At 43.4% G+C, this 43,710-nt stretch carries 29 protein-coding genes, 1 tRNA gene and 2 pseudogenes; 21 read left to right on the forward strand and 11 right to left on the reverse strand.

The features are described 5' to 3' along the window. Nucleotides 1–308 precede the first annotated feature (308 nt). The 9 genes and pseudogenes from prpB to ABYU67_RS06895 all read left to right on the forward strand — a co-directional run bounded on the left by prpB (nucleotide 309) and on the right by ABYU67_RS06895 (nucleotide 11,683). Nucleotides 309–1,199, forward strand: coding sequence for a methylisocitrate lyase (gene prpB, locus ABYU67_RS06855; protein WP_372844258.1), 891 nt, complete (start codon nucleotides 309–311; stop codon nucleotides 1,197–1,199). Nucleotides 1,200–1,306: 107 nt separating this feature from the next. Beyond that, nucleotides 1,307–2,434, forward strand: coding sequence for a 2-methylcitrate synthase (gene prpC / locus ABYU67_RS06860; protein ID WP_372844259.1), 1,128 nt, complete (start codon nucleotides 1,307–1,309; stop codon nucleotides 2,432–2,434). 238 nt (nucleotides 2,435–2,672) lie between these two features. Next, nucleotides 2,673–5,305, forward strand: a pseudogene (acnD, locus tag ABYU67_RS06865) (Fe/S-dependent 2-methylisocitrate dehydratase AcnD). A 216-nt stretch (nucleotides 5,306–5,521) separates the two neighbouring features. Next, nucleotides 5,522–5,770, forward strand: a pseudogene (locus tag ABYU67_RS06870) (type II toxin-antitoxin system Phd/YefM family antitoxin); the annotation flags it as partial. A gap of 113 nt (nucleotides 5,771–5,883) precedes the next feature. Then, nucleotides 5,884–6,144 (forward strand): Txe/YoeB family addiction module toxin, encoded by a 261-nt coding sequence (locus tag ABYU67_RS06875; RefSeq protein ID WP_372844260.1) that lies wholly within the window; start codon nucleotides 5,884–5,886, stop codon nucleotides 6,142–6,144. 84 nt (nucleotides 6,145–6,228) lie between these two features. Next, nucleotides 6,229–7,482 carry a 2-methylaconitate cis-trans isomerase PrpF gene (gene prpF / locus ABYU67_RS06880; protein ID WP_372844261.1) on the forward strand — a complete coding sequence of 418 codons (1,254 nt, stop codon included), beginning with the start codon at nucleotides 6,229–6,231 and terminating at the stop codon, nucleotides 7,480–7,482. Nucleotides 7,483–7,499: 17 nt separating this feature from the next. Then, a complete protein-coding gene (locus ABYU67_RS06885; RefSeq protein ID WP_372844262.1) occupies nucleotides 7,500–9,353 on the forward strand; it encodes an ABC transporter ATP-binding protein in 1,854 nt (617 codons plus the stop codon). A gap of 94 nt (nucleotides 9,354–9,447) precedes the next feature. Then, entirely contained in the window at nucleotides 9,448–10,038 is a 591-nt protein-coding gene (locus ABYU67_RS06890) for a GNAT family N-acetyltransferase (protein WP_372844263.1), read from the forward strand. Nucleotides 10,039–10,180: 142 nt separating this feature from the next. After that, complete coding sequence (locus ABYU67_RS06895) at nucleotides 10,181–11,683, forward strand: bifunctional 2-methylcitrate dehydratase/aconitate hydratase (protein WP_372844264.1); 1,503 nt, start codon at nucleotides 10,181–10,183, stop codon at nucleotides 11,681–11,683. Between the two features lie 4 nt (nucleotides 11,684–11,687). Here the strand turns inward: ABYU67_RS06895 and ABYU67_RS06900 are convergent, their stop codons facing one another. Both ABYU67_RS06900 and ABYU67_RS06905 read right to left on the reverse strand, forming a co-directional pair. Beyond that, the gene (locus tag ABYU67_RS06900) at nucleotides 11,688–12,455 is read right to left on the reverse strand and encodes an SDR family oxidoreductase (protein WP_372844265.1); all 768 of its coding nucleotides are present in this window, start codon (nucleotides 12,453–12,455) and stop codon (nucleotides 11,688–11,690) included. A 257-nt stretch (nucleotides 12,456–12,712) separates the two neighbouring features. Further along, nucleotides 12,713–14,194, reverse strand: a complete 1,482-nt coding sequence (locus ABYU67_RS06905; protein WP_372844266.1) for a nucleobase:cation symporter-2 family protein — start codon at nucleotides 14,192–14,194, stop codon at nucleotides 12,713–12,715. A gap of 469 nt (nucleotides 14,195–14,663) precedes the next feature. On the opposite strand from ABYU67_RS06905, the gene ABYU67_RS06910 reads away from it, so the two are divergent. Both ABYU67_RS06910 and ABYU67_RS06915 read left to right on the forward strand, forming a co-directional pair. After that, nucleotides 14,664–16,028: a DUF2868 domain-containing protein gene (locus ABYU67_RS06910; RefSeq protein ID WP_372844267.1), complete on the forward strand. Its 1,365-nt coding sequence runs from the start codon at nucleotides 14,664–14,666 to the stop codon at nucleotides 16,026–16,028. A gap of 133 nt (nucleotides 16,029–16,161) precedes the next feature. After that, nucleotides 16,162–17,760 carry a DUF3482 domain-containing protein gene (locus tag ABYU67_RS06915; RefSeq protein ID WP_372844268.1) on the forward strand — a complete coding sequence of 533 codons (1,599 nt, stop codon included), beginning with the start codon at nucleotides 16,162–16,164 and terminating at the stop codon, nucleotides 17,758–17,760. Between the two features lie 39 nt (nucleotides 17,761–17,799). On the opposite strand, the gene ABYU67_RS06920 is transcribed toward ABYU67_RS06915, so the two are convergent. The 3 genes from ABYU67_RS06920 to ABYU67_RS06930 form a co-directional block, all read right to left on the reverse strand. Continuing rightward, nucleotides 17,800–18,831, reverse strand: a complete 1,032-nt coding sequence (locus ABYU67_RS06920) for an ArsA family ATPase (RefSeq protein ID WP_372844269.1) — start codon at nucleotides 18,829–18,831, stop codon at nucleotides 17,800–17,802. 46 nt (nucleotides 18,832–18,877) lie between these two features. After that, nucleotides 18,878–19,171: a cory-CC-star protein gene (locus tag ABYU67_RS06925; RefSeq protein WP_045454674.1), complete on the reverse strand. Its 294-nt coding sequence runs from the start codon at nucleotides 19,169–19,171 to the stop codon at nucleotides 18,878–18,880. 115 nt (nucleotides 19,172–19,286) lie between these two features. Beyond that, the gene (locus tag ABYU67_RS06930; protein WP_372844270.1) at nucleotides 19,287–20,966 is read right to left on the reverse strand and encodes a carbon starvation protein A; all 1,680 of its coding nucleotides are present in this window, start codon (nucleotides 20,964–20,966) and stop codon (nucleotides 19,287–19,289) included. A gap of 321 nt (nucleotides 20,967–21,287) precedes the next feature. Here ABYU67_RS06930 and ABYU67_RS06935 point away from each other — a divergent pair, with 321 nt between their 5' ends. Continuing rightward, entirely contained in the window at nucleotides 21,288–21,956 is a 669-nt protein-coding gene (locus tag ABYU67_RS06935; protein ID WP_372844271.1) for a hypothetical protein, read from the forward strand. A gap of 102 nt (nucleotides 21,957–22,058) precedes the next feature. Then, a complete protein-coding gene (locus tag ABYU67_RS06940) occupies nucleotides 22,059–22,622 on the forward strand; it encodes a hypoxanthine-guanine phosphoribosyltransferase (RefSeq protein ID WP_372844272.1) in 564 nt (187 codons plus the stop codon). Nucleotides 22,623–22,735: 113 nt separating this feature from the next. On the opposite strand, the gene recD is transcribed toward ABYU67_RS06940, so the two are convergent. The 3 genes from recD to ABYU67_RS06955 form a co-directional block, all read right to left on the reverse strand. Further along, nucleotides 22,736–24,943: an exodeoxyribonuclease V subunit alpha gene (gene recD / locus ABYU67_RS06945; RefSeq protein ID WP_372844273.1), complete on the reverse strand. Its 2,208-nt coding sequence runs from the start codon at nucleotides 24,941–24,943 to the stop codon at nucleotides 22,736–22,738. A gap of 78 nt (nucleotides 24,944–25,021) precedes the next feature. After that, entirely contained in the window at nucleotides 25,022–29,515 is a 4,494-nt protein-coding gene (locus ABYU67_RS06950) for a UvrD-helicase domain-containing protein (protein WP_372844274.1), read from the reverse strand. 63 nt (nucleotides 29,516–29,578) lie between these two features. Further along, nucleotides 29,579–34,069, reverse strand: a complete 4,491-nt coding sequence (locus ABYU67_RS06955) for an exodeoxyribonuclease V subunit gamma (RefSeq protein ID WP_372844275.1) — start codon at nucleotides 34,067–34,069, stop codon at nucleotides 29,579–29,581. A 365-nt stretch (nucleotides 34,070–34,434) separates the two neighbouring features. Between ABYU67_RS06955 and ABYU67_RS06960 the strand changes: the two genes are divergently transcribed. The 3 genes from ABYU67_RS06960 to ABYU67_RS06970 all read left to right on the forward strand — a co-directional run bounded on the left by ABYU67_RS06960 (nucleotide 34,435) and on the right by ABYU67_RS06970 (nucleotide 35,950). Continuing rightward, nucleotides 34,435–34,956, forward strand: a complete 522-nt coding sequence (locus tag ABYU67_RS06960; protein WP_372844276.1) for a hypothetical protein — start codon at nucleotides 34,435–34,437, stop codon at nucleotides 34,954–34,956. Between the two features lie 37 nt (nucleotides 34,957–34,993). After that, nucleotides 34,994–35,803: a hypothetical protein gene (locus tag ABYU67_RS06965; protein WP_372844277.1), complete on the forward strand. Its 810-nt coding sequence runs from the start codon at nucleotides 34,994–34,996 to the stop codon at nucleotides 35,801–35,803. Between the two features lie 71 nt (nucleotides 35,804–35,874). Next, nucleotides 35,875–35,950: transfer RNA gene (locus ABYU67_RS06970), tRNA-Arg, on the forward strand. 152 nt (nucleotides 35,951–36,102) lie between these two features. Here ABYU67_RS06970 and ABYU67_RS06975 read toward each other — a convergent pair. Further along, nucleotides 36,103–36,921: a class III extradiol ring-cleavage dioxygenase gene (locus tag ABYU67_RS06975; protein ID WP_372844278.1), complete on the reverse strand. Its 819-nt coding sequence runs from the start codon at nucleotides 36,919–36,921 to the stop codon at nucleotides 36,103–36,105. A 204-nt stretch (nucleotides 36,922–37,125) separates the two neighbouring features. Continuing rightward, nucleotides 37,126–37,578 (reverse strand): DoxX family protein, encoded by a 453-nt coding sequence (locus tag ABYU67_RS06980; protein WP_372844279.1) that lies wholly within the window; start codon nucleotides 37,576–37,578, stop codon nucleotides 37,126–37,128. 187 nt (nucleotides 37,579–37,765) lie between these two features. On the opposite strand from ABYU67_RS06980, the gene ABYU67_RS06985 reads away from it, so the two are divergent. Next, entirely contained in the window at nucleotides 37,766–38,677 is a 912-nt protein-coding gene (locus ABYU67_RS06985) for a LysR substrate-binding domain-containing protein (RefSeq protein WP_372844280.1), read from the forward strand. A gap of 95 nt (nucleotides 38,678–38,772) precedes the next feature. On the opposite strand, the gene ABYU67_RS06990 is transcribed toward ABYU67_RS06985, so the two are convergent. Next, complete coding sequence (locus ABYU67_RS06990) at nucleotides 38,773–39,690, reverse strand: LysR family transcriptional regulator (RefSeq protein ID WP_372844281.1); 918 nt, start codon at nucleotides 39,688–39,690, stop codon at nucleotides 38,773–38,775. Nucleotides 39,691–39,877: 187 nt separating this feature from the next. On the opposite strand from ABYU67_RS06990, the gene ABYU67_RS06995 reads away from it, so the two are divergent. From ABYU67_RS06995 to ABYU67_RS07010, 4 genes are all read left to right on the forward strand, one after another. Then, nucleotides 39,878–41,050: a muconate/chloromuconate family cycloisomerase gene (locus tag ABYU67_RS06995; RefSeq protein ID WP_372844282.1), complete on the forward strand. Its 1,173-nt coding sequence runs from the start codon at nucleotides 39,878–39,880 to the stop codon at nucleotides 41,048–41,050. Between the two features lie 42 nt (nucleotides 41,051–41,092). Next, the gene (gene catC / locus ABYU67_RS07000) at nucleotides 41,093–41,383 is read left to right on the forward strand and encodes a muconolactone Delta-isomerase (RefSeq protein WP_372844283.1); all 291 of its coding nucleotides are present in this window, start codon (nucleotides 41,093–41,095) and stop codon (nucleotides 41,381–41,383) included. Between the two features lie 118 nt (nucleotides 41,384–41,501). Continuing rightward, entirely contained in the window at nucleotides 41,502–42,419 is a 918-nt protein-coding gene (gene catA / locus ABYU67_RS07005) for a catechol 1,2-dioxygenase (protein WP_372844284.1), read from the forward strand. Nucleotides 42,420–42,547: 128 nt separating this feature from the next. Beyond that, nucleotides 42,548–43,710, forward strand: a 1,163-nt coding sequence (locus tag ABYU67_RS07010) for a Rieske 2Fe-2S domain-containing protein (RefSeq protein ID WP_372844285.1), incomplete at its 3' end; no start/stop codon positions are given.

The raw sequence follows: 43,710 nt of genomic DNA on the forward strand, positions 1-43,710 counted from the left end.
CAAGCCCTTTTAGGTGAACTAAGAGGGCTTTTTTATGGACAAAGATAAATGCTAATAAAAAAGGTAATTGTAACTAAATGTAATTAATCATCTGCAAAAGAAAGGGATTTTTGTAGGTTATGAATACTACAATCGATAAATCTTGATTTAATAGATAGTATTATTCAATAAACAAATACTATTATTATTTTTAATATTATAGTTTAATTATTATTATTAATTTAACCTAAACCCTGCTTTGCATACAAGTAGAATTAGGTATAATCAAGCACAACGATAAGATTACCCCTCCACGTAAGGACCACGACATGACCCTATTAGCTGGCGCTCGCTTTCGCAGTGCAATGAAACAAAAAAACGATAATAACCAACCGCTACAGATTGCGGGCGCAATTAACGCCTATACGGCGATGATGGCAACCCAAGTCGGTCATCAAGCCTTGTACCTCTCTGGTGCTGGCGTGGCAAATGCCTCATTTGGTCTGCCAGATTTGGGTATGACCAGCCTTGATAACGTCTTAGAAGACGCACGCCGTATCACCGATGCGGTTGATACGCCGTTATTGGTTGATATCGACACCGGTTTTGGGGGCGCATTTAATATCGCCCAAACTATTAGAAAAATGGAAAAAGCAGGCGTTGCAGCGGTGCATATCGAAGACCAAGTGGCGCAAAAGCGCTGTGGTCATCGTCCGAATAAAGAAATCGTGAGTATCTCTGAGATGGTTGATCGCTTAAAAGCCGCCCTTGATGCCAAAACAGATAATGATTTTGTGGTCATGGCGCGTACCGATGCTTTGTCTGTTGAAGGTCTTGATGCAGCAGTTGAGCGCGCCGTTGCCTTTCAAGAAGCCGGCGCGGATATGATTTTTGCAGAAGCACTCACTGATATCGAGATGTACCGTAAGTTTACCGATGTACTTGATATCCCAGTCCTTGCCAATATGACTGAGTTCGGTCAGACCGACTTATATACCACCGAGCAGTTATATGCGGTAGGTGTTGATATGGTGCTTTACCCCTTATCAGCGTTTCGTGCGATGAACAAAGCCGCATTAAACGTTTATCAGCATCTACTTGATGATGGCACCCAAGAAAACGTTGTCGATACCATGCAAACCCGTATGGAGCTCTATGACTTCTTAAACTATCATGAGTTTGAGCAAACGCTAGACAAGTTATTTGCGGACAATAAGTAATTTAAGCGGTTGAAAGCGTTGGTGTTTTTTACTAAAAAACATGCCAGCGCCGTATTTTATATTTTTATTATGTATCTTACATAAGCTACCAACAAAAGGAATTTATCATGGCAGCACAGAAAGAACTTTCAGGCGCAGGTCTACGTGGTCAAGTCGCTGGCAAGACCGCTTTATCGACCGTTGGTAAATCAGGCTCGGGTCTGACCTATCGCGGCTATGACGTCTCAGAATTGGCGGACAAATGCATCTTTGAAGAAGTGGCTTACTTGCTTCTATACGGCAACTTGCCTACCCAAAGTGAGCTTGATACTTATCAAGCCAAGCTCAAAAAAATGCGCGGTTTACCACAAGCATTAAAAGACGTCCTTGAGCGTATCCCTGCAGACGCCCATCCTATGGATGTATTACGTACCGGTTGCTCGATGCTTGGCAACCTTGAGATGGAAACTGATTTCTCACAAGAGAATGATAAAACCGACCGTATGCTCGCCGTCTTCCCATCTATCATCAATTACTGGTATCGCTTTACTCATGATAACGTGCGTATCGAAACCGAGACCGACGACGATACCATTGGCGGTCATTTCCTACATCTGCTCAAAGGCGAGAAACCAAATGAGCTACATACTAAGGTAATGAACGTATCACTCATTCTTTATGCTGAGCATGAGTTTAATGCTTCCACCTTTACCGCTCGTGTTTGTGCCTCTACCTTGTCTGACATTCATTCTTGTATCACTGGCGCGATTGGCTCATTACGTGGTCATTTGCATGGCGGTGCCAATGAAGCGGCGATGGATATGATTGAAGGCTTTACCTCTCCTGATCAAGCAGAGTCTGAGATGATGGCAATGCTGGCGCGTAAAGATAAAATCATGGGTTTTGGACATGCTATCTATAGCGAATCAGATCCACGAAACGTCGTTATTAAAGGTTGGGCTGAGAAACTTGCTGCTGACGTTGGTGATGAAGTGTTATATCCAGTATCAGTACGCTGTGAAGAAGTCATGTGGCGTGAGAAAAAGCTGTTCTGTAATGCTGACTTTTTCCATGCGTCTGCCTATCACTTTATGGGCATTCCAACCAAACTGTTCACGCCAATATTTGTCTGCTCGCGTCTAACCGGCTGGGCGGCACACGTGTTTGAGCAACGTGCTAACAACCGTATCATTCGCCCAAGTGCCGAATATACCGGTGAAGAGCTGCGCCCTGTACCAGAGATGAGTGCGCGTTAATCTATATATTTACCATCTCGTATAAGTGCTTATGCGAGATAACCCGTTTAACTGCTAAATATATTCACAATTTAGCAGTTAAACCTTTTCTTAATAACCTCACTATCTTTTTAGCCATGTTTTTTTAGCAAAGCCTTCTTCTAATTCGATTGATGACTTTGCTAAAAGAATGACTATTTTTAGATTTAAATCAGCCAACCGCTAAAGGTGACTTATGGATAACGCCCTTGTACAACCGATGAATGAACAATTTAAAAAATCATTACCTGGCACAGACTTGTATTACTTTGATACCCGTGAAGCCATCGAAAACATCGAAGCTGGCGCGTATGACAAGCTACCATTCTGCTCAAAAGTATTGTGTGAAAACTTGGTACGCCGCTGTCCACCAGAAGATTTAACCGCAGCGCTTAAGCAGCATATCGAAGGCAAACAAGATTTAGATTTTCCTTGGTACCCTGCCCGCGTCGTCTGCCACGATATTTTAGGTCAGACCGCGTTTGTTGATTTGGCAGGTCTACGTGATGCCATCGCTGAACAAGGCGGCGACCCATCAAAAGTAAATCCAATTGTACCAACGCAATTGATTGTCGACCATTCACTAGCCGTTGAGCATGCAGGCTTTGAAGAAAACGCCTTTGAGAAAAACCGTGCTATTGAAGAGCGCCGTAACGATGATCGTTTTCATTTTATCAACTGGTGTCAGTATGCCTTTGATAACGTCAACGTCGTACCACCTGGTAACGGCATCATGCACCAAATTAACCTAGAAAAAATGTCACCGGTTGTGCAAGTCGTCAAAAACAAAGCTGGTGAAGAAGTCGCGTTTGCTGATACTTTGGTCGGTACTGATAGCCATACGCCAATGGTTGATGCCTTAGGTGTTATCTCAATTGGTGTTGGCGGGCTTGAAGCTGAGAGCGTCATGCTAGGTAACCCGTCTTATATGCGCCTGCCTGATTACGTCGGCGTTAAGTTAACCGGAAAATTGCAAAAAGGCATTACCGGCACCGATTTGGTACTCGCGATGACCGAGTTCCTACGTGATGCAGGTGTCGTTTCAACTTATATCGAATTCTTCGGTGAAGGTGCGCGCCAGCTAAGCGTTGGTGACCGTGCGTCTATCTCAAACATGACCCCAGAATATGGCGCAACCGCAGCGATGTTCTATATCGATGAGCAAACCATCGATTATCTACGCCTAACGGGTCGTTCTGAGGCTCAAATCAAACTGGTTGAGCAGTATGCCAAGCAAACTGGTCTATGGGCTGATGGCATGGAACATGCTGAATACGCGCGTGTGCTTGAGTTTGATTTATCAAAAGTTGTCCGTAATATGGCAGGTCCTTCACGTCCGCATGCGCGCGTGTCAACCACGGATTTGGTTGCGAAAGGCATTGCTCACGGTGAGGGTGATAAATTACCTGAACCAAAAGATGGCTTAATGCCAGATGGCGCGGTAATTATCGCCGCGATTACCAGCTGTACCAATACCTCTAACCCACGCAATATGGTTGCTGCTGGTCTTGTTGCCCGTAATGCTAATAAGAAAGGCTTATTGCGTAAGCCTTGGGTGAAATCATCATTAGCACCCGGCTCAAAAACGGTAAAAATGTACCTAGAAGAAGCAGGACTGATGCCTGAGCTACAAGAAATCGGCTTTGATGTGGTTGGCTTTGCTTGTACCACCTGTACGGCATGAGTGGCGCGCTTGATCCTGAGATTGAGCAAGAAATCATCGAGCGTGACTTATTTACCACAGCTGTACTATCTGGCAACCGTAACTTTGATGGTCGTATCCACCCATATGCCAAGCAAGCGTTTTTAGCATCACCGCCACTGGTTATTGCCTATGCTATCGCCGGTAACATTCGCTTTGATATCGAAAAAGACTCGTTAGGTAAGGATCAAAACGGCAATGACGTTTATCTAAAAGACATCTGGTTCGATGATGATGAAGTTGATGCTATCGTAGCGGCTGCGGTGAAGCCTGAGCAATTTAACGCTGTTTATATCCCAATGTTTGATGAAGCCAAAAAAGACACTGGAAAAGCCTTAAGCCCCCTCTATGACTGGCGCGAGATGACCACTTATATCCGTCGTCCGCCGTATTGGGAAGGCAAGATGGCGGCGATGAATAAGCTCAAAGGTATGCGTCCACTGGCGGTACTTGGTGATAACATCACCACTGACCATTTATCACCGTCTAACGCGATTTTGGGCGATTCAGCAGCTGGCGAGTACCTTGATACCATGGGTTTACCTAGCGAAGATTATAATTCTTATGCAACCCATCGCGGCGACCATTTAACTGCGCAGCGCGCAACCTTTGCCAATCCTAAGTTATTAAATGAGATGGTACGCGACGAGAACGGTGACGTTATTCAAGGGTCATTGGCTCGCGTCGAGCCACAAGGTCAGGTCATGCGCATGTGGGAAGCGATTGAAACCTATATGAACCGCGAGCAACCGCTTATTATTATCGCCGGCGATGGTTATGGTCAAGGCTCAAGCCGTGATTGGGCTGCCAAAGGTGTGCGCCTAGCAGGGGTTGAAGTCGTCGTCGCTGAAGATTTTGAACGTATCCATCGTCAAAACTTGGTCGGTATGGGCGCGCTACCTTTGCAGTTTAAAGAAGGGGTCAATCGTAATACCTTAAATATAGATGGTACTGAAATATTCGATATCGAAGGCGAAGTATCCGCTCGTGGTGAGATGACATTGGTCATTAACCGTAAAGACGGCACAGTCGATAAAGCGCCTGTTATCTGCCGTTTAGATACCGCTGATGAGGTCAAAATGTATAACGCTGGCGGTATGCTACAACGCTTTGCCAAAGAATTTATCGATGGCACGCTTGATATTGCTTAGGGCTTAAAAGTTTTGAGTAAATAAAAAGAAGAGCCGATGTTGTATAAATTATACGGCATCGGTTTTTATTTGCTTTTGTATTCTATACATTGACTTTTTTTTGCTTACATCTAAGTGTTGGATAATAGTAGCTAAATATTGAGCTTCCTTAACCAATGGCGTAATATGTACTATATATTGTACAAGTTATCAAACACATCATAAAAGGAGTAAGTCATGAGAGTCGTTAGTTTTTCAGAAGCCAGAAAGCATTTGAAATCCGTCCTAGATACGGTGAACGATGATGCCAACGCCACTATCGTAACCCGCCGTGACGCTGATGATGCGGTAGTGATGTCACTTGATTATTACAATAGCCTGATGGAAACCGTCTATCTACTGAAATCTCCTGCCAATGCAGCACACTTAGCGGAATCTATTGCCCAATATAAAGCTGGCAAGACTGTGACGCGTGAGCTAATGGATACAGCAGAAGACAGTGATAAAAGTGATCGTAGCAGCGATGACAATGAGCATACCGATAGCGACATTGAGAATGCTTGAACTCAAAGGCTTTAATCAATCCAAAAGGTTTAATAATGAGTGAGCAACTAGCATGGACAGATGCGGCGTGGAAAGACTATCTATACTGGCAAACACAAGACAAAAAAACCCTCAAACGTATTAACAAACTTATCACCGAATGTAAGCGTAATCCGTTCGAAGGCATTGGTAAACCTGAACCCCTAAAAGAAAACCTATCTGGATTTTGGTCAAGACGCATCGATGACACCAATCGGTTGGTATATGCCGTCGATGATAATTATCTGACAATTATCTCGTGTCGTTATCATTATTAATAAGCATTTTTAGTCGTTCATATTTATTTATCAATAATACTATCTCAACCTAATTTTATAACAATACAAAAAGGACTTAATACAGTGGCCCAAACCCATTCTAAATCAGAACCAAGATTCGCCCCACAAATCTCCGTTCCTGCTACTTATATGCGTGGTGGTACGTCAAAAGGCACGTTCTTTAAGCTCTCTGACTTGCCTGAGCGCTGCCAAATTGCTGGCAAGGCGCGCGATAATTTTCTGCTACGTGTCATCGGTAGCCCTGATCCTTATGGTAAGCAAATTGACGGCTTAGGCAATGGCAGCTCTAGCACTTCTAAGACAGTGATTCTATCTCCAGCAGATGATGATAGCCACGATGTGAACTATCTTTTTGGACAAGTTAATATCGCCAAGCCCATGATTGATTGGGCGGGGAACTGTGGTAATTTAACCGCTGCGGTAGGTGCTTGTGCGATTAATATGGGTTTGGTCGATGCCGATAAAATAGCTAATAGTATTAATGACAGTACGGCTAACGGCATTTGCGAAGTACGTATTTGGCAAGAGAATATCGGCAAAACCATTATTGCCCACGTTCCTGTCTATCTAGACGAACAAAGCAAGGTGCAAGTGCAAGAAACCGGTGATTTTGAACTAGATGGTGTGACCTTCCCTGCTGCTGAGGTTAAGATTGAATTTATCGACCCGGTTGACTCCTCTAGTGATATGTTCCCGACCAATAATCTAGTCGATGATTTTGATGTCTCAGGCTGTGGTTTAGATACTGATAGCGTCAAAGCAACTTTTATCAGTGCAGGCATCCCAACTATTTTTATGAAAGCAGAAGATTTGGGCTTTACCGGTACTGAGCTACAAGGCGATATCAACAGCGACAGTGGAACTTTGGCTAAGTTAGAGGCAACCCGTGCTAAAGGCGGTGTGGCGATGGGTTTATTTAAAGATGTCAGCGAGGCACAAAGCAGTCAACATATTCCAAAAATTGCTTGGGTTGCTCCTGCGCAAAGTTATAGCGCCTCAAGTGGTAAAGCCGTTGATGCAGCAGATATTGACTTAGTGGTACGCGCCATGAGTATGGGGCAATTGCATCATGCGATGATGGGTACGGCAGCGGTCGCGATTGCCGCAGCAGCGACGACGCAAGGTACACTGGTTAACCAAGCGGCAGGTGCTGGCGAGTTAGGTGAAGTACGTTTCGGTCATCCATCAGGAACGCTTTTAGTTGGTGGAAAAACCGAACTGGTAAATGGACGCTGGCAAGCCAAAAAAGTCTCGATGAGTCGCTCAGCCCGTCGTATCATGGTTGGTGAAGTGTTTGTACCAGCGGATACCTTTTAAACTTCAAATAGGTTTTTATGCCAACCCGTCCCCAATCACGCCATGTGCAGTTAGATAAAAAGCCGCCGGTCGAAAAAAAAGAGCGGCGGGCGCTACTGTGGGATATCCTTAAAAAGCTTGCTGTATTTGCAAAACCTTATCGCTTACTAATTATCGCCACGCTGATACTAACGGTGTTTGGCTCCTTTACCGCGCAAGTTAATGCCTTTGTGCTGCGCTATGCCGTGGATACTTTGACCGAAATAGCTACCCTTGCCGAGCCATGGGAAGCAGGTCTACGTATGCTAGGCATTATCAGTGCAGTACTTTTAACCAAAGAGATTTTATCGATATTTATCTCTTTTGGGCAACGCTTTTTCGGTGAAAAGATTCGTATTAATCTGTCGCGTGATTTATCACAAAAAATCATTGAGCGCATCCTAACCTATCGCATGGCGTTTTATACCAGTAGCGAAAACGATAGCGGTAAGCTGCAAACCCGTATTGATTATGGCGTTAGCAGCTTAACCAGCTTGGTGCAAAACTTCTTTATCGATATGTTGCCGCTGTTTGCCAGTGCAATCGTCTCGCTTATCATTATGTTTTCGACCAACTTTTGGATAGGCTTGGTTGGTCTGGTTATCATCCCGATTTACTTTTTTATCAGTCAAAAACAAGCAAAGCGTTTGCAAGGTTTTCGGCGGCAGATGCGTGGCTTTAGAGAGGCCAAAAGCGGTTTGGTTATCTCGCTGATTAACTCTATCAGTGTGGTAAAGTCCTTTGTACGTGAGTCTATCGAAGCGGAAAAGCATCTACAGATTCAAAAAGACATGACCGACAATCAGCTGCGCATTCGTAGTATTGGTTTTATTTATGATGCGATAAAAACCTTTATCGAGCAAATCGGCGTGGTGGTGATTATTTTACTGACCGCCTACTTTGTATTAAAGGGTCAGATGACCATTGGCATGATTTTATTCCATGTAATGCTGTTTCAGAACGTCGCCGCTCCTATCCGCCAGTTACACCGTATTTATGATCAAATTAATAATGCTCTGACCTATGCCGAAGGCTTTTTTGAGATATTAGAGGACGAAAGCCAAGTTGAAAATATCACTGGTAGGAGCAGTAAAGATTTAAAAGGACATATTAAGCTTAAAAACGTCGACTTTACTTATCCTAATGGCACCCAAGCGCTAAAAGATGTCAGCTTTACCATCAAGCCCAATCGTATTACTGCCTTAGTGGGCCTCTCCGGTGCTGGCAAGAGCACCATTATTAGCTTATTAGTAAAGTTTTATGCGCCAGATAGCGGCAGCATCTATCTCGATGGGCATGACTTAGCCGACTGCGATACCCATGAATTGCGGCAAAATATCGGTTTAGTACTACAAAGCAATCACATTTTTTCGGGTACGATTGGCGAAAATATCCGCTATGGTGATATGAATGCAACTGATGAAGATATTATCATTGCCGCAAAAAAAGCCTCGATTCATGAGCAAATCATGTCGCTAGCAAAAGGCTATGAGAGTACCGCAAAATCCCTATCTGGCGGACAGCAGCAACGTATCGCGTTGGCACGTATGTTTTTAAAGGATCCGCCGATTGTGTTTTTGGATGAGCCAACCGCTAGCCTTGATGCGATTGCCAGTCAACAGGTCAAAAAGAGCCTTGATTTGATTAAAAAAGACCGTACCGTCATTATGGTGTCGCACAATATCGCTCAGATCATCGATGCTGATGACTTGGTGGTGATAGAAAATGGTCGTGTGGTTGAGACCGGCACGCACGAAGCGCTATATGAGCAGCGCGGCAAGTACTTTGAGATATTCAGCGCCATGTCAGATAGCCTAAACTTAGATAAAATCAGTCAAACCTTAAATAGTTAATGTGGGGCTAAATCGTTATAATGCTCATTCTTTAATGCATGATTTATCTTTAAGTGCTACTACTACCCTCTAAATTGTTAAAAGCTATTTGACTATGACCTGTGAATTTTCGATAAAAACCTTTGATGAATTAACCTCCGTTGATCTGTATCACATTTTAAAAGCACGCTCGCAAGTATTTGTCGTCGAGCAGAACTGCCCCTATCAAGATATGGACGAAGTGGACTTTGATTGCTTACATCTGGTCGCACACCAAAACGAGCAGCTGATTGGCTATTGCCGCATCATCCCGCCTGTGTTCAATACCAAAAAATCCGCCGTCACCCCATCAGGCCCTATTCCCTCAATTGGTAGAGTGCTGGTATTGGCAGCGCACCGCGGTGACGGTATCGCCCGCCAAATGATGCTAGAGGCTATCAAGTATTGCCGTAAAAAGTACGGTAAGAAACCTATCATCATCTCAGCTCAGACTTATTTACTAAACTTTTACCAATCGCTTGGGTTTATCGCTGAAGGTGAGTATTATCTCGAAGACGGTATTGAGCATGTCGTCATGGTGCTACCTGTTATTAAAAAGGTAAAAGTAAAAAAAGAAAGCTCAGGTACGGCAAGCAGCATTCTTAGCTTCTTATTATTGATACTAGCGGTATTGTTTATCATTGGCTTACTATATTTAATGGTTTAAACCATTGTTTCTCCCAAGGCAAGTCTTACACTACTTCACTGTGGTTCAGTTGTGAGTATGCTATTTTTGATAGCAGGCTTATCAGTTCATCATAGAATTGATAGGCTATCATCATATCTGACTCAAGGAAGAGGTAACGATTATGTCCAATGTCGAAAGCAATGTCCGACCAGAGTATGACAGTGAGATTGAAAAAATTGCCGATTATGTGCGCAATTATTCTATAGATAGTGACTCCCCTAATAGCGCTGATGCTTGGAATACCGCTCGCTACTGCCTGATGGATACCATCGGCTGTGGATTACTGGCACTGCGCTTCCCTGAATGTACCAAGCATTTAGGTCCTGATTGCGTCGATCAAATCACCCCTAATGGCGCGCGTGTGCCTGGCACCTCTTACCGCCTAGACCCTATCAAAGCCGCCTTTGATATCGGCTGTATCGTACGCTGGCTTGATTATAATGATACTTGGCTCGCTGCCGAATGGGGTCACCCTTCTGATAATTTAGGGGCGATTTTGGCAGTGGCGGATTATATCAGCCAGCAAAACGTCAGTCAGGGTCATCCGCCGCTTATCATGAAAGACGTGTTAGAAGCCATGATTATGGCGCATGAGATTCAAGGGGTATTGGCATTAGATAACTCCTTTAATCGTGTGGGTCTTGATCATGTGTTTTTAGTCAAGTTAGCATCGACCGCTGTCGTTGCCAAGCTGTATAAACTACCACATGAGCGCATCATGGCTGCTATCTCGCAAGCTATCGTGGATGGTCAAGCATTACGTACCTATCGTCATGCACCCAATGCCGGTAGCCGTAAGTCATGGGCCGCAGGCGATGCTACCAGTCGCGCCGTACGGTTGGTTGATATAACGCGCCGCGGTGAAATGGGCATTCCTTCTGCACTGACAGCACCGCAGTGGGGTTTTTATGATGTACTCTTTAGCCATACCAATAAGGATTTGGCGCTTAAGCCTGAAAACGAGCGGCGCTTTACCTTTCAGCGCGAGTTTGGCAGCTATGTGATGGAAAACATCTTATTTAAGATAAGCTTCCCTGCCGAGTTTCATGCGCAAACCGCTTGCGAGGCGGCTGTTATTTTGCATCCGCGCATCGATGATAAAATGGATGAGATTGAAAAAATCGTCTTAACCACTCATGATTCAGCCATTCGGATTATCTCCAAAGAAGGAATGCTGGCCAACCCTGCCGATCGAGATCATTGTTTACAGTATATGGTTGCAGTGGCGTTACTCACTGGTGATTTGATGGCAGAAAACTATGAAGACGACTATCATGCCGAGCATCATATTTTGATTGATGGTCTGCGCCGTAAGATGATCGTTGAAGAAGATGCGGGGTATTCAAAAGACTACCATGATCCCAGTAAGCGCTCGATTGCCAATGCGATACAGGTGTTTTTTAAAGATGGTAGCAGCACCGATAAAGTAGCAATTGAATACCCTATCGGGCATAAACGCCGCCGCGCTGAAGGCATCCCTGTGTTGGAGGCTAAGTTCCGTGCCAGTCTGGCCACGCGTTTTATTGACAGTCGTTGTACAGAGATTTTTGCACTCTGTAGCGACCAGCAGCGGTTAGAGCATACACCCGTAAACGAGTTTATGGATTTATTTGTCGCCTACTAATAACCTACCAAGGTATCGACTCTCCTGCCCAATCTACAAAACTTCCTGATTGGGCGGCACTCATCTTGCTAAGTACCTCAAGCAAGCATTCAGCACTGTAGGCTGGCGAGAACAACTGTCCGTCAGCCACATTTCCTTGGAACGGTGCTGATAGCTGGGTATTGACAGTGCCCGGCTGCATGACTACCACGCAAACGTTTTTAAGTGAGCGCCCCCATTCAATACTCAAGTTTTTCATGCCCATATTAAGCGCCGCTTTACTCATGCGGTAGCTGTACCAACCGCCAAGCTGATTGTCACTGATACTACCCACCCGCGCTGATATCGTTGCAAAAATCGCCGGCTTATCCATGCTACGTTCAGATTTTGCCAATAGCGGCTTGATATGTTTGGCAATGAGCAAGCTTGCCAAAGCATTGACTTGCATATTCTGTAAAAAAAACTCACTTTCAATCTGCTGTAGTGCTTTTTCAGGCTGACGTATCTTGGTATGCAGCAGTCCAGCACAGTTAATCACCCAATCTATATGAGCAGTTTGCTGCTTGATCGTATCAGCTGCATGCTTGATACTTTGCTCGTCACAGATATCCATCGCTATCCAATACAGATTGTCTGCTTCAAAATCAGGGATACTTTTATGGTACGTGGCAAAAACACGAACGTCAGCATTGGTAATGGCAAGTTTATTCGTAGTAGTTTGTAGCAGCTGCTCAACCATGGCTTTGCCGATACCACCTGTACCACCGATGATAAAATAATTTTTAGTATGCATAAGGCGTTTATCCTTGTGATTATTTTTAGCGTCTATGATGCAAGATTTAAGACCATGCTTTTAATATCTTGATTCAATTCAAGCACATTTACCATAGAGTAAATGTGTCACTGATATTAAGCACTAATAATAGGATGAATTTTTGCCGTATTATTTTGATAAAAAATGATATATACAAGAAAAAAGCTGCCAGTTATGACAGCTTCTTATAGGTTTGCTTTAATTGTCCTGACTTTCTTAGCTTCTGATTTTAGCTGCTAGTGATGCGCGGGTTCCTTTGATATAGGAATCTCTTTACCATCGCAATCAAACAATTTGCCTTCCGTAAAATAATCGCCTTCATAGAGGTCAATCATTACCACAGGACGCACTGAGCGGTCTTCTGTACCAGCAACGAATACCGACTGTTGGTCTGAATTGCCTACTTTTAGGTGGTTGAACAATAAGTTTAGAGCGATGGCCATAATGGCAGCAGAGCTGATACCAGAATGGAAAATCGTTGCAAACCAATCTGGGAATTGATCATAAAATGCTGGGGCGGCAATCGGTAACATACCAAAACCGATAGAAGTCGCCACAATGATAAGGTTCATATTATTGGTGTAGCTGACCTGTGCAAGTGTACGTATGCCACTGGCAGCAACCGTACCAAACAATACGATACCGGCGCCGCCTAGTACCGCGGTAGGAACGGTTGCGATAACACGACCCATGATTGGCATTAAGCCCAAAACAACCAGAATAATACCGGCATAAGCGACGACAAAACGGCTTTTAACACCCGTTACGGCGACCAAGCCTACGTTTTGCGCAAAAGCACTTTGGGTAAATGAGCCAAATATAGGGGCAATCATACTGGCTGCCATATCAGCCCGTAGGCCATTGCCCAGACGTTTTGAATCGATATCTGTCTCAATAATATCACCAACTGCCAAAATATCTGCTGAGGTTTCGACTAAAATCACCAATACTACGATAAACATAGAGATAATTGCCGCAATCTCAAAAGTCGGCATACCAAAATGGAACGGTGATGGGAAAGCAAAAATAGCCCCTGTGGTGATACCAGAAAAATCAACCAAGCCTAACGCCCAAGCGACAAAGGTACCAATGACCATCGCAAGCAAAATGGATAGACGGCTGATAGCCGCATTACCAAGCTTACTGAGCAATAACACCATCGCTAGCGTGAAGCCGGCAAGACCAATATTGGTCATACTTCCAAAGGTAGGTAAGTTACTGTTGCCGCCCATTGCCCAGCGCGCAGCAACTGGCATCAAAGTCAAACCAATGGTGGTAATCACAGTGCCCGTCACTAATGGCGGGAAGAATTTGATGATTTGAGAGAAAATGGGCGTGATCAAAAAGCCCAAAGCAGAAGCGGCAATAACCGCACCGAATACAGAAGGCAGTCCGCCGCCCGTTGTCACAATCGCAACCACAGTTGCAACGCTTGCAAACGACACACCTTGTACCAGTGGCAGCTGACAGCCAAAGAAGGGCACACCAATCGTTTGCAATAAAGTCGCAAGTCCACCGACAAATAGTGAAGCTGCTATCAACAAACCGATTTCAGCGGGCAATAACCCAGCTGCCTGCCCTACAATCAAGGGAACCGCAATAATCCCGCCGTACATGGTCAGTACATGTTGAAAACCATAAGCAATATTGGCACCAATGCCCAAATTTTCATCTTCTGGGCGGGCAACTGCCGATTGAGAAGTAGATTTAATATCCATATTAAATAGCCGTCCTTCGTGTTCTGTTGTTTCTGTTGGTGATATGTTCTAGGCTCGTTCTTCGACAATTCCTAGAATGGGACTCAAGATTGTTATTCATCGCTAAAAAGGCAATACGCCCCTTTATTCATCAATCCTTATTCTTTATCAGCGATAACGCCACTTTTGGCTATAGCGACAGATAGCGCTGTGTATAATCTGAATTTGACATTAGAATAGGGATGAATACTGCATAAAATATTTAAATCAGGATTCTAATGTGTTTTTAGCATACCGCTTATTTATCATAACTGCTAGCGATTATTGACCAAATGGTCAGGTTTTTTGTTAGCAGGACAAATATAGCCAAAATTGATACCTATAACCATCAGAGATAAAGCCATAATGGCATCAACAAACACGGTTTAATGATTAAAATTCCCAAAATATTTCACCTATCATTTCACATTGATTAAACGGACATCAGACCATGCTATCACCCCAAGACCAATTGACTGAGCTGGTACGGACACTTGAAACCCAGCAGCATGTCTTTGCTACTGATCCGCTACTGATCACCGAAAAACTACAGGGTGAGGATGGAAAGCCCATGCAAAAACTGCACCGCCGCGCCTCACGTATTGATAGTAACGGTGCGCTGGCGCGTGTACTTGGTAAGATTGATAGTCGCATAAAGAGCATCATGGTGATCATGAGTGTGGTGTGGTGTATCTCTGGATTTTTGGGATTGTTTACGCTGCTGCAGACTAATGTGGTTAATTTCTTTTATGTGCTGGTCTGTTTGCTTGGTTTTCATAGCCTTATGCTGCTTGGCTGGCTAGTCATGACTTTGATGAATCAAGGTAAGCAGTCCTCGAATTGGTTTGCCAGCTTTGTCAGTCCCAGCTATCTTATTCGCGGTAAAGATGATGTGACTAAGGCGGCAGTTGAGCTATACGAGAGACAGTTGCAACATAGCGGTATGCGCTGGTATTTGGGGCGCTTTAGCCATCAACTATGGCTTGCTACCTTGACTGGTATGCTGCTTGCGATTATTTTTCTGTTAATTGTGCGTCAGTATAGTTTTAGCTGGGAGTCAACGCTGCTATCGGATCAGGCGCTGATTACTTTGACTCAGGTACTTGGCTGGTTACCAAGTATGGTAGGTTTTGATGTGCCAGACAGTACGGCTATCGTTGAGAGCCGCTTGGTGACTGATGCCATGCCGCTATCGGTCGCGCGGCAATGGGCGGGATTGTTAGTCGGTAGTTTATTGATGTACGGTATCGTACCAAGAGCGATTGCTTGGGCGTTTTGCGCACTGATGTTCCGCCGTAAAAAAATGCGTTTGGACATCAAGCAGCCTTATTACCAAAAGATTTTGAACTTTTGGCAGCGCCATGTGGTTGATGCTGATGATTTCAAAGAAGCGCCTGCGCCTATTGCGCCCAAAGCTACTGTCAGTGCTGGCAAGAAACTGGTTGCCTTACTTGAATATCCAGCAGAGCAGGATAACTGGTGGCAATTGGGTCTCGATACTGAAACGACCGACGTTGAAGATTTTGGTATCGTTGATGACCGTGATGATATGGCACGGCTAAAATCTTACTTAGAGGCAAATCCGGTACAGGTATTACTTGGTATTCATTTTAAAGCGCTGCCTGACCGCGGTACATTGCGTAAACTTGATCAAATCGCCAGTCATGCCAAACACGGGCTGATTGTACAACTTTTAAACGATAGCAGCTCATTAGACCCGTTAGATGAAAACCAGCATTTAGAAACACAGAACGTTCGTTATCAGCAGTGGCAAACCGCCCTATCTGCTCGAAAAATTGGTTTAATTAATAACTGAGGTTCAGCAATGTTGCCTGAAATCTGTTTTTTAGATGATAGCTTATTGAACTTATACCGAAATAACGCTCAATTTGTTCTACAATAAATAGCTATGATGTTTTGGATACTACCAATCAATATAAGAATCTATTATGAATAATGACAATAATAATCAGGGCAATCACACGCAAAACAGCCTGCAAAAAAATGATGATTCGGCAGGGGTTTTTGCTGATAAAGCGTACGAAGTCGATCCTCAGGCATTAAATGAACCGGAAGTCAGCCACAGGGTAGCTAAAAAAACCATTGCTAGTGGTGAGGCACTAAAGCTTGCGGTCGTCGGTCATACCAATACGGGTAAGACCTCTATATTGCGTACCCTATTACGTGATGTTTATTTCGGTGAAGTAAAAAACGAAGCGGCGACCACCCGTCATGTGGAGCGTGCCCAGCTAACAGATAGCCAAACCGGTGAAGTACTGGTTGCCCTATATGATACCCCAGGTTTGGAAGACGCGTCTGGGCTGATGGATTGGCTCGAGGACAATACTGCCAGTCGCCGGGATGGTATTGAGCGCTTACAGCAATTTTTGGCAGCAGATATTGCCCAAGCTGATGATGGGTCAAGTGACAATAATAGCAATGAAAATTATAGTCAAGAAGCAAAAGTTATCCGTCAGCTGTTAGCAAGTGATATGGCTATCTATGTCGTCGATGCACGCGAGCCGGTACTCGGTAAGTATAGAGACGAGCTGGCTATTTTATCTTGGGCTGCGATTCCTGTTATGCCGGTATTTAACTTCACTGATAGCCAAGATGCCAATATAGATGAGTGGCAGACCATGCTGGCACGTCGTAATTTGCACATCTCGACACGCTTTGACTCTGTGGCCTTTGAGTTTGAAGATGAAATGCGCTTATGGCAGAATCTTGCCACTATGCTCACCCACTCAGAGATGCTTGAGCAATTAATGGCTCGCCGCACGGAGAATTGGGCACAGTTATATGATGAAGCCAATATTATCATTGCCGACTTTTTGTTAAACGTTGCGGCTTTTGTACGAGAGATTGGCGAAGATGATGACCCCATGCCGGTATTACAGCAAATGCAAGAAGCGGTCAGACAGAGCGAACGTGCCATGCAGCATAACCTGCTCAATTTATATAAGTTTTATGATAATGACGTAGCGGCAACGCCACTTGAATTACAGGCTTATCAGCAAGACCCATTCGACCCCGAGCTTCTCAAAAGCTATGGTATTCGCACCACATCTGGTGCTGCGGCTGGCGCGTTACTAGGACTGGGTATTGATGCGGCCGCTCTTGGCACAACCTTGGGGTTAGGCGCTGCTATCGGTGGTATCGCAGGTGGATTGCTCTCCAATACTGGCAGTATCGCCGATAAAATATCAGGGGTTAAGCGGTTATATATCGACCCTGCAACATTGACTTTGCTTGCAACGCGAGCGCTTGATTTGCTCACTGCCCTACGTCACCGTGGGCACGCGGCAACAGATGCTACGCAGCTAATATATAATGGCGAGACATCAATTGGTGATACTGATGATGAGAGTAGTAATGTCATAACGCCATGGGCAACACACAAATTGCCAAGCGAGCTCAAAAAAGCCCGCGGTAAACCGCAGTGGTCATCACTCAGTAGTGGTAAATCTGAACAAGCACAGCTATCACGAGCAGATATGGCGTGGTCGCTGGCAAGTAAGCTACAGTCATATAAACCTGAGCAATAATAAATAATAGCCAAGCTTCAAAGTGGTAGATGTGGTTACTTAAGGAGATGAGTGTAACAATGCACTTAATGCTTTTGTACCGCGTACGTCGGTTTGTTGCAGATATATTGGATATAGCGGATACTTGGGAAAGCTTTGCTCAATATCTTGCATGAGTTGCTGTTGGCGCTCAGCTCGATGACGCCAAAACACATCAGACTGGTTCGGTGCTATCAACTGATTGATAACGATTGCGGCTGGTATAAGCTTACTGTCTTCTAGCTGCTCTATCGCTCGCTTGGTTTCAGCCAGTGGCAATACATCAGCTGTCATAATCAATACTATGGCGGTTTGTGTACGGTCATGCAGTAGTAACCCTGCCTGACGAAACAGCTGTTTGCGCTTTTCGAGTACGGATACTGCCTGCTCCCAGCGGTCGGTTTTTTTTGCGGCAAATGGATTGGCTAAATCCTTTTTATTATCGTCGTTTTGACTGCTTTTTATATTGTGACTGCCTAAATGATCAACTACAGAGCGCAGTTTTGCTTGCCTTCGCTGCTGCGCGAGCAATCCATCTGTCCATGCTCCCATCATCTCAGGCAACACTAACAAGCGCAGTGTATGCCCTGTCGGTGCCGTATCAAAAATAATATGCTCATAGCCTGCATCTGCTGCCGCAACCAAGTGCTGACACATGGATTCGAGCATGGCAGCTTCTTGTGCGCCAGGTGCTGATTTTGATAGCCGTAGATGCTCGCGAATTTTTGGCATCATGTCTGGATTGGCATAAGAGGTGATGGTGCGTTCAACTTGGGCAAAATGCTCATCAACGATGATATCAGGGTTTAGTTCAATAGCATCTAGACAAGAAGTTACGACTGTTTTTTGATTTTTGAGCGGGACGTTTAGCACATCGCCCAAGCTGTGTGCTGGATCCGTCGAGACAATCAGTGTCTTTTTGCCTTGATTGGCATAATAGCTGGCAAGTGCGGCGGCAGTGGTGGTTTTACCGACACCGCCCTTGCCACCGATAAATATAATCGGCTGCTTTGCCAGTTGCTCTACCAATGCGGGTAAAGGGTGTAATGCCATACTTGTATCTCATTTTAGTTAATTCAGGTTAGTTAGTTTAGGTAAACTAGCAACAACCTACATGGTCAAAAGGGCATCTATCCATACCCATACGTGTATGCCATTCATGGAAGTTTTCTAAAAATAGCGGTTGTAACTCTAACGTATAAAAGCTGGCTGGATTATCGATACCTAAGCTTTCCGCAAACATGAGTAGCATGAAAAAATCTTCCTCATCACGTGCGGCGCGTGCCATCGTTTGACGATAAGGCGCATGATAAAACTCATTTAACCCTGCCGCAAATCTTTGCCACCATGGCTCAATATTTTTTATGGGTTTTGTTATATCCGTGTTTTCCATATCATTCTTCTTTTTCGGATGCTTATTAACCATCATGCCTATATGAGACAAAAAACGCCAGCAATTGCTGCTAGCGTTTTTTTAGATACTTGGTTAACTCAGTATTTAATAGAAATTAGAGATTACTTTTGCCTTTATGTATTGACCATTCTTTGCGTAATACAGATAGACTCTCAAACGTCACTAAAATCGTGGCTATCAAGATAATGATATCCATAATAATAAGCAGCCAATTACCATCATTAAAGAAGGTTTTTAGCTGAATCAATAACGCAAAAACGGTCATAACCAGCAAGAACGATAATGGTCCTAAGGTATACCATACTGGTCTGCCTTTACGTAACAAGATGACGGTGACAATCATCAAGGTTAATGCAGCCATGAGCTGATTTGTCGTACCGAATAACGGCCAAATAATCATACCGCCAGCACCATCGATGCCACCAGCACCAAAGGCTAATAACAAACAGCTACCAACGGCAAGCAATGTTGCTACCACACTTTTATTTAAAACGGGCAGTTTATAAATCTCACCAAATTCTTGGAAGATATAACGTTGCAGACGTACCCCAGTATCCATCGTAGTACCAGCGAACAATGCTGCCATTACCGTCAACATCGTCTGTGATAAAACCATATCTATGCCAACACCTGCATTTAGTATGGTCGCACCGCCATCGATAAAGGCACCAATAGAGCCATCGCCAAATTTTTGATAAACCGCTTCCCAGTCACCAAGGGTTGCAAAGCCTGCTGTTGCCGCAAGTATCGCGCCAAGTGCCAGCATACCCTCACCCATGGCACCGAAGTAACCAACGAAACGTACATCTTCTTCTTTATCAATCTGCTTAGACGTCGTACCCGTTGCTACCAAACCATGAAAGCCTGAAATTGCACCACAAGCAATGGTCACAAACAATAAAGGCAGCATAGACGGCGTGCCTATTGGCAGTGCGGTATTTACCGCTGGCGCGACAATATTTGGTGTGGCGATAAAGATAGCGGCGTATAATAAAATAAGACCGACAAATAATTGTAAGCCATTGATATAATCACGCGGCTGTAAGAGCATCCAAACCGGTAACAAAGATGCGATTGCCGCATAAACAAATAAAATAATAATCCAAACGGCATTGTCAGGTAACCCTAAAAAAGTCTCAGGCAATACCACAGGGAACATAGGGCCAAGATAGATAAGTCCGTATAGAGCGGCGACCCCAATGATTGAGACCCAAACCAGATTCATCTTATAGCGATAAATACACTGACCGATGATAAAGGCGACTATCAAAGCGCCCCACACTGGCAGTACCGCGGATGGGGTTTTTATCATCATATTGGCAATCGCGACGCCGAATACCGCATTTACCATGAGTAATAATAAAAAGATGACAATCATCATCAAGCTACGTACACGCGTACCCATGACGGTACCGGCAATCGAGCCAATTGACTGACCTCGATTGCGCATACTTGCCCAAATGGCGGACATGTCGTGGACACCCGCCATAAAAATCGTACCCAATACCACCCATATGATGGCAGGTACCCAGCCCCAAATAACTGCAATGGCAGGACCAATAATCGGAGCTGCTCCTGCGACTGAAGTAAAATGGTGACCCCATAATACGTATTTATTGGTGGGGATATAATCCACCCCGTCTTTCATGGTATGCGCTGGCGTGGGGATACTGTTATCCAATGCCAAGATTTTAGTGGCGATAAATTTTGAGTAAAACAGATAACCGCAAAGCATCGCGGCAACAGCGAACACGAGCACGATCGCACTATTCATCTTATCTCTCCCTAGACAAGTAATGGGTAGCCTTACAAGTTCAAGCTTTTTAATGTAGAGTTTAAAAAATATGTTAAATTAGTCGGCGGTTAGTGACTTAGTGACTTATTAGCTTAGTGACTTAGTGTACTTTTCCATAGGCTGTGCATCAAAGGAATTTGGTCATATTATCCATTGAGGCGTTACAGTCCATAGTTAGCACTCTCACTAATTAGTATATGATATGGTGAATCTTTGGTTTAAACCCATTCAAATACTAACCGATTTAACGATGAATGTAACGCTGGTTCAACATGAAAAACAACAAATAAAGGAAACATCATGGCGCATTATTTTGGGTTCGTACCTTCAGACAAATTAAAAGCATTAATTGTTGAGGCTGAGCAAGTCGTTGAATCAAATGAGAAGGTGGATTACTACCCATATCGTGACGCTCTGACGCACCAAACAGCACGTGATCTGATTGATAATCTGCTGATTGGTTTGGTTGAGATTATTCCAAACCCTGAGCGCCAAGCTTCTATGCGTAAAGTGGTCGTTACCGTTGAGCGCGCGACCGATACCTTGCTTAATATTTTATTGGGTAAAGAAAACAACGACGAAGTACTGCCAAGCTTTCATTTTTTAAGAGATCGCGCCACGTTTATTGATAATGACGGTATCAAACGTGTGGGTTTTAAATTGTCAGAGACACATGCGGATATTATTGCTAAAGGTTTTGCCGCCATTACTCCTGAACATGTGGATACTGAGATTTTTAAGACTGCGCTTGAAACCATGAATGAAGAAACCTTGACCCATTTTATCAGTCGTTTTGCTGAAACCTTAAAACTGGGTATGATTAAACGAAAATCTGTACCCGTTGCCAAAGCTGCTATCGATAAAGGTATGAATATGGCACTTAATAAACTGTTGCCTGACCTACCCGACAGCTCATTGAATCGCTTGGCGAATTATTACCGCCCTTTTATTGTAGAAAAGCCAGAATAACTGCCATTATTTGATTAATTTTGTCCTAAAAGTGAGATGGTATTGGGCAAATTCGCTAAAATTTGCTAAAATAAGCGGCACTTTTTACCGAAGGCGCATCCGATGACCCAAATCAGCAATCAAGAAATCGAAAAAACATTACGTAACTCAGAATGCTTAATCAGCAGTATAGAAGTTGCTGCCGCATATGAGCGCTTGGCCGCTCAGCTTAACCTGCATTACGCTGGTCTAAACCCGATTGTTATGGTCGTTATGAATGGTGGGCTTATCCCAGCCGGTCAATTGCTGACTCACCTGACCTTTTATCATCGTATGCACTATATCCATGCATCACGCTATCGTGATAATTCAGGAACCAATGAGTTAGATTGGAAGTTCAAACCTGATGTTAGTATCGAAGGTGAGCATGTATTGCTGATTGACGATATTTTTGATGAAGGGATCACGCTAAAAACAGTTGTAGAAGAATTGAGCAAAGAGAAACCTTTATCACTTGAATGTTGTGTTTTGCTGAACAAAGAGCATGATCGTAAAGTTGAAGGTTTTGATGTAGATTTCATTGGTATCAATGTCGCCGATCGTTATGTATATGGCTGTGGTATGGACTTCCATGGTTACTTACGTCACCTGCCCGGTATCTACGCTATTAAAGAAGACAAGATTTAATCAGTTTTTGGTTAACTTAATAGCACATTAAAAAAGCGCCCACTGGGTGCTTTTTTAATGCTCAATAATAAATATAGCTATACGTAGTTACGTATTTTTTTGATGATATATACTTACTCAAAATGCAGTTCCAAACCTGTATGGCGCTCAGTTGGTGTCTGAACCGCCTTTTCAAAAGCCTGTTTTGTGCTGTATATAGAAACCCGTTTTTTGGCACGGGTTACCGCCGTATAAATAAGCTCTTTGCTCAAAAGCCGTGCATGATTATTATCAAAAGTAATGGCCACATGGTCAAACTCAGACCCTTGCGACTTATGAATAGTCATAGCATATGCTGTGGCGATTACCTCTTCATTTAGCAGATTGACAGCAATACCCTGCGCTTTATTCTCAAAAAACACTTCAAGTCGACCTCTTTCATCTCCTGTTTGTAAACAAAAACCGATATCACCATTAAATAGTCCCAGTTCATAATTGTTTTGTAGGATCATCACCGGGCGACCATGAAACCATGTATTTTGTCCTAGTGGCAGCTTTAGCTCAGTAAGGTGCCATTGAGTGAGATAGTTATTGATGTAATGATCACCCCATTCACCATTATGACCAGCAGTTAACACTCTAAAATGATTAAAAGTTTGCATTAGTGTAGTAACGATAGTTTTTACTGATTCTGGCACGGATTTTTCTATTGGATTTTCCAGTAATGATTTAACTTTAATTAAGTATGAATGGTAATTTTTAGATAGATTTGAAATTATTTTATTATTGCTTAGGCTATTTTTTATCTTATTATCAATAACTATCTCTGTTTGCAGCGTATTTATATATTGAAAGCTCAGTACCTTATCCTGCCGTAACAACTGCCAGATGGCTTGAGTATCTGCCTCTGTCATATTAATTTGATTGGCTAGCTTACCAATCCCTGAATCTGCATGAAATCGGCGACTCTCTGTTAGCTCTGCATGTATAGGCTGCAATAATGGAATGCGGCATAGGTCAGCCAACACTGCCCCTGCATCGACCGCTGCCAGCTGATTGGCATCTCCCAACAGTATGAGCCTAGCGCCTGGTTTCACTGCACTAACCAGATGGTTTGCCAACTCCACTCCGAGCATCGATGCCTCATCGACGATAATGATATCTTCACCGAGTGGATTTTTAACATGGTATCGCGGCGTGCCCGTTCGACCAATACCTAAAAGGCGATGGATGGTTTTAGCTTCTTGCAGCTGTAATTGTATTCCGGCTGCATCAAGAGCTGCTTGCAAAGACTCCTGCATTCGCTGAGCGGCCTTACCGGTCGGCGCTGCTAATGCCAAACTTGCGCTATCCGTACTAAATCTGATGCTTTGATGCGCATCTCCCCCACTCTCTGTCGCCTGTTGCAGCGCAATTACTAGCTGAGCAACCGTATAGGTTTTACCAGTGCCTGGACCACCAGTAATAATGCTAAAGGCATTGTTATTGGCGACATTAATTGCCTTTATCTGATGTTCGTGAAGATTTTTGGGTATGGATATATCTAAGGGTGTGATCCTCTGATCTAAAATAGTATTAATATGCGTTGCTAAGTTGTATTCTGCCTGCCAAGAACGATGTAGCCAAAAGGTTATGGATATGGCTTGATCCTGTGTGTTTTGCTTATCTGTTTGTTTATAAATGATAGGTTGATTAAATTTACTTAGGCTATTTATATCATTATCATTATTACTATTAGGTTGAATCTCGGCGAACAAGGCATGTTCATCAATTAAATCTATAAAAGAAGTTAAGTCGGTATTTTTCAATAATTGATATAACCTAGTTATCGTATCGAAACACTTGGCTAACCTCTGTTTTTCATGGTTACTAAGTAACAGCGGCAGCCACAGCTGATTTCTTTTAGCAGATAAAATATCTAGCAATACAAATAGCGACCTTTCATCTGTAGAGTCGTCTTCTGATTGCATATTTGGCTGAACCTCTATCAATGCAAAGAGTGGCGCCGCTAACATCTCTAATAATTGCTGTTGCCACGCATATAGCGCAACTGATTCACCACTGATATGACCTTGCATTGGATACTCATGCTCAGCGGCTTCAATGGTTAAGACAGTATGCCCCTCTTCTAAATGCATCGCCAACATAGTGAATAAGGCCGTAAACAAACCACTATCTGGTGTTTTATCTATTTTTATACTATTAACATTAGGTTCGGCATCGGTCACGTTATAGGCTGAACGCGTTTGCTCGCGGCGCAGCAATATATAATCGCTGACGTTGCTCGCCCAGCTTTGTTGTCCGCCAATTGCTACCTTGCTCTTTTTATTATTGGTATTCATAGTATGCTTGTCTCTATATTGAAATGTTTCATCGATATACATGGTTTGAGCATTTAATCGTCATTTATAGCCTACTAATTACTCTGGTATGCCAAATAACGCGTCCAAACCTTTGGTAAAATCGATTGGAATATCCCAAGTCACTAATCCATAGCGGTCACTGGGCATCGATTCGCGACTGTTAGGCTTATTAGCATCTTGTGATATGGTAGCAGCTGCTTGCGAACTAGGAGCATATACACCGCGTAAAAAAACATACTCTACGGCGCCTAAGTATTTATCTTCATTGCCTACATAATCAGGAATTCTCATCGTAAGGAATCGATGTAATGCCACTTGATAAATTGCGGCTTGTAGCCAATATCCTGCCTTAGACATCGCTTGTTTAAGGGTGTTTTCATCATAGTCACTTAGGCTATTTCCTAGAAAATTACTCTTATAATCGACAACATAATACTTGCCCGCGTGCTCATATACTAAGTCAATCTCACCTCGCAGATAACGATACAAATGCGCCTTGTTTTGTGGCACGAGAGTGACATGCTTGTCTGTCTCATCAGGCAAATACCGCTGAAAAAGCTCACTGATATCCTGTGCTTTAAAGTTCTCTGACAATCCCATATTAAACGCTAATTCAGCAAATCGCTGATTTTTATCAAGCGCAATCAAGGGTTGATTGGATGCCAAGAGTGGCGCATGTAATACCTCTTCAATCCAAGCAATCAACGCCTCATGCTTGGTAGCATCTAGTGAGCTGCTATCCTCCTTCTGCCCTTGTGATCGGCGGCTTTGATTTTCAGCACTGCTATATACCAGTGGCAATTGATAGCTGCTGATCGCTCGATCAATCACCTGAGACCATTGCGATTTATTATTAAAATCAATTTTTTCAAATATTTCATGCAAAAACGTACCGGCATTGGCGCCTTTTATAAAGGTAAAGCGGATATCATCCTCTGGTTTTAGAGCTGTTTCATCGATCTTTTTGAGATATGTCTGACTATTAGGTAATAGCTCAACCGAGCCTAAAGTTTCTGTTATATCAATATCTATAGCATCGTCGATACGCTCATCTATTATCGCCATTGTCTGCGCTGATTCGTCTAACTGACGGGCTAAAGCGGTAAAGCTGGTCTTGGCCCAACCATAAAAATAACTGGTTTTCATCACCTCTGAAAAAGGCGCGTACTCGATAGTTTCTATTGCAGACTTATGAGCGTGTGACTTGGTGACGACCAGTTGAATATTGTCATTTAAGCCTGCGGATTTAATAGAATTACTTGCATAGTTATTGTCATAAAACTCATTAATTTTCTGCGCTCTGAGCATGCCTATCGTGCCTTTAAGCCTATCAGGTAATTCAAACGTTGCTTCTAATGATTCAAACCAATAAAATACTGGTTTACGCTCCATATCTCTTGTGCTGCTAGGATCTCGTAGCACAACATAAAGCTGTTCACTGGCTCTCGTAAATGCCACATAGCCAAGACGCCGTATCTCATCAAAACCTTCTTGTGTCTCGATATCAGTATAATAATCTTCTGTGGTGGCAGAGCCCTGCAATGGTGAGAAACGGCGCTGATTTCCCATTGCTTGGCTTTCTGTTGATTGCCTTACTAGCATTGAAGGCGCTTGTTGAGCGTTGTATAAATACAATCCATAGTCTTCCTTATTACCTGATTTCCTACTGGCATCTCCCATACCGAGCACATAAACAATAGGAAACTCAAGCCCTTTTGACTTGTGAATGGTCATCAGCTGCACACCAGACTCTGTCGGTAATGGATACTGCTTAGCCCAATCGCTATTAGGCGCAGCATCTATGTTTTGTCTAAACCAAGCCAATAGTTCATGCTCACCCATACCAACGCCATACTGCGCCAAGACATCCATCATATGGCGCAAATCCATGATGTGACGATCGCCTTCTGGATGAGCGGCAAGCGCTTGCCAAACACCTTGTGGCTGCACGGGATTACTATCTAATAAGTAATGCAGTGCTGACAAGATCCCAAAGTGCTGCCAACGCTGCGTACCTTCTTTTAGATAGCTAATAAAGTCTTGATAGCTTTTTTTATAATTGACGGCTTTGCTACTAGCACTACTTAAATGACTATCCTCTGTCACTCCTGACTCATGGTCAATCATCATAGCTTTGACGTCTTTGATACTTAAGCCATATAAATGACTGGTCAATACCCGATTGATCATGTCATGACGATATGGATATAACATGGCACTGAGCAGCGCTGCCACATCCTCTGCCATAATGGTTTCAAAGATACTGACATCACTGGTGGTCAAGGTTGGTACATTAAGCTTAACCAGTTCATCCTCAACCTGTTTTAAGTCCTTTTTGGCTCGTGCCAGCACACCAATATCACTAGGCTGAATCGGCTTACCTTTTAAGGTCTGACCGCTGCTAAGCAATGTCGCTATATGACGCGCTGTGATTTCATGCTCATCGTACTCAAGCTCTTTGTCTCTATCATAAGGCAGGTGCAATAGGCTTACTGGCTGAGCAGAGAGCACGTCATTTACTAAGTCACTCACCAATTCACTCACTAAATCGCTATTTAGGTCACTGGTTAGTATGTCTGGCTCATTAAACCAAGATAGCTGATTTTCTTCTTTATGTGCTTTGATGTGCTGATAATAAATACCAGTACCCAGCTGCGACAGTTTATTCTCAGCAGTCGTTGCATCAGCCATACCGAACCAGCAATTTAGGGCATTAATCACGCCCGCATTCGAGCGGCGATTGATACCGAGCGTCCAAAGGGCACTTTTATCAAACTGAGCTTTCATATAGTTATAGTTGGCTACATCGCCGCCACGAAACCCATAAATAGCCTGCTTAGGATCTCCAACCAATAGTAAAAATTCATGGCTTGTCTTCTTGGTAGCTGAATTTGCGTCATTATCAGCAACCTTGCCCTTTTTCTTTGGCAAGTAAATACTTTCAATCATAATGGCTTGCTCGCCATTGATATCTTGCGACTCATCAATCAGAGCGACCGGATAGTGGTGACGAATATAACGTGCCAGCTTCTCTCCTTGCCGACCTGTTAACGCTTGATTTAAGCGCACCATTTGCAGACTAAAGGTCGTCTCACCGCGCTCTTCTAAGATGACTGGCAGCCTGTCACGAACTGCCAGCACTATTTGGCGATTAAGAGCAGCTGACACCAACAAAATATGCTGATTTAAACTGTCAAGCATATCTAAGATAGCCATTAACCTGCTAATAGTCTCTAGCGCAAAAAGCGTCTGATGCTCTTTTTCTTTATTCTTATTGAAATTCTTGATTTTGCCATCTTCACCTGGATATCTGGCATCTTGTAGCGATGTCAGTATTTTGTTTTGACGCTCATTTAAATAGCTATTAAATGAGCGCTGATATTCAGCTATCTTCTGATGCACCTCAATAATGGCATCAAAATGATTCATTAAATTAGAGCGCCCATTAAACCCTTGAGACTTTCGATAATCGGGGTTTAAATACGGCTGAATATCTGCTAAATCCAACTGAGAAAACTCATTAAGTAGTCGCTCATACAAGCTAAAGTCAAAATATTGCTCCAGCTCTATCTCATCAATCGGCGCAGAGATAAAGTTAAGCGAGCGCGTCACATACTTTTTATGATCACTCATCGCAGTCAGCTTGCCTTGTTGCTCCATTAGCGCATAGAGTTTGGGCTGCTCATGATGCAAGCGGCTTTGAAACTGACGCAGCTCATCATGAATGATACTGTCAGTCACCTGCTCAATACTACTGTCTTCAATAATAGCCATGCCTTGCTGATGACCGGTTTCGCTGCTGTACTCCTTTAGCCATTTTTGCGCCAAGCTATCGAGCGTACCCACAAACAATTTATCTAAGGTCGTTAATACCAACGCGGTCCGTCTGATAGCTTCCGCCATTGGATAGCTGTGTACATGATCCAGCAAATACCCGACGAGATGCAGGTTAATCGGATCTTGCATGATGCTATCTAAACGCACATATTTGGCCTGTGCTACCAACCAGTCTTCACGCTCTTTTTTTGCCTGTGTACGCTTTGCAGCAGCAGCTTGCTTATCAGAGGCAAGGTCTTGATTGAACTCATCAGTATTTAAATCTGTACTTAATCTTTTGCCCTCTTGTTTATCCTTATCACTTTTAGGCGTCACCTGTAATATATTGGGATACAAAGCCTCCTTATTATTAGGTTCGGCACTTAGGCTATTGACCCATTGTAATAGCTGATAAAAATCCACCAAACGATCATGAATACGCTGACGCATCTCAGCGGCAGCAGCTCGAGTAAAAGTCGTGGCAATGATTTGCTCTGGCGCGCGCCGTGCTTCAATGAGCAGGCGCAATACAATACCTGTCAGCGTCCAAGTTTTCCCTGTACCAGCTGAAGCTTCAATCAGATGCTTGCCCGTTAGATCGACGTCAACTGCCGGTATGACATCATTCTTACGTTCAGGCACAGCAGACGAAAGCATCTCATCTGAATATTCCTCCAATAAATTCAGCTGTGCAGAGTGGTCAATGATAGCGGTTTGGTCAGTAAAATCTGTCATATGGGCGGATACTTTTCATTATTATTTATTAGAGCAAAAGATCAAAAAAGAAACCATTCTAAATCATGGGCTATCTAAGTTAGTTAACGCATTAAACATCGGCTCATACAGTGGCTGGGCTAATGTCGTCAACGCCGCTGATAACGCTTTAAACGCATCTTGGTCACGTAGTACATATTGCCAAATGGCATGCTGCGAGCAAGTATCATATACCGCGCCTGAGTTATAGTTAGGTCTTAACCAGTCCGAGAAATCCGCACGTTTTGGCCAATAGCTGCCACCGTCACCTCCTTCAGATTTTAGACACTTATCCAGGTAATTAAGGGCATATTCTGGGAGTAATGTAATAGGTACTTGACCCGATAGATTGGCAAAAATCGCCCACTTAATGATCTCAACCACTGCGTCTTCATAGGCAATTGGGCTTAGTTTAAAGGCAATTGCTTTATCATATTTTTTAACATGTGAGCTAGACTTATTAAAACGCCAAATACTCACGCCATCATTGAGTGCCACTTGCTCAACAGTGGTACGTCTGGCAACTTGCCAATATAGATGTGACAACCAAAACTTGAGTAAATGCCTAGGATTGGCAGAATTGGGCAATATATTTAACCACTGCTTGGGTGATTGCTTAGCATAGGGCACGCCCGCCTGAATATGAGAGTGGCTGTTCCGCTCATTTGTCGGGACTGATGTTGGTGCGGCTGCTGATATCGGTACTAATCCTTTTATCTTAATAATATTAGGTAGTAGCTTGAGCAATGACTCATTGTCAGTACAATTTAATACAGCCGCCAGTTCTATCTGAACAGGGTACTCGGCGGTTGGCGTTAGTAGCTGCAAACCACTTGCGCTATCTTCTCCTACCTCATCAAAACCATTAGCCATTAACTGCTCTTTGAATTCCAAACATTGCTGTTGCAATTTTTGTTGCTGATTGGGCAATGCCGTTTGACGAGTGACACCTGCTGGCATGATTTTTTGATACATTAAAATGGGCGTCGTAGTTTTAGCCTCTGTATTAGCATCCTTCGTTTCAGCTGTATCAGTGCCTAACTGTTTAATCAGATGATCTTTGATTTGATAAGTAGTCAGGCTATCTAGAAACAATGGCTCTTGATGCGACAGTGCTTCTTCACCTTGCACCACATGTACCTTTTGAGACCGCAAAAATGCCTTGGCAGGATGGCGCACTTGATAAGCTAATGCCCCTTCAATATCTATTTCTCCAATGTTAAATACGCTATCGGTTAAAGCTTGGGTGAATGCCGCTGTCATGCTACTGGCATCATTAGAATCGACAACAGCCTCTAGCGCCAGTATATCAACCAATGCAGACAAGGCTTCATTGCTTACTTGACCGAGCTGACCCAAACCGTGACCTGAGCCATTACCAAACACCTGAGCGATTGACTCATACTGTGCTTTTGTAGGCAAGCCAACCAGCTGTATCTGCTCACTCGATGCTCTGCTCTTTAGGGTATGAAATACCGCTTGCCACAGCGGCGCAGGCGGGAATTGCTTTTTTTGCGCCAATTTGGTTTTACGCATGGCTGTATTTAATAAAACATCCAGCTCATCACTCATATTGATAGAGCTATTATTCTGAACATTATCTTCCGTACCAGCAGCTGCACTCTGGTCACCTTGCTCAAAAATATCTACGTCTTCAATGTCTGTCTCAAACAGACTCTCATGAAAAGGCAACGCAGGATGCTCAGTTACTAGCCATTGTTTAATCAATTTAGGCAGATAGCGTTTGAGACTCTCGGTGGTTGGGTCAATATTTTCAGGTAATGTTGCTAAGTCTTCAAACGAGTTCACCTGCCACTGCACCTCACCCTGTAAGAACTGTAATAGCTCACTCACTGGGTTGGCTGGCAGATGCTCATGCGTGTCCGTTAGGCTCTGACCGTTGTAGAACATCCAGCAAGCACTGCGCGCACACAGCAGTGCATCTAAAAATGCCCCATTATCATCGTCTTCACTGACTCTATCACCGCGGCGGGCATTGGTCGCTTTCATCAAATCATATCGATTATCACGGTCACGCCCAGGAAACTCAGAGAGATCCATATTGAGCATAACCACCAACTCAAACGGCACGTTTCTTAATGCACCAAATTTACCAAAGGTAATCACACCGGTAGGCTCGGCACTGACTTGCTGACTTTCAAGCTCCGCTTCGATACTATCTAGCATAAAGCTAAGCTTAAGAGGCAGCTGCTCCACACCTGCCAGCCGTTGCTCTACTTCTCTATTGGCGCTATCGCCACTGGAGTACTGTCTATAGTGACGATTGGCTCGCAAACCTGATTTAAAGCCATTCATGGCGTTATAGATGGCGCGCATGGTACGCGTTTGATCAACATCGCCAAAGTAGCGATGGATAACTTGCGTCTCAATCTGATCAAGCCACTCTTCTGCTTTCATTTTTTGTGTATGGTCATCACGTCTTGCAACCAAACCACTATAAATGCGGCAAAGCGCTTCAACAATTAATGCATCGTTTAAGCTCACTTGTGGCAGTGGCAAACTCATTTCTGGTAATGCGGTACGTGGCCATTCATCGTCATGCAGAGCATATAAGCAGTTGCTTAACTCAGCCTCTGGCATCACCAGACCCAGTGTCAATCTGTCTAATGCTTGCGCGAAGCTAAAACGGTAGTCATAGTCATTAACATCCAAGGTTTGCTTAAGATGCCGCTCATCAAACCCACGGATAAAGCCCGCCTCTATCAATAAGTCACAACCACGGCTCATTTGCTCATGAGTCAGTCCAAAGCTTTCAAATAATGGCGGCAGCATCAACCAATCTAAGACCTCAGCTGCTTCAAAACGAGCACTTTGGCTACCCAACAGCTTGTAAAAACCAATAATAGCCTCCCATAATTGGCGAATGTCGGCATCGACAACACCAGTGACTTTAGCAGGTAATGTCAAACCGTCTTGACCTTTACCATTGACAAAAATAGAGCCAATCAGCGCATGATGACGCTCAACATCGGGTAGCAGCACAACAATATCGGAGATATGGCGCTTTTTCTCGCCAGATTTGACAGGTTCATTTAGCCAGCTTCCAATCATAATACGTAGTACTTCAAGCTGACGCTGTAAACTATGACATGAATGAATGCTTAGGCTATTATCTTGAGAAGAGATTGCCCAAAAACGCTCTTTCTCAAAGCGCTTATTCTCCAGCACCTCATCGTCATACCAAGCTGTTGCTTGTTTATCCTCATCAAAGCTTAGCGCTATTTGCTCACCCACCGCTTGTGAGACGGTAGCAGCTGCTGCGTGCTGGGTAGATTGCTCATCCAGCATCAACACATCGTTTTGCAAACGCCTTAATAAGCTTGGACTCCGCTGCACATCTTGGGCATCTTGGACAATGACATCATCATAAACCCTCTTATCTGTACCACTATCAAAATTATCTTGCCACTCTACTGTTTCTTCTTGGTATTGCTCGTTACCCGACAAATTAGCAAGCATGGCAAAAGTATCGCGTGACTGTTTGCCCAAACGTGACAGCAAACTATGACCATAATCACGTAAAAATACGCTTTCAGGGTTAATAATCCGTTGGCGCTGTAGCCACGATTTATCAACGATATCTGCCCAAAACAGCTTAGATGGGTTGTAATGTAATAAGGTGATGTTCATGTACTTTGACAAACGCTGTAAAAAATCAAGCTCAGTCTGCGGCAATTGCTGTATGGTAAAGATACGCAGTACTTTGGGCAACTGAGCACGCTCATCTGCTTTGTTGTCTTTTAACGCTAACCAAAAAGCACGCTCTAGTGCCACACGGTGTAGATGAACGTCAGCAAACAAATGCGACCACAAGAAGCGCTGCGCAGCTTCTAACTCAACATAATGCTCCACAAGCCATTCAGGCGTGCCGCGCGCATATTTATCAAAGCGCAATGATAAAGCATCTTTCTCTGCTATCAATACATCTACATTAAGCGGCTTATTATGCGACCACAGCGCTAACCAGTCCTCACGGTGGGTCAAGTAGCGATTAAACACTCTTGCCAAATCACTTGCCAGCTGCCAAATGCGGGCGTCTTGTTGTGCCTTGTCCTTTACAATGTCTTGCCCTACATTGTCTTGCGCAGCTGCTGGCGTCTCATCAATCAAAGACGCTAATAAGGGATGAACTGGATGATTTTCGTCTTTAACAATCGACTCTTGGTAATAAGTTAGATAGCCAAACAACCGCCATTGCATCACTGTTGGGGATAATACTGCCACTTCTGGTACATTTAGGGTGACTGCTTCAGGATTCTGCGCTAATAAATATGCGTTATGGCGAGTTAACACATCCTGCATAAGTGTCCACTGATACTGACCCCAAAACTGAGTGCGCACCAAGGTACTAATGCCCGCACGACTAGCAATGGTTTTGTCCAACCAATCACCCAATACCATTGATGGCACAATGACAATAAAAGGCTCAAACACAGGCTGATTCTTAGACTGATATTGTTTAAGCAGTTGATCAACAAGATTTTCGGTACGGTGCGACTGGATAATGGTAAACATAGAGGATAGTCTGATTGAGATGATAGAATAATAGGATGGATAATATGTGCTCAAGATAGCACGCAAACATTCACAGTAAAGTGCTGAGTCTTATAAAAATATTATAGACAATACTCGTCAATCCATCATTAGCAGTCGTTAATGCATAACATTTCTGCTAGCATGATGCCGCTGAGTCAAACTGAATGGGTAAACACTCATGTATATCCGCTATAGATTCTCTGATAAAGCGGGTGATAATCTGGCTATCAGTTTGCCATTGTTCGCGATTGTTTACTAGCATATAAACCAGCGATGAAAACACACTGCGACAACAGGTGTCGTGCGTTTTACCTCCATTTTTAGTAATGAGACAATTTAATATTATGCCCTTGCGTCCCATTGATGCCATTTTCGTTCACCCTAAACGACGTTTATACGTCGTCTACTACCGCGGTGCGCTTTGGCAATTGCCCCGTATGAAAATAGATGATCAATCTTGGCAAAATAGACAGCCATATAAAGATGACAGCCGCGGACTCTATCTGAGTATTCATCAGGCCATAAGCGACCCTATTTTGGCGCAGAAACTACGAACCCTGAATCTACCTATAGCGGTACGTGGTAGCACCTTATCACGCTTTGAGGCATGGTGGGAAGTTCATGGCTTTGAATGGCTTAAAGACAAACTAAAAGCAGGGCAATCACCGTTAGCAGCACATCAAGCCGCCACAAAAACGATTGACAATCAACCCTCTTCGCCTTCAAACTACCTCTCTGCTCTGGTAAGTAACGATACCAATGCGCATCAAGAGCAAGAAACCATCGCTATCACACAAGAGACAACTGATGTTTTTTCGGATATGCTGGCGGATTTAGCAGATGAAGTGCTGCATCAACCGCGCTAAACCACTTTTAAACCAACAATAAGAAGATCGGTACTATATGAAAGACTATAAGCTGCTACTGGCTGGGCTCATTTTACTGCTGCTGATTATTTTTATCGCCATCTTTACTTGGTTATGGACCAGCAATCGTAAAAACATAGACCCTCTGCCCATTATGTCAAATGAGAGTGAATCTACTGCTGCAGCGGAAGAAGAGGGAGAGACAGTTGCCAAAAGCACTTTGCACATACAAGCAGAAGAAAAGCTGAAAGCGCCTTTAGACGCTGTGATTTCAAGCTTTCAATCTCGCTACCCCAATGTAGAAATTATGACAAGCTATGTCGCATCTGCTGGCCTTTTGACACTGTCAGATAACAAAGTAGCCGATCATGAGTCATCTTCATTTATTGTTGATACCGACATTATTATTGCTGATGGCAATTTATCAGCAGCGCGCTTGGCACCACTACAAGAAAAATTAAAAATAGCACAAGAAAAGCAAAATTTGAGCAAGGCAAAAAATGGCATGGTAGAAGATACCATCGATGCAGATAGCGATGCTGATGAAATCGCTGCTAAAGGTGAGACTGATAATACCAATACTCGCAGTCTTATATCGTTTAGCTATGCCTTAAAAGACACGAAAAAGGTAGACGGTGTCATCCTGACTCAAAATCCTATTGCTCTTAACTTTCGAAACTTTTTACTCTCAAGTACAGGGCAAGACATCTTAAAACGACATGACTACGAAAATATCGATGGTTATCAAAACGATATGGCAGACCTATTTAAGTCAAATACACAAGGCAAAAAAGCAACAGGCGAGCTTTCAGTAGATGTCGCTGATGCTATCAGCATTGCCAAATAACGACAAAACGCTCTATTTTCTTGGCAGTATTGATTTTATAAAGGCTTTTTTCTACAATAGCACTCTATTATGCGCCTATAGCTCAACAGGATAGAGCAGTTGCCTCCTAAGCGATCGATCCGAGTTCGAGTCTTGGTGGGCGCACCAATCCAATACACTGTTAAAAAGCCCTATAGCATTTATGCTATAGGGCTTTTTTATGCCTCAACTATCTATAGATAACCATAGCTGCGTTCTGTATAAAAAACCCACTAAGCATCTACTGACGCATTATTGAGGTTCGATACAAGAATCTAAGCTTAGCCAAACTGAAAGGCTGATATCTGAGTCTTCATCACTTGCTCAGAATATACTTTATGACCCTTATCGCTCCCTGCTGCGCCTACGACAACCATTAAGGGTAGCAAATGCTCTTCTGCTCCTAATAAGTGAGCATCCAATGCATGAGGAGCTTGAGCCCAATGAGTCAGTGCTGCGAAGCGCTCATCTGAATCTGCTTCGACAGTGTTAGTCAGCCATTCATCAAAACTCTCTGATGGCGCGGTAAAGTTGCTATCGCCATAGCCGCCCATATTATGAAAACTCATGCCACTGCCTACGATCAATACCCCTTCATCGCGTAATGATGAGATTGCCTTGCCTGCGATTAGATGCGCTTTAGGATCGAGATCATGACGTAACGATAACTGTACTACTGGGATATCCGCATTAGGGAACATAAGTTTTAACGGGATAAATACTCCATGATCAAAGCCTCTTGCAGCATCTTGTTTATTGGTTAAACCTGCTTTAGTGAGCAGATTACCTATATGTTCAGCCAATACTGGCTCGCCCGCTGCCGGATAAGTCAGCTGATAAGTATGCTCAGGGAACCCATAATAATCATAAATCAGTTCAGGTTGCTCGCTCGTGGTAATACTAAACTCAGCTGTTTGCCAATGAGCACTAATGATCAAGACCGCTTTAGGGCGCTGTGGCAAGCGAGTTGAGATACCTTTTAAAAAATCTGCCATTTGATGCCAAGTATCAGCTGGCTGCCACGTCATAAAAAAACAAGGACCGGCACCATGAGGTATAAACAATACTGGCTGCGTGGCTGAGATAGCCTCGTTATTCATTAGCTTTACTCCATTATTTTTATTAAAACTACCAAGATGAACGGGCACACTTCCATTGGAATTTGATAGTTTTACAAAATGCTCAAACGTATCGAAGCAGATCAAAGTCACAAGCAAGTGAGCATCGCTTCCTTGTCTTATACAGGTTACCTACTTTTAGCCTAATTACCATTAATTCATAGGGAGACTTACTAGTAGCGATTATTAAACACCATCTAGTTTTTCTGATAACGCATTATCCATACTGAGATAACCGCCACCTTGTATTGCCAGAGCAATCAAAGCGACCATCAATACTAAGGCATATTCATAGCCACCATCAGCGACAAACAACCCATTACTTATATGAACAGAAAAGATAGCAACGAGCATAGTAAATGCAGCGACTAGTGCAGCTGGTTGTGTCAGCAATCCTAATACCAAGGCAAGACCACCAAAAAACTCAGCACCCCCTGCCAAGATTGCCATCAATAAACCAGGCTCTATGCCTATACTGCTTAGCCACCCAGCCGTGCCAGCCAGCCCATTACCGCCAAACCAACCAAATAGCTTTTGAGCACCATGCGCTGCCAAAATAAAACCGACCGGTACACGAAGGATTAAAGCGGCAGCGCCTGCTCTAGATAGCAATATTTTATTTAATATTGATGTTTTCATTGTTACTACTCCATTAGGTACATTTTAAAAAGGATGTTTAATCTCTTTCGATACCCGTACTTTACTATCAACACAGCAAAAGAGTAAGATAGATAATATTGAGTAATTAACAACATATTATTGATAATGGCTTTGATATTTAGTTTTGGTATTTAATTTTGATGGTGAAATAAAGGTAGAGCAATATATGGATAGAATCGATGCGATGCGTGCCTTTGTGGCAGTGGTGACCGAAGGCAGCTTTAGCAATGCAGCAAATACCTTGCAGACATCACCGCAACTGGTGAGTAAGTATGTGTCTAAGCTGGAAGAACAGCTAAATAGTCGCCTGCTTAATCGTACTACTCGTAAAGTCAGCCTTACCGAAGCTGGTAATCATTACTTTGCTCATGCGCAGCAGATTTTACTTAGTATTGATGACATGGAGTCACAATTAGGTGGCTTACAGCAGAATCCCAAAGGCGTCTTAAGAATCAGTGCACCAGTATCCTTTGCTTTAAAACATATGGCCAAGTTAATCACTGACTTTCAGATGCGTTATCCATTGGTCACTGTCGATTTACAATTGACGGATCGTAAAGTCGATATTGTCGAAGAGGGTTTCGATGTGGCTCTTCGTATTGGACAATTAAAAAACTCATCACTGATTGCTAAGAAGATCGCACCCATTCGCGTGGTTTTATGCGCCGCGCCTGAGTATCTCAAAAAGCATGGCACGCCTACTCAACCTACAGACTTAGAGCATCATCGCTATTTGCATTATAGCTATATGAATATGGACAGCAAGGATACTATTCACCAATTATTAAAAGCAAAATACCTCAAGCAAGGTAGCGAGTTTCGTAGTAATAATGGGGATGTATTGGTGGAAGCAGCTATTGCAGGCGCAGGTATGGTATTACAGCCGACGTTTATTATCAGTAAAGCAATTAGCAGTGGCAAACTAGTCGTCGTGTTACCAGAACTTGAACCTGAGGCTTTGGGCTTATATGCAGTCTATGCCCACAGAAAACTACTGCCACATAAGATGAGGTGCTTTATTGATTTTATGGAGGGATATTATGGGTCGCTGCCGTACTGGGACGAATCTATACCTTAGCTTTTATTAGGCTTAACGGTAATGACGCGTTTATTAAACTAGCACTCGTCAATGCTCACGCATAGATTTATATTTTAATTGAAACCATAGTGTATTCATATTTTCTCACGCTTATAATCAAACCCTTCTTCATCATAAATCTGATAAGTTACGTCCAGCAATGTTTTTAGCAGCTCTGATTTGTCAAAATGCCTGATACTCATTACAATTGGCGAGGTTAAATGACCATCCTCAAATGGAATATAAGACACTTCTTGACTACGCAGATGCTCAAGCGTTTTTGGCACGATGGTCAAGCCTTCACCTGCTGCTACTAACCCTAACGCAATATGTAACTCACGTACTTCAGTCAGATAATTGGCTTTTAAGTTACGGGCTTCAAACAACTCCAAAACATAATCAATAAAGCTGGGGCGCGGCGCTGTTGGATATAGCAATAGATTTTCATTGGTTAAATCCATCAGATTGATACTAGTACGATTCTCCTTTACAAGAGCGTGATTGATAGGAACTGCAACAATCAAACTCTCTTCTCTAAGGACCATTCTTCTAATAGAAGCATCTTCAAATAACAACCTTCCAAATCCTACGTCTATTTTACCATCTACCAATCCTTGCGTTTGCTGCCAAGAGTTTAACTCATATAATTTAATCTCTATATTTGGATAGACCTCTCTGAAGCGCGCAATCACTTTTGGCAATATGCCATATAATATCGACGATACAAAACCTATCGATAGTGAGTTGTCAAAACTCCCCTTACGAAAGGTCATCGCACGAAGATCATCTGATTTTTTTATGATCTGAAGCGCATGATCATAAAAGAACTCACCAGCTTCAGTAAGTTTTAGAGGCCGGTTATCCCTATCAATCAGCGTGACGCCTATCTCTTCCTCCAATTGCCTTATCTGACGGCTCAGTGGTGGTTGTGAAATAAATAAACGCTCGGCGGCCTTATTAAAACTTTTCTCTTCTGCTACCGCTACAAAATAGCGTAAATGTCTCAATTCCATTGAATATTATTCCTTGAGTGACCTATAAGGTTATCGATACCTAAAGAACATAACATGAGGCAGGTTAGTTATCAAAATACCTAAAAAGTATTAATAACAGACTAAATAGGTCTTAGACATGATGTTATCTAGCAATTATAGTTCTTATTAAGCATAAGGAAGTAAGACTGATAAATTAAGGACAGATATGATTCGCTCAATTAACACCCTGCTAGTACCGATACCGACTATTAGAGAGCACAAGCTCGCTTGTACGGTCATGAGAGAGCAAGTACTAGTTTTAGTGCATATTCAAACAGAAGATGGCTATGAAGGTTGGGGCGAAGCGACCACCATTGGTGGTCTAAGCTACGCTGAAGAAAGTCCTCATAGCATCAAAACCAATATCGACACCTACTTTACGCCTCTTTTATTAAAAGAACAGCCAGCGAGCACAGCAAAAGCCATGCAGCTGCTAAATCTTCATATCAATGGCAATCGCTTTGCAAAGTGTGCCATCGAAACTGCCCTACTCGACATTGAAGGCAAACGCCTAAACCTACCAGTAAGTGAGCTGATTGGTGGCCGTGTCCGCGATCGCATCGAAGTAGCATGGACGCTTGCTAGCGGCAATACAGCGACCGATATCGCAGAAGCTGAGCGCATGATTGAGCAAAAGCGCCATCGCATTTTTAAATTAAAAATCGGTAGCAATCCGATTATTGATGATGTTGCCCACGTATTGGCTATCAAAAAAGCGCTACCTGATTGCCGTATCACAGTTGATGTTAACCAAGCATGGACAGAACTTGAGGCAATGCAAGGTATTAGCTTATTACAAGCTGGCGGCGTTGAGTTAATAGAACAACCTATCTCAATGCGCAATAAAGCCGCACTAAAACGTTTAACTGAACATTTTGATGTAGCTATCATGGCGGATGAAATTGTCCAAGACCCTCAAAATGCTTTTACCTTAGCAGCAGATCATTGTGCCGACGTCTTTGCCGTGAAAATCAATCAAGCAGGCGGATTAAAAGCTGCTTGTCTAATTGGGCAAATGGCACATCTAGCAGGTATCGAGCTTTATGGTGGCACGATGCTTGAAGGTCCTATCGGTACGGCAGCGTCTGCCCATGTGTTCTCGACATACCCAAGTCTCAACTTCGACACTGAACTGTTTGGTCCTTTACTATTAACCGAAGACGTTTTAGTACAGCCTCTTGATTATCAAGATTTTGGTTTAAATGTACCTACGGGCGCAGGTCTTGGCATCGAAGTAGATAGTGATAGAGTCTATCACTACGCCAAACAAGCACTGCCAGCATCACCTAAATCGTCAAAGCCGGTATTTGCTCCTGACGCTCAAGTAGAAGCGCTGTAAAAGTCAGCCAAATTACCTTTCATCACGTATAAGGAAATAATTATGTTATACCACGTCAGAATGGATGTCTTAATCCCAACAGATATGGATGCCGATAAGGTCAACGAGCTTAAAGCCACCGAAAAAGCATTATCACAAAAGCTGCAAGAGCAAGGTAAATGGCGTCATATTTGGCGCATAGCCGGTCAGTATTCTAACTTCAGCATCTTTGATGTTGACAGTAATGAAGAGCTACACGACATTATGATTTCATTACCGCTCTATCCGTACATGAAGGTTGAAGTCACGCCATTATTACGTCACCCATCATCTGTTCGTAGTGATGACAGCTAAGAAGCTAAGCGCATAAGATTACTTTTAAAGAGATCAAGATATTGAACAAGGTGGCTTGATACACTTTTTTAATCACTAATATTTAATTATTTAAATAGTCCTCAACAAGGAGAGAGACATGGAACGCAGCCAAATTGAAGCATTAGCCACTCAGTTCATCAAAGGCAAAATCGACTTCCCTGAGCAAGTCAATCCACGCGTACAAGAGATTGTCTTGCGTATCGTGACCGACCTTATGCAAACCATTAACGACTTAAAAATCACTGCCGATGAATATTGGTCTGGCGTTGAATTTATCAGTGATTTGGGTAAAGAAGCTGGTTTGTTATCACCGGGTCTTGGTTTTGATCACTTCATGGACTTGATGATTGAAGAAGATTTAAAAGCAGCAGGTCTTGATGGCGGGACTGTACGTACTATTGAAGGTCCACTCTATGTCGCTGGGGCACCAGAAGAAAAAGGCTTTGCGCGTCTTGATGACGGCACTGACAATGGCACGGTACTATTTATGCAAGGCATTGTCTATAGCGAAGATGGAAAACCGCTTTCAAACGCTAAAGTTGAAGTATGGCATGCCAATAGCTTAGGTAACTACTCTTTCTTTGATGAATCACAGTCTCATTTCAACTTGCGTCGTAGCATCATTACCGATGAAAACGGAAATTATGCATTCCGCAGCATCGTGCCGCTTGGTTACTCGGTACCACCAGAAGGAATGACGCAAAAAGTATTGGGCGCGCTAGGACGTCATGGTCATCGCCCAGCTCACATTCATTTCTTTGCCAGTGCTGACGGTCATCGCAAACTGACCACGCAGATTAACATCGATGGCGATGAATACCTGTGGGATGACTTTGCTTTTGCAAGCCGCGAAGGTTTGGTACCAGAGGTAACGATGGTTGAAGATGCGGACAAACTAAAAGAAAAAGCGCTTGATAAGCCTTACGCAAGTATCGACTTTGACTTTCATTTAGTAAAAGACATTGACCAAGCTATACAAGGCAGCGAAGTAGAACGCCGCCGTGCTCAAGGTTAATGAGCACTCATATTAAATAGCAATCATTAATAACTATTAGCCACTTACGTTTGATATGTCCTCAATTGCCGTATCAAACGTCAGCTTCTAATCTCATTTTACACCGTCATTATACAAGGAAGGCAGCCATGAGCGAGCGTATCAATCTAGTACCTGAAGGATCAGACATCACTATTGATGATTTTTTAGAAGAGAACAGTGAAAAAGGGATTTATCGCCTGCATCGTAGCGCCTTCACTAACGAAGAGTTGTTCGAGCTTGAGATGAAGTACATCTTTGAGAGCAATTGGGTATATTTGGCTCATGAGTCTCAAGTTCCTGATAACAATGACTACTACACTTCATACATTGGTCGTCAGCCCGTCATTCTTGCCCGCAATAAAGAAGGCGAGCTGCACTGCATGATTAACTCATGCTCCCACCGCGGCGCGCAGCTATGCCGACATAAAAAAGGCAATAAAGCCACTTACACTTGCCCGTTTCATGGTTGGACCTTTAACAACTCAGGTAAGCTGCTTAAAGTTAAAGACCCAAGACATGCAGGCTATCCAGAATGCTTTAATAAAGAGGGCTCGCACGACCTAAAACAAGTGAAGATGGCCAATTATAAAGGCTTTATCTTTGCCAGCTTAAATGATGATGTGCAGCCAATCGAAGATTGGCTTGGTGGCTCTACCAAAATTCTTGACATGATTGTCAATCAGTCGCCAGAAGGTCTAGAAGTGTTACGCGGCACCTCAACCTATACCTTTGATGGTAACTGGAAACTACAAGCTGAAAACGGTGCCGACGGCTATCACGTATCAGCCGTCCATTGGAACTACGCTGCGACAACTGCGCGCCGCAAAGAAGCTGAAGCTGTCAAAGAAGACAATATCAAAGCCATGAACGCTGGCAAATGGGGTCGACAAGGCGGTGGGTTTTATTCTTTTGAAAACGGTCACATGCTGTTATGGACACAGTGGGAAAACCCACAAGACCGTCCAAACTACGCTTATCGCGATGAGTATGTCGCCAGCTACGGTGAAGCCATGGCGGACTGGATGATTGAACGCTCACGTAACTTATGCCTATATCCAAACGTCTACATCATGGATCAGTTCGGCTCACAAATTCGTATGCTCCGCCCTATCGCGGTTGACAAAACTGAAGTTAGCATCTGGTGTATCGCACCAAAAGGCGAAAGCGATGAGTCACGTGCACGCCGTATCCGTCAATATGAAGATTTCTTTAACGTTACTGGTATGGCAACACCTGATGACTTAGAAGAGTTCCGCTCATGCCAAGAAGG

Source organism: Psychrobacter sp., assembly GCF_041554015.1.
Classification (GTDB): Bacteria; Pseudomonadota; Gammaproteobacteria; order Pseudomonadales; family Moraxellaceae; genus Psychrobacter.

Bases quoted from the DNA above. Each gene is read 5' to 3' on its own strand.
- prpB (WP_372844258.1), top strand. From the start codon at position 309: ATGACCCTATTAGCTGGCGCTCGCTTTCGCAGTGCAATGAAACAAAAA.
- prpC (WP_372844259.1), top strand. From the start codon at position 1,307: ATGGCAGCACAGAAAGAACTTTCAGGCGCAGGTCTACGTGGTCAAGTC.
- ABYU67_RS06875 (WP_372844260.1), top strand. From the start codon at position 5,884: ATGAGTGAGCAACTAGCATGGACAGATGCGGCGTGGAAAGACTATCTA.
- ABYU67_RS06885 (WP_372844262.1), top strand. From the start codon at position 7,500: ATGCCAACCCGTCCCCAATCACGCCATGTGCAGTTAGATAAAAAGCCG.
- ABYU67_RS06890 (WP_372844263.1), top strand. From the start codon at position 9,448: ATGACCTGTGAATTTTCGATAAAAACCTTTGATGAATTAACCTCCGTT.
- ABYU67_RS06895 (WP_372844264.1), top strand. From the start codon at position 10,181: ATGTCCAATGTCGAAAGCAATGTCCGACCAGAGTATGACAGTGAGATT.
- ABYU67_RS06900 (WP_372844265.1), bottom strand. From the start codon at position 12,455: ATGCATACTAAAAATTATTTTATCATCGGTGGTACAGGTGGTATCGGC.
- ABYU67_RS06905 (WP_372844266.1), bottom strand. From the start codon at position 14,194: ATGGATATTAAATCTACTTCTCAATCGGCAGTTGCCCGCCCAGAAGAT.
- ABYU67_RS06910 (WP_372844267.1), top strand. From the start codon at position 14,664: ATGCTATCACCCCAAGACCAATTGACTGAGCTGGTACGGACACTTGAA.
- ABYU67_RS06915 (WP_372844268.1), top strand. From the start codon at position 16,162: ATGAATAATGACAATAATAATCAGGGCAATCACACGCAAAACAGCCTG.
- ABYU67_RS06920 (WP_372844269.1), bottom strand. From the start codon at position 18,831: ATGGCATTACACCCTTTACCCGCATTGGTAGAGCAACTGGCAAAGCAG.
- ABYU67_RS06925 (WP_045454674.1), bottom strand. From the start codon at position 19,171: ATGGAAAACACGGATATAACAAAACCCATAAAAAATATTGAGCCATGG.
- ABYU67_RS06930 (WP_372844270.1), bottom strand. From the start codon at position 20,966: ATGAATAGTGCGATCGTGCTCGTGTTCGCTGTTGCCGCGATGCTTTGC.
- ABYU67_RS06935 (WP_372844271.1), top strand. From the start codon at position 21,288: ATGGCGCATTATTTTGGGTTCGTACCTTCAGACAAATTAAAAGCATTA.
- ABYU67_RS06940 (WP_372844272.1), top strand. From the start codon at position 22,059: ATGACCCAAATCAGCAATCAAGAAATCGAAAAAACATTACGTAACTCA.
- recD (WP_372844273.1), bottom strand. From the start codon at position 24,943: ATGAATACCAATAATAAAAAGAGCAAGGTAGCAATTGGCGGACAACAA.
- ABYU67_RS06950 (WP_372844274.1), bottom strand. From the start codon at position 29,515: ATGACAGATTTTACTGACCAAACCGCTATCATTGACCACTCTGCACAG.
- ABYU67_RS06955 (WP_372844275.1), bottom strand. From the start codon at position 34,069: ATGTTTACCATTATCCAGTCGCACCGTACCGAAAATCTTGTTGATCAA.
- ABYU67_RS06960 (WP_372844276.1), top strand. From the start codon at position 34,435: ATGCCCTTGCGTCCCATTGATGCCATTTTCGTTCACCCTAAACGACGT.
- ABYU67_RS06965 (WP_372844277.1), top strand. From the start codon at position 34,994: ATGAAAGACTATAAGCTGCTACTGGCTGGGCTCATTTTACTGCTGCTG.
- ABYU67_RS06975 (WP_372844278.1), bottom strand. From the start codon at position 36,921: ATGAATAACGAGGCTATCTCAGCCACGCAGCCAGTATTGTTTATACCT.
- ABYU67_RS06980 (WP_372844279.1), bottom strand. From the start codon at position 37,578: ATGAAAACATCAATATTAAATAAAATATTGCTATCTAGAGCAGGCGCT.
- ABYU67_RS06985 (WP_372844280.1), top strand. From the start codon at position 37,766: ATGGATAGAATCGATGCGATGCGTGCCTTTGTGGCAGTGGTGACCGAA.
- ABYU67_RS06990 (WP_372844281.1), bottom strand. From the start codon at position 39,690: ATGGAATTGAGACATTTACGCTATTTTGTAGCGGTAGCAGAAGAGAAA.
- ABYU67_RS06995 (WP_372844282.1), top strand. From the start codon at position 39,878: ATGATTCGCTCAATTAACACCCTGCTAGTACCGATACCGACTATTAGA.
- catC (WP_372844283.1), top strand. From the start codon at position 41,093: ATGTTATACCACGTCAGAATGGATGTCTTAATCCCAACAGATATGGAT.
- catA (WP_372844284.1), top strand. From the start codon at position 41,502: ATGGAACGCAGCCAAATTGAAGCATTAGCCACTCAGTTCATCAAAGGC.